Raw genomic sequence first — 57,671 nt, forward strand, 5'->3', positions numbered from 1 at the left:
CCCGACGCCCAGGACGCCCCCTGGCTGAAGGTCCGCTCCCTGCTGCGCCTGTACCGCTACGCCCAGGAGGTCGTCGAGGGCCCCGCCTCCCTGGAGCCCCGCCTCCGGGACGCGAGCCACGCCCTGAACGTCCACCGCGAGGCCGCGGCCGCCGCGACGGCCGCCGCACAGGCCGCCCGCACCCCGCGCATCGCCCCGGCCACGGCGTACGCCCTCGGCGTGCTCCACGCCGACCAGCGCCACGAGGTCGAGGCGGCGCGCTTCGCCTTCCAGCGGGCCTGGCAGCACGAGACGGTGAGCACGGCATGACGTACGAGGCGCCCCAGGACGCACCCGGCGGTGACGACACCGTCCTCGCCGCCGGCTGCGTCCTGTGGCGCCGCTCCCCGGCCGACGGCCGGCCGGAGATCTGCCTCGTCCACCGCCCCAAGTACGACGACTGGTCGCACCCCAAGGGCAAGCTGAAGCCCGGCGAGACGCCCTTGGCCGCCGCCCTGCGGGAGGTCGAGGAGGAGACGGGCCACCGCTGCGTACCGGGCGACCGGCTGCCCACCGCCCGCTACCTCGCGCACGGCCGCCCCAAGCGCGTCGACTACTGGGCGGCCGAGGCGACCACCGGTCACTTCACGCCCCACCGCGAGGTCGACCGCATCCTGTGGCTCGCCCCCGCCGCCGCCCGCGAGCGGCTCACCCGCCCGCGGGACCGCGAGTTGGTCGACGCTCTGCTCAGCATGCATAACTTGGTGTAGTCGAGCGAATACTTTCCGTGCCGGAAGGCCTAACCAGGCCGACCGCCGAGGTTCACCCGCCGTTCACTCGTGCCCACAAGCCGCTTCACCTGTCCTGCCTAATTTCGGCCTTACAGACGAACTCGTCGCAACAGACAGACCTCGCACGCCGCCAGCACAGGGCCGGCGGCTCCCGGAAGGAAAATCCGAAAGTGAAGCTTCAGCGCAAGAACCGGCTCCGCGCCCTCTCCCTCGGCGCCCTCGCCGTCTCCGGCGCCCTGGCCCTCACGGCGTGCGGCTCCGACGACACCAGCGGCTCGGGCGACGGCGGCAAGGAGACCACCGCCAACGCCAACATCAAGTGCGACGAGGCCAAGGGCCAGCTCGCGGCCTCCGGTTCATCCGCGCAGAAGAACGCGATCGACGCCTGGCGGAAGGTCTACACGACCAACTGCAAGGACGTGCAGCTGAACTACAACCCGACGGGCTCGGGCGCCGGCATCACCGCGTTCCTCCAGGGTCAGACGGCGTTCGCCGGTTCCGACTCGGCGCTGAAGCCCGAAGAGATCGAGAAGTCGAAGAAGGTCTGCAGCAACAGCCAGGCCATCGGCCTGCCGATGGTCGGCGGCCCCATCGCCGTCGGTTACAACGTCCCGGGCGTCGACGAGCTGACCCTGGACGCCAAGACCCTCGCCGACATCTTCAACGACAAGATCAAGACCTGGGACGACAAGGCGATCGCGAAGCTCAACCCCGACGCCAAGCTCCCCAAGACGAAGATCCAGGCCTTCCACCGCTCCGACGAGTCCGGCACCACGGACAACTTCACCAAGTACCTCAAGGGCGCCGCCCCCGCCGCCTGGCCGTACGAGCCGGGCAAGTCGTGGGAGCCCAAGGGCGGCCAGTCCGCGAACGGCTCCGCCGGTGTCGCGAGCCAGGTCAAGCAGACCGCGGGCGCCATCTCCTACTTCGAGCTGTCCTACGCGGGCGAAGGCATCAAGACCGTCGACCTGAAGACGCAGGCCAAGGAGCCGGTGAAGGCCACCGTCGACAACGCCTCCAAGGCGATCGCCGAGGCCAAGGTCGTCGGCAAGGGCAAGGACCTCTCCCTGGAGCTGAACTACAAGCCCACCGCCGAGGGCGCCTACCCGATCACCCTGGTGACGTACGAGATCGTCTGCGAGAAGGGCAACAAGGCCGAGACGCTCCCCGCCACCAAGTCCTTCCTCACCTACATCGCCAGTGAGGACGGCCAGAACGTCCTCAAGGAGAACGACTACGCGCCGATCCCGGCCGAGATCATCTCCAAGGTCCGCTCCACCGTCGCGGGCCTGAGCTAGCTGAACCGAGTGCGGCCGGTCCGGCAGGACCGGGCCGGCCGCACCGTCCGGTGCACCGCCGCCACGGAGCGCCCGCAGTACACGCGCGGCAGCTCCGCAGACCGGAGAACCCCATGGACATATCAAGCAAGACGACCGCCCGACCACCCGTCGACGACGTGCAGCCCGTCGCCCCCGTGGACAAGGCCGCCGCCCGCGGTGCCACCCGGCCCGGCGACCGGATCTTCCTCGGCTTCTCCCGGGGCTCCGGCATCGCGCTCCTGGCGATCATGGCCGCCATCGCGGCGTTCCTCACCTACCGCACGGCCCTGGCGCTCGCCGACAACACGGGCAACTTCCTCACCACCTTCGAGTGGGACCCGGCCGGCAGCTCCACGGGCGGCAAGCCCTACTTCGGCATCGCCGTCCTGGTCTTCGGCACCGTGGTCAGCTCGGTGATCGCCCTGCTGATCGCCGTCCCCGTCGCCATCGGCATCGCGCTCTTCATCTCGCACTACGCGCCGCGCAAGCTGGCCACCCCCATCGCCTACGTGATCGACCTGCTGGCCGCCGTGCCCTCGATCGTGTACGGCCTGTGGGGCGCCCTCGTGGTCGCACCCAACCTCACCGGCCTCTACAGCTGGCTCGACGACTACTTCGGCTGGACCGGCGTCTTCGAGTACAACGGCGGCGCCCCGCGCTCCCTGATGACCGTCGGCATCCTCCTCGCGATCATGATCCTGCCGATCATCACCAACGTCAGCCGCGAGGTCTTCCTCCAGGTCCCGAAGATGCACGAGGAGGCCGCGCTGGCCCTCGGCGCCACGCGCTGGGAGGTCATCCGCATGTCGGTGCTCCCCTTCGGCCGCTCCGGCATCATCTCCGCCTCGATGCTGGGCCTCGGCCGCGCGCTCGGCGAGACGATCGCCGTCGCCACCGTGCTCTCCCCGTCCTTCCTGATCAACGCGTCCGTGCTCGACTACGGCGGCGGCACCTTCGCGCAGAACATCGCCAGCAAGTTCAACGAGGCCAGCGAGTACGGCCAGGACGCGCTCATCGCCTCCGGCCTGGTCCTGTTCGTCATCACCCTGCTGGTCAACGGCGCGGCCCGCCTGATCATCGCGCGCCGCAAGGAGTACTCGGGGGCCAACGCATGAGCACCACGACACCCACCCCGACCGGGCCGCTCGTCGAGCGCCCCGCCACGCTCAAGGCGGCCACCCTTCCGCGCTGGAGCCCGCTCGCCGTGGCGCTCGGCTCGGCCGCGGTCGCCGTCGGCATCGGCCTCGGCGCCGGCCTGCACAGCCGCATCCAGTGGGGCCTGATCGCCGCGCTGCTCTTCATCACCGGCTCGTACGCCCTCGCGGTCGCCGTCGAGGGCACCCGCCAGGCCAGGGACCGCCTCGCCACCTCGCTGGTGTGGGTCATGTTCCTGCTGGCCGTCGTCCCGCTGGCCTCGCTGATCTACGAGACCGTCCAGCGCGGCATCAAGGTCTTCGACGTCTACTTCCTCACCCACTCCATGGGTGTCCTCTCCGACGAGGAGACGGGCGGCGGCATCTACCACGCCCTCATCGGCACCCTCCAGCAGGTTCTGCTGGCATCCGTCATCGCCGTGCCGATCGGCCTGCTCACCGCGGTCTACCTCGTCGAGTACGGGCGCGGGAAGCTCTCCAAGGTCATCACGTTCTTCGTGGACGTCATGACCGGCATCCCCTCGATCGTCGCGGGCCTGTTCGTCCTCAGCTTCTGGATTCTGATCCTCGGCTTCGGCTACTCCGGCTGGGCCGGCGCCATGGCGCTCGCGATCCTGATGATGCCGGTGATCGTCCGCTCCACCGAGGAGATGCTCAAGCTCGTCCCGAACGAGCTGCGCGAGGCCTCGCTCGCCCTCGGCGTGCCGAAGTGGCGGACCATCCTCAAGGTCGTCCTGCCCACCGCGATCGGCGGCATCACCACGGGCGTCATGCTCTCGGTGGCCCGCATCGCCGGCGAGACCGCGCCGGTCCTGCTCCTGGTCTGGGTCAACCCCCTGATCAACACGAACCCCTTCGAGGGCTCGCAGGCCTCCCTGCCGCTGTACGTCTACCAGCAGTACGCGGCAGGCACCGACGCGTCGTACGACCGCGCCTGGGCGGCGGCGCTCGCCCTCATCGGCTTCATCATGATCCTCAACCTGGCGGCCCGCGGCATCGCCCGCTGGAAGGCCCCCAAGACGGGCCGCTGAGCGGCCATATCAGCGACCCTCGTAGCAAGAAACCCGAAAGAAGCAGTGATCCCCATGGCCAAGCGAATCGACGTATCGGGCCTGACCGCCTACTACGGCTCACACAAGGCGATCGACGACATCTCGATGACCGTGGAGCCCCGCTCGGTGACCGCCTTCATCGGCCCGTCCGGCTGCGGCAAGTCCACGTTCCTGCGCACGCTGAACCGCATGCACGAGGTCACCCCCGGCGGCCGCGTCGAGGGCAAGGTCCTCCTGGACGACGAGGACCTGTACGGCAGCGGCGTGGACCCCGTGTCCGTGCGCCGCACGATCGGCATGGTCTTCCAGCGCCCCAACCCCTTCCCCACGATGTCGATCTACGACAACGTCGCGGCGGGCCTGCGGCTCAACGGCTCGTACAAGAAGTCCGAGCTGAACGACATCGTCGAGAAGTCCCTCCAGGGCGCCAACCTCTGGAACGAGGTCAAGGACCGCCTGAACAAGCCCGGCTCCGGCCTCTCCGGCGGCCAGCAGCAGCGCCTGTGCATCGCGCGGGCCATCGCGGTCGAGCCCCAGGTGCTGCTCATGGACGAGCCCTGCTCGGCCCTGGACCCGATCTCGACACTTGCCATCGAGGACCTGATCGGTGAGCTGAAGGAACGGTTCACGATCGTCATCGTCACGCACAACATGCAGCAGGCGGCCCGCGTCTCGGACCGCACGGCCTTCTTCAACCTCTCGGCGGTCGGCCAGCCCGGCAAGCTCGTCGAGATCGACGACACCGAGCGGATCTTCTCCAACCCGTCCGTGCAGGCCACCGAGGACTACATCTCGGGCCGCTTCGGCTGAGCCACCCCCCATACTCCCCGCGGTGCTGCATGGCGGTGCCACCGCAGGGACAACAAGAAAGGCCCGCCCCTGGCTCCCGGGGGCGGGCCTTTCCTTCGTACGCACTGCCGTACGCGCTGCTACAGAAACGCGAGGTTCACGATCCAGAAGCTGACCGCGGCGACCAGCGCAGCGGCCGGCATCGTGATGAACCACCCCAGGATGATGTTCTTGGCGACACCCCACCGCACCGCGTTCACCCGCTTCGTGGCGCCCACACCCATGATCGCCGAAGTGATCACGTGCGTCGTCGAGATCGGCGCGTGGAACATGAACGCGGTGGTGAACATGATGCCCGCGCCGGTCGTCTCGGCGGCGAAGCCCTGCGGCGGGTCCAGCTCGATGATCTTGCGGCCGAGGGTCCGCATGATGCGCCAGCCGCCCGCGTACGTACCGGCGGAGAGCATCAGCGCACAGGCGACCTTGACCCAGATCGGGATGGGCGCGTCGGCGCTCTGCACGTCGGAGATGACCAGGGCCATCACCACGATGCCCATCGTCTTCTGGGCGTCCTGCAGGCCGTGGCCGAGGGCCATGCCCGCCGCGGAGACCGTCTGCGCGATGCGGAAGCCGCGCTTGGCCTTGTGCGGGTTGGACCTGCGGAACATCCACATGATCGCGCACATCACGAGGTAGCCGATGGCGAGACCGACGAGCGGCGACAGGAACATCGGGATGACGATCTTGTCGACGACCCCGGACCAGATGACGCCGATGCCGCCCGCGAGCGCCGCGCCGACCATGCCGCCGAAGAGGGCGTGCGAGGAGGACGAGGGCAGGCCGAAGTACCAGGTGATGAGGTTCCACACGATGGCGCCGATGAGCGCCGCGAAGAGAATCCACATCCCCTTGTCGCCGTGCGGGGTCTCGATGATCCCCTCGCTCACGGTCTTGGCGACGCCGCTGCCCATGAAGGCGCCGGCGAGGTTCATGACCGCGGCCATGGCGAGCGCCGCGCGGGGCGTCAGCGCACGGGTGGAGACGGAGGTGGCGATGGCGTTCGCGGAGTCGTGAAAGCCGTTCGTGTACGTGAAGCCGAGCGCGACGCCGATGGTCACGATCAGAGCAAAGGTGTCCATGGCGGGGTTCAGGACTCCTTGACCGCGATGGTCTCCACAGTGTTCGCCACGTGCTCGAAGGCGTCGGCGGCCTCTTCCAGCACATCCACGATCTGCTTGAGCTTCAGCACCTCGATGGCGTCGTACTTGCCGTTGAAGAGCTGGGCCAGGAGCTTGCGGTGGATCTGGTCGGCCTGGTTCTCCAGGCGGTTGACCTCGATCCAGTACTCGGTGAGGTTGTCCATGGTCCGCAGATTCGGCATGGCCTCGGCGGTCAGCTCGGCGGCCCGCGCGAGGACCTCGATCTGCTGCTCGACGCCCTTGGGGAGTTCCTCGACCTGATAGAGGACGACCAGGTCGACGGCCTCCTCCATGAAGTCCATGATGTCGTCCAGGCACGACGCGAGGTTGTAGATGTCCTCGCGGTCGAACGGCGTGATGAACGAGGAGTTCAGCTGGTGGAAGATCGCATGCGTCGCGTCGTCTCCCGCGTGTTCCGCGGCCCGCATACGCTCTGCGATCTCGGCCCGCGCGGAAGAATCCGCTCCGAGCAGTTCCATGAGGAGTTTCGAGCCCGTGACGATGTTGTCCGCGGATGCGGCGAACATGTCGTAGAAGCTCGTCTCCCTGGGGGTCAGACGAAAGCGCACGTGGGGTCCTCGGGGTGCTCTGGATGCGGTCAGGCTGATGCTAGGCGCATCATCCGGCCACGGCTAACCGGCCGCCCCCCAGTGTCGCCCATCAGGCACAGTGATCAGCACGCCCCCCGAGAAATCGGCTAATATATACCCGCCAGGGGTATACGGATCAGCAGTAATGCCCCATGCCCCTTTCCAGGAGGAGGACGCGATGACGACCACCGACGCGGCAGCGGTGACACCGGAGACGGCCGAAGCGCCCTCCGAGCCCGCGGACCACGCGCACGGCGTGCACGGGTACCACAAACAGAAGGACGAACACCTCAAGCGCCTGCGCCGGATCGAGGGCCAGATCCGCGGCCTCCAGCGCATGGTCGAGGAGGACGTCTACTGCATCGACATACTCACGCAGGTCTCGGCGAGCACGAAGGCCCTCCAATCCTTCGCCCTCCAGCTCCTGGAAGAGCACCTGAGGCACTGCGTGGCCGACGCGGCGGTCAAGGGCGGCACGGAAATCGACGCGAAGGTCGAGGAAGCGACAAAGGCAATCGCCAGAATGCTCCGCACCTGACGCTCCGCGGGTGGTGGGGGTGCGTGGCCGGGGGCCGAGGGGGCGCGGCTGGGGCTGCGCGCCCCGCACGCGGGGGCAGGGCCCCCGGCGGCGCCGACGGGAGCCCCGCAGGCGCGCGCCCCGCACGCGAGGCGGAGCCACCCCGTGTCCAGGCACACCGCCCGGCTTCCGCCGCCACACGCTTTCCCACCCGCCCACCCGTTCACCCGCAGCAGGCAACGCCCCGCCCCGCCCACGGCTCGACGCCAGGTAACGGGCGGCCCGCTCACCACTCGACGCCGGGTGCCGGGCGGGCGGGTGGGAGACACCGCCGCGCAGCGGCGAACAGAACACCCCCAAGGCCCCGCCAGGCCCCCGCAGGCTAGGACCGCTCATCCGCCGGCGGCCCGCCTTCGCGCCCCTCCAAAACCCCCAGCACCTCGTCGATCCGGTCAGAACTCAACCGCTCGGCCGCCGCGCTCGCCGCGATGATGAGGTCGCCGCACAGCTCGATCTCGGCGAGGGCGACGTGGTCCTGAACCGCCGTACCACCACGCATCGGAGCCACGTACATCACCTCTTCCTGATCATGACCCTGCCCCCGTACCGACTTCCTAGAGTAGGGAGCGGCCTACACACCGCGCATGGCACGGACGGACCATTTCCACCGGCCGTACGCGACTAGGGCGCGGCGATCTTCCCGGCGAAGATGTCCTCCTCGGCCGGAAGTCGCACCCCTACGGGCACCCCGAAGTCGTAGAGCAGCGTGGTCGAGGCCACATCGGCATTGGCCACGGTGAACTGCTGGCGCAGCTTCCGCACCCGCCCCCGCTCATCGAGGTACACGTCGAAGGGCACGCTCCCCTTGCTGAACCCTTTCCCCGCCGCCACCTCCAACGCACCGCGCTGACCTGCGGAAGCCCCCTTCGCCGCGGCCCGCAGATCGGCGACGCCGCGGTAGTGCCGCACCTCGGTCCCGGCGACCCGCTCCTCCCCCACATACGTCACGTCCCGCGCCCCCCGCAGCACTTCCGCCGCCGCGAGGGGGTCCGTCGCCCCACCGGTGACGAGATTGCCGTCGGAGAGCGAACGTGTCTCGATCCGCACCCACTTGTCGGCGGGCACACCGGCCCCGCGGTTCTTCATGTAGAGCGCCCCGCCGGCCATCAGCTCGGTGATCGGCCGGCGCGCCCGCCCCCCTGCGGGGTCCTGCGGCAGGACCACTTCGAACCGCCCCCGCTGGTCCCGGAAGTCGTAGACGCCCGCGCCCCGGACGGTCACGCGCGTCCCGCCGCTGGCCATCTCCATGGACGTACGGGCCTTGGCCGTGCCCGCGCGGACCAGGGCGTCGGCGGAGCGCCGCACCGCGTCCCCGGCGTGCGCGGCCTTCCCCGGCGCCTCGGCGCCGCTGCCGTCGGCGGCGGCCCCGCCGGAGCAGCTGGTGGCGGTGGCCATCAGCCCCGCGGCCGCCACCGCGACCGCGGCGCTCGCTCGGCCCCTGTGCCTGCGCTGCTGCCCCATCCTGGCTGCCTCCAAGCGGTCCCGCGCTTGTCGATCCCCCGTCGTTCCCCCGTCGTTCCCCTAACGACCGGTGCCTTGAGCCGTCACGCGGGGGGCCGGTACCGGCGACGGCTCCCGGCGCTTCACCCGGGGTCGGTACCGTGGCCGGGTGGCCGATCAGGAAGACCTCGCAACGGACCTCGCAGCCGACCTCACGCCCCACCGCCGCACACCCGATCTCATATCCGACCTCGCTTCCCACAGCACGTCGACGGTCGAGAAGGGCCGCTTCATGTCCGCCCAGTGCTCCTGCGGCTGGCGCGGCCCCGCCCGAAGGGCCCGCAGCAAGGCCCGCACGGACGCCGCCGAACATGAGGAGTCCCCCTAGGGGAACCCGCCCGCCTCGCGCACCGTCTCGTTCTCCGGGAAGCAACGGGAGGCGTCATGGAACGACGTACGTTCATCGGTACGACGGCGGCCGCACTGGCCGCGACGACGGTCGGCGGCTGCACGAGCGGCGGCTCACAGGCGGGCGCGGCGACGCCACGCGCCCACGGCGGACGCGACACCGCCCTGCGGAGCGCCAGCGCCGCCGCGAGCGCCCCCGCGACCCTCGCGGCCCTCGCCAGGGACCTGGACGGCACCCTCGTACGGCCGGGCGAGGCCAAGTGGGCGGCGGCCCGGCAGCTGTACAACACGCGTTTCGACGACCTGAAGCCCACCGCCGTGGCGTACGTCGCGCACCAGGACGACATACGCACCGCCCTCACCTACGCCCGCGCCCACCGCACCCCGGTCGCGATCCGCAACGGCGGCCACTCGTACGCGGGTTGGTCCTCCGGCACCGGCCGGCTGATCATCGACGTGTCGAAGCTGAGCAGGATACGGGCGAGCGGGACCACCGCCACGATCGACGCGGGCGCCAAGCTGATCGATGTCTACCGCTCGCTCGCCGCGAAGGGCGTCACGATCCCCGCGGGCTCCTGCCCGACCGTCGGCATCTCGGGCCTCACCCTCGGCGGCGGCCACGGCGTGGTCTCCCGCGCGTACGGCCTGACCTGCGACAGCCTCACCTCCGCGACGATCATCACGGCGGACGGCAAGCAGCTCACCGCCTCGAAGACCGAGCACAAGGACCTCTTCTGGGCGCTGCGCGGCGCGGGCAACGGCAACTTCGGCGTCGTCACCGAGCTGTCCTACCGCACGCACACCGCGCCCCAGGCCGTCTCCGCGTACATGTCCTGGCCGTGGTCGAAGGCGGCGGCGGTCGTCAAGGCGTGGCAGGCGTGGGGCCCCGACCAGCCGGACGAGATCTGGTCGTCCCTGCACCTGGCGAACACCCCGGGCGGCACCCCGACCGTCTCCGTCGCCTGCTTCTCGCTGGGCACGTACGGCGAGCTGCAGAACGCCGTCGACCGCCTCGCCCACAAGGTCGGCGCCTCCGCGCGCAGCGTCTCCCTGAAGCGGCGTACGTACGAGGAGGCGATGGAGGTGTACGCGGGCTGCTCGTCGTTCGTCACCGACGCCCAGTGTCACCTGCCCGGCGCGACACCGGGACGCAGCCCCCAGGGCGCCCTCAAGCGCGAGACGTACGCGGCGAGTTCGGACTTCTTCGACCGCTCCCTCTCCGCGGCGGGCATCCGCGCGCTGCTCTCCCAGGTCGAGAACGTGACGGGCGCGAGCGCCGGCAGCATCGCGCTGACCGCGCTCGGCGGCGCGATCAACCGCGTCGACCCGACGGCGACGGCCTTCGTGCACCGCCGCTCGCGGATGCTGGCGCAGTACATCGCGTCGTGGCGCGCGGGCACATCGGGAGCGCCGGCACGCGCGTGGCTGAAAAAGGCACACGGGGCGATGGGGCGGTACGCGTCCGGCGCGGCGTACCAGAACTACACGGACGCCACGCTGACGAACTGGCGCGAGGCGTATTACGGAGACGCGGCGCCGCGCCTGAAGAAGCTGAAGAAGCAGTACGACCCGAACCGCTTCTTCGACTTCCCGCAGGCGCTCTGAACCTCCGCGACACCGGGTGGAACGTCAGGCCGCGAGGTCCCGCTCGTCCGGGTCGGCGGCGGCCCGCGCGGGCTCGGCGGGCTCGCTCAGCGGCGCGGCCACCGGCGCGACCCTGCGGTCCCACACCAGCCACCCCACGTGCCGGGAGCGCCCGACCGCCCTGGCGAGCGGCGTGAGCAGCGCCATGGCGAGCGGGGACAGGAGCAGGGCGACGGCCGTGCCGAGCGCGAAGCCGCCGATGACGTCGGTGGGGTAGTGCACGCCCATGAAGACCCGGCAGAAGCCCTCCAGGGCGGCGAGCCCGAGGCCGACGAAGCCGAACTTGCGGTGAGCGACGAAGAGTCCGGCGCCGATGGCCATGGCGAGCGTCGCGTGGTCGCTGACGAAGGAGAAGTCGTCCTTGCCCTCGACCAGGACGTGGAGCCCGGCGTGGTCGCGGAAGGGCCGCGGCCGTTCCACGAAGCCCCGGATGGGGACGTTGACGAGTACCGCGATCCCGGCGGCCAGCGGCGCCCACACGACGGCGGCGACGGACGAGGCGGCGTCCTCGAGCGTGCCCCGCTTCCGCTGGCCCCACCAGCACCACACCACGAGCAGCACGAGGGCGAGCAGCAGGCCGTACTCCCCGACGAACGCCATGGCGCGGTCGAGCCAGTGCGGGGTCTCCTGTGTCAGGCCGTTGATGTCGTAGAGCAAGCCGACGTCGGGGTTCGACCCGGATTCATCGAGTCCAGCCATGGCGCTGCGGCCCCTTGTCTCCTAGCCCACGGACGCACCTTTCTGTGCGCCCTTTCCATCAACCCCCGTGGTCGGTCCAGTCAAGGGAACGCCCGTCCCCCACCCCTACGTTCCACTCTCCACCGAAAGATCACCCAGACGTTACCGAAGAGAGACACATCACCGCAGCTCAGGGGGAGTGTTTTAACGGACGGTTCAAGCCACATCACCCCGTGCGCACGCCTTCGCACGCGCCCCTCAGCGCCCCCCTGCGGCCTCCTCAGGCCGAGGCAGGCTTGTCGGGGAGCGCCGCCGCGCCCTCGTCCGTGACACGAGTCGCGCCAAAATAGTCGGGCGTGTCGATCGGGTCGAACCGGATGACGGCACCGGCCCGCGGGGCGTTGATCATGTACCCGCCGCCGACGTAGATCCCGACGTGCCGGATGGCGCGCGAGTTGGTGAGGTCGTCCGAGAAGAAGACCAGGTCCCCGGGGAGCAGTTCCTCGCGCTTGGGGTGCGGCCCCGCGTTGTACTGGTCGTTGGCGACGCGCGGCAGCGTGACGCCGACGGTGCGGTAGGCGGCGAGGGTCAGACCGGAGCAGTCGAAGCGGCCGTTCTGCTCGGGCGTGCCGTTGCCGCCCCACAGGTAGGGGGTGCCGAGCTTCTTCTGCGCGAAGGCGATGGCCCCGGCGGCCTGCTGCGAGGGCGCCACCCGCCCCACGGGCCGGGCGAAGCTCTTGGAGAGCGTGGTGATCGTCTTCACGTAGTTCTGCGTCTCGCTGTAGGGCGGTACCCCGCCGTACTTGAGGACGGCGTACGCGCCCGCGTTGTACGCGGCGAGCATGTTCTTCGTCGGGTCCCCCGGCGCGTCCTTCACATACCCGGCGAGCTTGCAGTCGTACGAGGCGGCGGACGGAATGGCGTCCTTCGGGTCCCACACGTCCCGGTCGCCGTCACCGTCGCCGTCGACGCCGTGCGCGGCCCAGGTGCCCGGGATGAACTGCGCTATCCCCTGCGCCGCGGCGGGGCTCTTCGCGCGCGGGTTCCATCCGCTCTCCTGGTAGAGCTGGGCGGCGAGCAGCGCGGGGTTGATGGCCTTGCAGAGGTTGCCCCACTTCTGCACGAGGGGCTGGTACATCGCGGGCACGGCACCCTTGGCGAGCCCCACGGCCCCACCGCTCGCGCCACTCGCGATGCTGCCCGCGGCCACGTAGGTCCCGACGACGAGCAGCGCGATGAAACTGAGCGCACCACCGATCCCGACGGAAGCGACCAGCCACGCCTTACGCACCGTCAACCACCCCTCACCCACCGGGAGTCCGCTCCGCCGCCGCTCAGTGTAGAGGCCGCGTACGACAGCGCCAGGCCGCATCCACCCGGCGCCCCCTCGCTGGAACCACCCGCCCCCCTTGGATAGCTTGCTTCACTCCAGCGAACGCCCCACCCTCAGGGGCCGACCGTGAACCGCCGCCCCGCCCTGCTCGCAGCCGCCGCCCCGACCACGGCCGCGGCCCTGACGCTCTCCGCCTGCGGAGGAGGCGACGGAGGGTCCAAGGACAGCGAGAAGATCGCGGGCGCGGACTCGGGTACTCAGAGAAACAGGTCCCCGTCCCCGAAGGCCTCGGAGGACGGGATCGACCGCCCTGAGATCAAGCTCCCCAAGGACGTGAAGAACGTCTTCGAGGGCGGGAAGACGGGTGATCCCAAGAAGGATGCGGTGCTTGCGGACAATGAGCGGTGGGTCAACTCCCTGATCGAAGCCACCGTCGTCGAATCCGGCGACCACCCCGCGCTGAAGTTCTACGGGACGGGCGATGCCCGTTTGTCGGCGGCGGACTACATCCAAGGATTCCGAAAGAAGAACGCGAGCTTCATCGGACGACGTACCCCAAGGACCTCCGAGGGTCGAAGGCAGCCCCCAGCCCGCGAAGACCGGGACGCTGACTCCCGCCAACAGCAACTGGGACCCGCCGGCCTGTTGGTACGAACCCGCGTACACGCCGAAGCAGATCGAGGCCACGGTCAAGGCGATCCGAAAGATCGGGTTCTTCGGTATCGGTGGCGCCGTGGGAGGGGTTTTCGACTCGTACTTCAAAGACAGCAAGCCGTACAAGAACTACAACCTCGACAAACAGGGCGAAGGCCAATTCTGGGCGGCGGCCGTCGACGACGACCGCAAGGACGAGCCGGAGGCGAAGGCCTGCGACAAGCTGCCGTTCTGGGTGCAGGACGGCGAGACCCCGAAGGAACCGCTCGCGGTCACGCCCAAGATCCTCGCCGAGTACGCGTACGGACAACTCCCCGTCCCGGACACCGAGGTCGAACTGGCACCCGAGGGCGAGACGAAGGTCAACCTGCCCACGTGGGCCTGGCTGGACAAGGCCAGGTTCAAGAAGATCTCGGTCACCGCGACCCTGCCCGGCACGGGCCTCTCCGCGACGACGACCGCCGAGCCGGTCGCCCTGAAGATCGACCCGGGCACGTCGGACGCCGAGACGTACCCCTCCTCCGGCGAGTGCCCGATCGAGGACGACCGCATCGGCACGCCCCGGGACAAGGGCACCCCGGTGGACACGGACCCGCCGTGCGGCGTGCGGTACCTGCGGTCCTCGCGCGACGGCTCGTACGAGCTGAAGACCACCCTCACCTGGAAGGTCAGCTGGACGAGCACGAACGGCCAGGGCGGCGACCTGCCCCCCGGCGAGTTCGGTACGACGCAGGACGTCGTCGTACGCGAGATCCAATCCGTCAACCGCTGACCGCTCCCCGACCACGCACAGAAGGCTGAAACGACCTCAAGAGCGCATCCCGTCAGTGCCACCGTCCTGAGCCGCAATTGCCGCCGTCCTGAGCCACCGCAGCCCGAAGTTGCTACCGTCCGGCCATGTCTGACACCTCGGAACCGCTGAGCGAACACACCGCTCCCGTCACCGCCGACGACGTCACCCGCGCCGTCCGCCTCGCCGTCGCCACCCTGCGCGGGGCACCGGACGACGCCGACTGGGGCGCCAAGGCGGGCGGGCTGGAGTGGGACTGCTGGGAGACGGGTGAGCACCTGGCGGACGACCTCTTCGCCTACGCCGCCCAACTCGGCCCGGAACATCCCCCGCTGGACCGTGAGGTCCCCTTCCACTGGGTCCGCCGGACGCCCGGCGGCCCCGCCAACGTCACCCTCGCCGACCCCGCGGCCGGCCCCGCGGGACTGCTCCAGGTCGTGGAGGCGTGCGGCGCCCTGCTGACCGCCATGGTCGCCACCACCCCGCCGACCGTCCGCGCCCACCACGGCTTCGGCGCCTCGGACCCCGAGGGCTTCGCCGCCATGGGAGTCGTGGAGACCCTCGTCCACACGTACGACATCGCGAACGGACTCGGCATCGGCGACACGTGGGACCCGCCCGCCGCCCTCTGCGCCCGCGTCCTGCACCGCCTCTTCCCCGACGCCCCGACGGACACGCCCCCCTGGCCCACGCTCCTGTGGGCGACCGGCCGCGGCGAACTCCCCGGCCGCGCACGCCTGACCACATGGCGCTGGTACGGGGCACCGCGCGCCGAACGCTGACCACCGGCCCGCCCGTCCACCCGACCGCCCGTCCACCCGCCCGCCCGCCGTCCCAGGACGACGTTCCATAGAACAGGCATATCCGCAGGTCAGACCCCCTGAAAGCATTCCAGTGTCCCTGATGCCCCGGCGCTCCTTGCCCCCACCGGCCGGGGACGGCTTCGCTGAGGGCCAGGCCGGAACGACGGCCCCGTAACGACGTACGACACATACGCCGTACCGGACGACACCACGCACCTCACGGGGGACCCCATGAAGCTCACGCACGCCTCGAAGACCCTGCTCGCCGGCCTCACGCTCCTCGGCGCGCTCTCGCTCACCGCGTGCAACGGCGACGACGGCGCGGACGCCTCCTCGTCGGCCGGCACGAAGCCGACGGCGGTCTCGGAGGGCACCGGGTCGGACGGCGCCGGCTCGGACAGCGGCAGCGGCAGCGGCGGAAGCACTACCGGGGGCACCGGAGCCGACCAGAACGGCAAGGCAGGCATCTGCCGCAGCGACGAGCTGGAGGTGACCGCCCACGACAACAGCACCGACAAGACCGAGGGCATCGTCACCGTCGTGTTCAAGAACGGCGGCAGCCGCGACTGCACCATCAACGGCTACGCGGGCGTCAACCTGAAGTCGGCCACCGGCGACACGCTGTCCGTCGGCCGCAACGGCGAGCAGGCCCACTCCGCCGTCCTCAAGGACGGCGAGTCCGCCGCCTTCAACATCACGTTCCCGATCAACAACAGCGGCGGCTCCGGCGTACGTATCGCCAAGATCCTGGTGACCCCGCCGAACGAGACGAAGACCGTCACCATCGCCTGGCCCGCCGGTTCCCTCCCGGTGGACAACCCGGACGCCCCGTCCGGCACGAAGCTGTCCATCAGCCCGGTCGGCAAGGTCAGCGACTCCCCGGCGGGCTGACCCGCCCCGCTCGCCCCCCCGACGCGGTCTGGCAGCCGGGGCCGCGCTCTGCTTCTGCCGCTTCGCACGCACGAATCCCGCCGAAGTCCCGATCCCCGCCGTCCACTGACGCCACAGTGGACATCGAGCCCGAGACGACAGGTGACCGACCGAAGGCGGGGACAGCAGTGGCCGAGAAGCTCAGAGTCGACGCGGTCGAACTCGAACAGTTCATGAAGTTGCTCGACGGGTCCGTCACGTCCTTGAAGGGGCTGCGCGGTGCCCTGGCCGACGCGACGGTCGGCGGACTGGGGACGGACGACCTCGACAAGGCCTGTGAGGACTTCCAGGAGGACTGGAAGTACGGCGCGGAGCAGATCGGTGAGCAGACGGAGGATCTCTCCAAAATCATCGAGCAGAACAAGAACGCCTTCATGGAAGTCGAAGAGGCGTTGACGAAAGCCATGAACAAGTCCGGGAAGACCAAGGACGACACGGTGGAGATCCCGAAGTGACGAGCGCCGCGAACTACCCGGACCTCGGCTTCGACCCCGCACCCGGCGACTGCGACACCGTAAAGGCTCTGCACAAGAAGCTGGACAGCTGCGTCACCGTCCTCCGCGACACCCGCAAGGTGGTCACCAAGCTGATGGACGGCAGTTACTGGGAAGGCGACGCGGCCGTGGCGTTCCGCGAGGCCATCGATGAGGGACCGCTCTCCCTGAACCTCAAGAACGCCGCGCGGTCCATCGAAAAGGCCGCGAAGCAGCTGGAGCGCTGGGAACGGGACCTCGACGACTTCCAGCGCCGCGCGAGGGAGCTGAACGGGAAGGCCAAGAACGCCCGCGAGGCACTGAGAACGGCGAAAGGGCACGCCGAGACCGCCGGCGCCGACCCCGACCTGGACAAGAAGGGAAAACATCAGGACGACGCGAAGAAGGCCCTGAAGCTCGCCGACGGAAAGGTCGAGGACGCACAGGCGGAACTCGACCGGATTCTGGGCAGGGCACGGAGTCTGCAGAGCGAGCACGCGGAGCGGTCGAAGTACCGCGCGGAAAAGATCCGCGACGCGACGGCCAAACTGGCGCCGCACGAGCCGGGGTGGTTCGAGAAGGCGTGCGAGTGGGTCGAGGAGAACCTGCCGGACATTCTCAGCGCGGTTGCCGGGGTTCTGGCGCTGGCGGCCCTGATCTTCACCGGCCCCATCGCGCTTCCCATTCTCCTGGTAGGGGCAGGGCTTCTCAGCGCAGGGGCACTGGTTACCCGCATGTCGGACCCGACGGTGCGGGCATCCCTGTGGGACGGACTCACCAAGGGTGAGTTCGACGCCGATTTCTTCAGCAACCTGGTTTCGGTGGGCGCCGACACGCTGGGCATGGTGCCTGGTCTCGGAGCCGCCGCCAGAGGAGGCATCGAAGCCACCACGACGATCCGCGGTGGCAGCGAGGTTCTGTCCCTCGGGCAGAAAATGGCCAAATACGGCACAGCCGTTTCAGAGCAGGCCGATGAGGTCAGCAACCTGGGCAATCCCTTGCTGCAACGTGTGTTCAGCTGGTCTGCGAATCCACAGGTATGGACCGACAGCGTGTCCAAGGCTTCGAGCGGCATCGGCCTTGTGACTGCGGGGTACGGCTTGTTCGACGACGACGAGCGCAGGGGCGAAGTCGGGACCGGAATCGACGGCACACGGCTCGGTATCGACATTCCCGGGTTCCCGGCTACCGCGCGCTACCTCTTCTCCTGACGTCTTTTCTGCAGAAAGAGTGACCCTGTGAACCCTACCGACTTCGCCACCGCGTGGGACCATCCGCCGACACGTCGCGCCTGGAATCTGCTCGTACTCAAAGACGTGGCAGGACTGATCGGATGGATCGGCGTTTGGATCGCGCTGCTGGGCATCTCACTCAAGACGCCCAACTGGGCTGTATGGATCTTCATGCCGTACTGGATCTACAGCCCATGGCGCATGCTCGTTCAGTTGAGCTACATCCCTACAGCTCTGCGCATGCGGCGCATCCTGCAGAGATACCCGTGGCAGGTACTCCGGGACGTCCCGAACGGCTTGACAAAGAATCCCGAGATTCAAGGCAACCAGTTCGGATGGTTCGAGTTCCCCAACCCCGCCCGGCCAGAGCAGCGCCTGCCGTTGGTATTCGCCAAGCACCCGCGCGTGACCTGGTGGCACCGGCGCATGGCTCCCCGCGCCAAGCCTGAGCTGAAGGTTCAGATTGAAACGATCTGGTTCGCCGGGGACCCCCGCATGATCGGTCTCATTGCTGCGCCCAGTCGGAGCGGGCTGGCGCCTCGCCGCATGATGATTCTCAGTCAGCGCCTGAGAAGAGCCCCCGACATGGCCCTCACCGATTGGGGCGCCACCCCTGCGGACCAGGAACAGGCCCGGCTTGCCGGATTCATCCCGCCTGCAGATGCGCTCCGCAAGAGGGGGACACCCCGTTGAATTCGCCTAGGTTCATCATCGACGATTCTGCCAAGACCCCGGACGCCCACTTCTGGTTCGCCGAACCAACTGGCTTCGCCCCGCTACCCGTCGGCGCGCTACTGACCCGACCAGGCCCTTCCGGCGACGACACGGTGCATGCAGCCTTCAAGCCGTTCCTGGATTCCGCTCCTAACGACATCGTTCGCCAACGGTTCCTGGGGCAGCTCGCGCTAGTCCGGCAGCTGCTGGCTGCCCTGGTCGAGGCCACAACCGTTCACTGCGCCATCGGCCTGCACCGCGACGACATCTCCGCCCCCGACAAGGACGGCGAGGCCGGCGGCGGGTTTCTGTTCTCCCTCTTCACCGTGTCCTGGCGAGACATCGCCCCCACCGCACCCGCCGTCACCGCCGCCCGAGCCATCGCAGGCGCCGAAGGCCACACGAACATCGAGTACCTCGAACTCCCCTGCGGACCGGCCAGCTTCAGCGAGACCGTCCGCACCCCGAACGCCGACTCCGGCCTCCCCCAGAACCCCGTGCTCCAGGTCTTCGCCCACCTCCCTCACCCGGACGGCAAACGCCTGGTGGTACTGACGCTCGGCACCACCGCCGTACGCCGGCGCGCGGAGTACCGGAGCCTGCTGCACCAGATCGCCGAGAACGTCAGCTTCGAGGACCCCCTCCTCGAAATGGAAGCTCTCGCCAAAGCGGACGGTGGCAGTCGGCCCCCGCGCGGTTGACGGGTGTCCGACTTCTCCCACCCATAGAGCAATTAGGCGCAATACGCCGCCCTGCATGTCTACATCCCGTCGCACCGATGGCTGCCGCCCGCGCTCTGCTGAGCTCCGATGGCGGCTGCTCTTCGTGGCGCTGGCGCTGCCCGGTGACGTGGACGGCGCCGCCGACGGCGCGAAGCACGGCCGCCGAGTACGGCAGGAGGGCAGCCCCTCCACGTACGAGGTGGTCAAGGAGATGCTCCTCGACCATCCCGCCGACATCAATCACATCGTCGCCACCCTCGACGGCCCAACCCGGCTCGGACGCTGCAGAGCGGTACTGCGACACCATCTCCCCGCTCAAACACCTGCGGACCGCCCCCGGCACCTTGGCAACCGCCGACACGCGACGTCTCGCACCCCTATGAGCACCCGTCAGGCCCCCGCCCCAGAAGTCCTGGTCAGGCGCACGCCCGGCCGTCATTGCCCGGGGTCCTACCGCGTGATACACAGAGTGACCAGACCTCACGCACGAGGAACCGTACGAAGTCGGCCAACGAATGGCGTCAAGGCGTCATCCGCAGGGGCGATTGTCGGCGACAATGAGCTGTCCTCTGCACCGAGGTAGGCAGAGGTGGCAGAACAACCCACTAGGGGCGGTGAGTTACACATGCTTATGGCAGCCGAAAAGGGCGACATCACCACCATCATCGGCGGGATCGCCCCCGACTGGGGTCCCTTCGGGAGCCTGGGCAACGAGGCACGCGTGATGATCGAGGTCGTGATGGCGATCGCCATCCTCCTCTGTCTCGGCATTGCCATCTGGGGCGCGGCGAAGCAACGCATCGGCGCGACGGCGCTGCGCGACACCTTCAGCGCGGAACAGGGCAAGGGCCTGATCATCGCGGGTCTGACCGGAGTCTTCATCATCGGTTCGCTCGGCACACTCTTCACCATCGTGTACGGCATGGCGGTCTAGCGTCCCCATCCCCCGCCTCCGACGCGTCCCCTCCCCCATGGCCCCTCCTGTGCCCCGTCTCCCTCCTGTCCCCCTCTCCCCACTCGTCCGTCGTGCCCACCGGCTGAGGTTGCAACTCCCTGATGTCGAGTCACCACACCGCGCCCGCGCGGGAACCAGCACGGCTACCGTCATACGTGTCCTACGTGACGGTTCAGCGAGAGGGTGAGGGGGCGGTCGCGGCATGAGCCTCGACGACGAGCGGAACGACGGCCTCTTCGGCGGCTCGGGAGAGACCAGGACGCGGCTTCCCGAGGGGGAGGGCGGCGACGACGTCTACGGCGGCGCGCGCAGATCCGCCCGGCCCGGGCGGTCGTCGTCCCGGAGCCTGGTGACGGTGGTCGGCGTCGTGGTCCTGCTGATCGCGGCGATCGCCTTCGCCAACCGGGGCGGGGGCGAGGACTCGGCGGCGGGCGGCGACGCGAAGAAGCCGGCCGGCTCGGCGACGGCCCCTTCGGGGGAGAAGCCGGTCGGGGGGAAGACGGAGGGCATCGCGACCGGCTTCGCCAAGACGGAGCAGGGTGCGCAGAGCGCCGCGGCGAACTACGCGGTGGCGCTCGGCTCGGCCGAGATGTTCGACAAGACCAAGCGTGACGCCATCGTGAACACGGTCTACACCCCGGACGAGGCGCGAAAGCGGCAGCCGACCCTCGACAAGGTCTATTCGGGCAAGGACTTCCTGGCGCGCATCGGCCTGCACCCCGACGGCACGCCCCCGAAGGACACGAAGTTCGTCTCCCGCATCATTCCCGTGGGCACCCAGGTCAAGAAGTTCAGCGGTGACAGCGCGAGCGTCGAGATCTGGTACTCGTCGCTGTTCGGCCTGGCGGGCGAGAGCACCACCAACCCGGTGTCCGAGAGCTGGTACACCAACACGTACGAGCTGCAGTGGGTCGACGGCGACTGGAAGGTCGCCGACTTCCGGCAGAAGGACGGCCCCGTCCCGGTCGGCCGTGACCAAAGGGCATCCACCGCCGACGACATGGCGGAGGCAGTGGAGCAGTTCGGAGGGTTCACCTATGCCCGGTAGCACCCGTCGCCGCACTCTCACGCTCGCCGCTGCCTTCACCACAGTGCAGACGGCGGCCGTGCTGCTGGCCACCCGCGCCCTTGCGGCACCCGACCCGGAGCCTTCCGACGACCCCTGCGAACTCATCCGCGGCCCCGCCAAAAAATACTGCGAAAAAGGCCAACAAGCCGACTCCGACCCCGGCAGCAACCTCCCCGCCGACGAGCCCATCAGCCCCGGCCTCGACCCCCTCAGCTCCCTCGCCAAGGGCTGCGCCGAAGCCGCCTCCTGGACCGTCGACAAGCTCTCCGACGCCGTGAAGGAGACCGCCAACGTCGACTTCACCAACCCCACGTTCCTCCAGCAGTACGCCGTCGTCTTCGCCGCGTCGACCATCCTCACGCTCCTGCTGTGGCTGCTCGCCGTCGCCAAGCGGGCCGTGCGCGGCGTGCCGCTGACCACCGCGATCTCCGAGGCCATCGGCTTCCTGTGGCTCACGGTCCTCGCCTCCGCCTTCACGCCGCTGATCCTGTACACCGTCGTCTCGGCCACCGACGGCGTCTCGGCCGTCATCGCCAAGGCGACGGGCGGCCAGACGGACGAGTTCTTCGGCACGTTCTCCGGCGCCCTGAAGAAGGGCGAGGACATCGGCGGCGGCCCGATCATGCTGATCGTCGTGTCCCTGGTGTCGATCCTCGCCGCCGGCGTCCTCTGGCTGGAGCTGGTCATCAGGGCCGCGCTGCTCTACGTAGGCGCGCTCCTCGGCACCGTCGTCTACGCCGGCCTCGTCGACAAGAACCTGTGGTCGCACGTCCGCCGCTGGGCGGGCATCATGATCGCCGTCATCCTCGTCAAACCGATCATCGTCATCGTGCTGGGCCTCGCCGGGGCGCTCTCCGCCGACGACGGGCCCGACGCGTTCTCCGCCGTCGTCTCCGGGCTCTCGATCATCCTGCTCGCCATCTTCGCGAGCGCCATGATCTACCGTTTCGTCCCCGGCTTCGGCGACGAACTCGCGGGCTCCCGCGACAACCGCATCATGCGCGGCGCCCAGAACAAGGCCGCCGCCGTGATCAGCTCCCCCGCCTCCCTCGTCTCCCAGGGCATCAAGACCCACAGCGCCCGGGGCAACGGCAGCGGCGGTGGCGGCGGCACCAACCAGCCCCGGCCCGCCAATCCCGCGGGCGGCGGCGTCGCCGCCCACAGCAGCCGCCCCACCGGGGGCGGCGGCTCGGCGAACGGCGGCGGAGCCGTCCCCTCCGCCGCACCCGCGCCGCGCAGCAGCACCAGCGCGACCAACACGCCGCACGCGGGCAACCGCGGCGGCTCCCGCACCAGCAGTACCAACCGCACGGGAGGTGAAGGGCGTTGACGACCCAGTCCCACGTGTCCCAGCCGGTCGCGCCCCGCCGCACATATCTGATCGGCCGCGCGCGGCCGAACGCGATCGTCGGCAAGAACCGCGAGACCGGGGAGATCGCCCTGATCATCGCGGGGGCGTTCCTCGGCATGATGTGCGGACTCCTCGTCCCCGTCCTCTCCCTGCGCATCGTGCTGCTCACCGGCCTGCCGATGCTCGCCATCGCGGCGGTGTACGTCCCGTACAAGGGCCGGACGTTCTACAAGTGGTTCGAGATCAACCGCACCTACAAGCGTTCCCTGAAGCGCGGCACCGCCTACCGCTCCGCCGCCCCGGAGGCCGGGGTCAGGCTGGACGGCCGCGAGGTCGAGGTCGGGCCGCCACCCGGCATCGGCCGCATCAGCTGGCTGGCCGCGCCCTTCGGGCCGGACGAGATCGCCGTACTGCTGCACGCCGACCGGCGGACCGTCACCGCCGCCATCGAGATCGAGGGCCCGGGCGTCGGCCTGCGCGACAGCGAGGACCAGGAGGCCCTCGTCGACCGCTTCGGCACGCTCCTGAAGCACGTGGCGAACGGCGACGGCTTCGTCACCCGCCTCCAGATGCTCGCCCGCACCCTGCCCGCCGACCCCGACGCCCACGCCAAGGACGTCGCCCAGCGCGGCGACGACCGCGCCCTGCCGTGGCTCCAGGAGTCGTACGACCAGCTCCAGTCGATGGTGTCGACCAGCAGCGAGCAGCACCGCGCCTACCTCGTCGCCTGCATGCACTACTCCCGCGACCTGGCCGCCGAGGCGCAGGCCATGGCCCGCGCCGCCCGCCCGCACGGCGGCCGCAAGCTCGACAAGGACTCCGGTCTGGCCGTCGTCATGGCCCGTGAGCTGACCGACATCTGCTCGCGCCTCCAGGAGGCCGACATCCGCGTACGGCAGCCGCTCGGACAGGGCCGCCTCGCCTCCCTCGTGCACTCCATGTACGACCCGGACCACCCCATCGACCACATCCAGGCGATGACCAAGCGCAACGCCTGGCCCGCCGAGCTCGACGCCATGGAGCCCACCTACCTCCAGGCCAAGACCCGCGAGTCCTCCACCCGCGCCCCCTGGTGCCACGCCACGGCCTGGGTGAAGGAGTGGCCGATGACGCCCGTCGGCGTCAACTTCCTCGCACCGCTGCTCGTCCACACCCCGGACGTGATCCGCACGGTGGCCGTGACGATGGACCTCGAACCCACCGAGGTCGCCATCGAGCGGATGCTGACCGAGAAGACGAACGACGAGGCGGAGGCGAGCCGCCAGGCCAAGATGAACCGCACGGTCGACCCCCGCGACATCGCCTCGCACTCCCGCCTGGACCAGCGCGGCGAGGACCTGGCGAGCGGCGCGGCGGGCGTGAACCTCGTGGGCTACATCACGGTCTCGTCCCGTTCCCCGGAGGCCCTCGCGCGCGACAAGCGCACCATCCGCGCCTCCGCCGGCAAGTCGTATCTGAAGCTGGAGTGGTGCGACCGCGAGCACCACAGGGCCTTCGTCAACACGCTGCCGTTCGCGACCGGCATCCGACGCTAGAGCGCAAAAGTGCGAGCGCACAATTGCGCTAGACGGTATCGACGTAGAGGCAGGCTGTTGCGATGCGGGATCCGCTGACCGTCCTCACGGACGCCTTCACCTCCTTCCTCTTCGGGAAGGTCGAGACGACCCGGCTTCCGGTGCGTACGTCGACGGGGCAGGCCCAGGCGGTCTACCTCCCGACGGCCGCGCCGGGCCTCGGCGACTCGGGCGTGATCATCGGGCGTGAGGTGTACTCCGGCAAGGGGTACATCTACGACCCCTTCCAGCTGTACGGGCAGCAGCTGCCCGCGCCGCACTGGCTGGTGCTCGGCGAGTCCGGCAACGGCAAGTCGGCGCTGGAGAAGACGTACGTCCTGCGGCAGCTGCGCTTCAAGGACCGCCAGGTCGTGGTCCTGGACGCGCAGGGCGAGGACGGCGTCGGCGAGTGGAACCTCATCGCCCAGGAGCTGGGCATAACGCCCATCCGGCTCGACCCGACGGCCGCCCTGGACATGGGCATCCGGCTCAACCCGCTCGACCCGGCGATCACGACGACCGGCCAGCTCGCGCTGCTCCGGACGATCATCGAGGTCGCGATGGGCCACGGCCTCGACGAGCGCTCGGGCTTCGCGCTGAAGGTCGCCCACGCGTACGTCAACGAGACGATCGTGGAGCGCCAGCCGGTCCTGACCGACATCGTGGAGCAGCTGCGCCACCCCGAACCGGAGTCCGCCGAGGCCATGAACGTGGCCATAGACGACGTACGGGCATGGGGCCTGGACGTGGCGCTGGTCCTGGACCGCCTGGTCGACGGCGACCTGCGGGGCATGTTCGACGGTCCGACGACGGTCGGCATCGACCTGGACGCCCCGCTGATCGTCTTCGACCTCTCCCACATCGACCGCAACTCCATCGCCATGCCGATCCTGATGGCGATCGTCGGCGTCTGGCTGGAGCACACCTGGATTCGGCCCGACCGCAAGAAGCGCATCTTCCTGGTGGAAGAGGCCTGGCACATCATCAACTCACCGTTCGTCGCGCAACTGTTCCAGCGGCTGCTGAAGTTCGGCCGACGGCTCGGTCTGTCGTTCGTGGCGGTGGTCCACCACCTGAGCGACGTGGTCGACGGGGCCGCGGCGAAGGAAGCGGCCGCCATCCTGAAGATGGCGTCCACCAGGACGATCTACGCCCAGAAGGCGGATGAGGCGAGGGCCACCGGCCGGGTCCTCGGGCTGCCCAGGTGGGCCGTCGAGATCATCCCGACCCTCACCCCCGGCATCGCGGTGTGGGACGTGAACGGCAACGTCCAGGTGGTCAAGCACCTCATCACGGAGACGGAACGGCCGCTGGTCTTCACCGACCGCGCCATGACGGAGTCGTCGTCCGACCTCGCCGCCGACGACGCGATGCGCGCGGCCGAGCTGGAGGCGGAGGAGCGGGCGGCGTACATGGAGCAGCATGCGGGATGACTGGGAGCGCGACCGCCGCCGGGACACGGGTGCCGGGCGGGGGGTCCCCGACGGGCTGCTGCTGGGGGCCCTCGGCTTCCTGCTCGTCTCCACGGCCCTGGTCTGGTCGTCGACGCACCTCGCGGCGTGGTTCGCGCACGGCGCCTCACCGGACGGCGTGACGTTCGGCCACACCCCGCTGGCGGTACGCCACCTGATCGGCGCCCCGCAGGACCTGCCGGGCGCCTGGCCGGACACCCCGCCCGGGCAGCTGTCGGGGTACGGGCTGTTCTGGGGCCTGTTCATCGGCCAGCTGCTGGTGCTGATCGTGCTGGCGGTCTTCGTGATGGGCACGGTCGCACGGTGGCGTGCGGTACGGAGGGCGGCGCGGGCGGAGGCCATGGTCGGGGCGAACGGGACGGGAGCGAGCGTGGCGGGGGCGAACGTGGCAGGTCCCCACCTGGCAGGCCCCAACCTGGCAGGGGCGAACGGCCCTGTACATGTCGGGGGCGCGCAGACCCCCGCCCCGAGCGCCCCACCCGTGCCGCTCACGCCATCCACGCCGTCGGTGCTCCCCGAGGAACCGAAGCACAGCACGATCCCCGCGCCCGCCCCGCCCACGCCCCTCGACAAGCCACTGCAGCACACCACGCCCGCCGCGCACCCCACCCCGCCCACGCCGCCCGAGGCACCCCGTACCCCCCTCGTCCTCGGCCCCCCGGAGACCCGCCGACCCCACGCACTCCGGGCCATCCAGGACGCCGAGGGCGCGGCCCTGGTCCTGACCTCCGACCCCACCCTGTGGGAGGAGACGAAGGACGCCCGCGCCAAGCTGGGCCCCGTCCTCCTCTACGACCCCTCCCACCTCTGCGACACCCCCGCCCGCATGCACTGGTCGCCCGTCTCCGGCTGCCGGGACAAGGCGACGGCCGCCCGCCGCGCCGCCGCCCTCCTCGCCCCGACGAAGCCGACCGCGAGGCTCGACGCCGTCGTGGCGGACACGGCGGAGACGCTGATGCGCAGCTTCCTGCACGCCGCCGCGGTGGCCGACAAGCCCATGAAGCACGTCCACCGCTGGGCACAGGGCACCCAGGTCCAGGAGGCGGTACGCATCCTCCGTACGCACCCCGAGGCCGCGTCCGGCGCCGCGGGCGAACTGGAGGCGGCCCTCACCGCGTACCCGGAACGGCGCGACGTGGCGCAGGAGCTGACGGCGCGTTCGCTCTCCGCGCTCTTCACGGTGCACGTCCGGGAGTCCTGCACACCGAACCGAACTGATGCGCTCACCCTGGATTCCTTTGTGCATGAAGGGGGCACGCTTTTCGTGGTGGGTGAGGCGATCGAGGAGCCCAAGTCCCGCCAAGGCCCGGGTGCCATGCCGCTGCTGACGGCACTCGCCTCCAGCGTGGTCGAGCACGGCCGGCGCATGGCCGAACGGTCATCCTCCGGTCGGCTCGACCCACCAATGACCCTCGTCCTGGAGGACGCCGCCGCGGTGGCCCCGCTCCCCCAGCTCCCGGAGCTGCTCGCCACCGGCGCCGACCGGGGCCTGCCCACCCTGGCCCTGCTCCGCTCCCGCGAACAGGGCCGGTCCCGCTGGCCGGACAGCGAACTGCCGGTCTAGCCCGCTCACTTCGAGCCAGGCACCCGTCGCCAGGCGTCAAGTACCGGCGTCACGCCCAAGGGTCAGTGATCTCCCGCAGCAGCGTCAGCGCCTCCCGCAGCTGCTTCATGCGCCGCTTGCCGAGATGCGCCTCCCACTCCCGCTCCACCTCGGCGACCACCGTGTCGGCCACCCGCTTCGCCGCCCACGCCTTCTCCGCCCCGCACACCAGCCGGGCCCCCTTGTCGGTGGGGTCCGGCTCCCGTCGCACATAGCCGGCCTTCTCCAACTGGTCGACGAGAAAGCCCGCCGTCTGCTTGGTGATCCGGGTCAGGGCCGCCAGCTCCGTCAGCCGCGTGCCCTGCGGGCCGATACGCTGCATGACCCGCGCCTGAGCAGGCGTGAAGCCGCCGAACCCGGCTGCTGCCAGCGCGGCGAAGACGCGGCCCTCCAGGGCCCGGTACGGGATGAACATGAGCACGACGGCCCTCGGCACCGACGAACGCTGGCAGATCATCGACCACGAGCGCGCGGATCTGGCGCGGCTGCTGGAGAGCCTGAGCCCCGAGGAGTGGGAGAGGCCCAGAGGAGTGGGAGAGGCCCACCCGGTGCGGGGACTGGCGGGTGCGGGGACTGGCGGGTGCGGGGACTGGCGGGTGCGGGACGTGGCCGCGCACCTGACCGTCGCCGCCCGCTCCACCTACCGCTGGGCGCTGCGCGAGTTCGTGCGCCCCCGGGGCGATGTCGACCGGATGATCCACGACTCCGCGGTCCGCGAGGCCGAGCGGCCCGTCACCGAGATCGTGGCCAACCTCCGCGCGATCACCGGCTCCCGCCGCCTCGCGCCCGGCACCACACCCCGCGAGGCGCTGCTGGACATCCTCGTCCACGGCCAGGACATCGCCCTCGCCCTCGGAGTCGAGGGCCGGATGCCCCCGCGCGCCGCCCACGACGCCGTCGACCGGGTCTGGACGATGCGCTTCCCGCCCCGCCCCTGGCCGCTGCCGAAGGCCCGGCTGGTCGCCACCGACATCGACTGGACCCGTGGCCGGGGCGAGGAGATCCACGGACCGATCTCCGCCCTGCTCCTGCTGCTCACCGGCCGGACAGCCGCGGCCGAGGAGCACCTGGACCGCGCCCACCCCACCGGCCCCTGAGACCGTCGCGACCGCCGCCGCCTACCGCTGCGGCCGCTCCAGCACCAACTCGAACTCCCGCGCGGACGAATCCCCCGGCACCGGGACCACCACTCCACTGCGTACGAAGCCGAAGCGCCGGTAGAACGCCTGCGCCCGCGGGTTGTCCTCATGGACGTACAGCCGCACCCGCTCCACCCCTTCCACCGACCAGGCCCACGCCACAGCCGCCTCGAACAGCGCGTCCGTCACACCGCTCCCCCGGTGCTCGGCCCGCACGAACACCCCCACGAGATGCGCCTGCCGCCGCTCGACGACACCCCCGAAGCCGTCGTCGTGCCCCGCCTCCTCGATCATCACCGTCACGGAACCGGCCCACACGCCATGCGGCCCCTCCGCCACGAACTGCCGCACCCGGGACCCCGTGGAGGCCCCCGCGGTCCGCTCCTGCCAGAACGAGTCCGGCTTCGCGGCGGCATCCTCGTACGCCTCCAGAAACGCGACCGGCGCCACCGGGTCCCGCAGCGCGGCCAGCCGCAACTCCCTGACCTGCGGCCACTCCTCGGCACGGACAGCACGGACGGCACGGACGACATGCTGGTTCATGCGGCGATCCTAGTTTCAGGGGCGCCGTTTCACCGCCGCCATTTCCGGGTCGCCGTCGTACCCCGGTACTACCCGCCACCGCCACGACCCGCCCCCGGTCCGACGATCCGCGCCCCCGACCGCGCCAGCATCGAAGCCATGACGATCAGGGCACACGGACTGACCAAGCACTACGGCGGCAAGCCCGCCAAGAAGGCCGTCGACGACCTCAGCTTCGAGGTGCTGCCGGGCACCGTCACCGGCTTCCTCGGCCCCAACGGCGCGGGCAAGTCCACCACCATGCGGATGCTCCTCGGCCTCGACGCCCCCACCGCCGGCCGCGCCACCATCGGCGGCCGCGCCTACACCAGCCACCCCGCGCCCCTCAGCGAGGTCGGCGCCCTCCTCGAAGCCCGCTCCGTCCACCCGGGCCGCACCGCGTACCACCACCTGATGACGCTCGCCCACACCCACTCCATCCCGAGGAGCCGCGTCGAAGCGGTCCTGCGCCTCGCGGGCATCGACGAGGTCGCCCGCCGGCGCGTCAAGGGCTTCTCCCTCGGCATGGGCCAGCGCCTCGGCATCGCGGCCGCCCTGCTCGGCGACCCCGCCACGGTCATCCTCGACGAGCCGGTCAACGGCCTCGACCCCGAGGGCGTCCTGTGGATACGCACCCTCCTCAAGTCCCTGGCCGCCGAGGGCCGTACGGTCCTCGTCTCCTCGCACCTCATGAGCGAGATGGCGCTGACCGCCGACCACCTCGTCATCATCGGCCGCGGCAGACTCCTCGCCGACACCACCGTCGAACGCTTCGTACGCGACTCCGGCACCGGCTCCGTCAAGGCCGTCACCCCCGAGGCCGGCCTCCTCACCGAACTGCTCGCCGCCCCCGGCGTCCAGATCACCGCCGTCACCCCCGGCGTCCTCGACATCAGCGGCACCGACGCCGAACACATCGGCCGCACCGCCGCCGCCCACGGCATCCCCCTCTTCGAACTGACACCGCGCACCGCGTCATTGGAACAGGCCTTCATGGACCTCACCCGCGACTCCGTCGAGTACGCCGCCACACCGACCCCTCAGCAGGAACCGCACCCGGAAGGAGCCACGGCATGAGCACCAGCACCACCGCCGCGGCCGGGACGACCACCGCGTACCGCCTGAGCACTACGGGCATCCTGCGCTCCGAGTGGCACAAACTCCGGACACTGCGCTCCACCTGGATCACCCTCTTCACCGCCGCCGCCCTGGTCATCGCCGTCGGGATCACGATGGGCGCCACCTACGACGGCGACGACTCCGAGATCGACACGGTCGTCTTCACCCTCCTCGGCACCCAGCTCTCCCAGATCTGCCTGGCCGTCCTCGGCATCCTCGTCACCGCGGGCGAGTACTCGACGGGCATGATCCGGGCCTCCCTCACCGCCGTACCGCGCCGCCTGCCCGTCCTGTGGTCCAAGGCCGCGATCTTCACGGCCGTCGCCTTCACGGTGTCCTGGACGACCAACGTGATCACCTTCCTCACCGCCCAGATCTGGCTCACCGGCACCGACAAGGAACTCTCCCTCACCGACGACGGCGTCCTCGGCGCCCTCACCGGCAGCGCGGCGGCCCTCACCCTGCTCGGCCTCATCGCCCTCGGCCTCGGCGCCCTGCTCCGGTCGGTGCCCGGCGCCATCGGGGCGTTCGTCGCCTGCGTGCTGATCCTGCCGGAAGTCCTCGGGATGCTGCCGTTCGGCGCCGTGGAGAGCGCCCTCAGGCACTTCCCCGTCCAGGCCGCGGGCTCCCTCGGCTCGCTGACCCGCGTGGAGAACACCATCGCCCCCGGCACGGCCCTCGTCACGCTCACCCTCTGGGCGGCGGCGATCATCACCACGGCGTCGCTCCTGCTCAAGCGCCGGGACGTATGACGCCCCGCTGCGATGCCACGCCGAGAACTCCCGTACGAGGATGAGCCCGTGACCACCACGCCGCACCCCCTCACCCGACTGCTCCAGCGCTGGACCCAGCGGGTGCGCGCCTTCGACGGGCGCCGCCCGCTGGTCTGGGACGTCCTGGTGACGGGGTTCTTCGTGCTCGCCGCCCTCATCGACGCCACCGGCGGCTGGCGCAGCACCGCCGCCGACCGCGACGTGCCGCAGGGCCCCATCCTCCTGATGAGCCTCGCGCTCTCCGTCCCGCTGCTGTGGCGCCGCCGCCACCCGCTGGCCGCCCTCACCGTCATGGCGGCGGCGACGGCGGTCAGCAACTGGACGGGCGCCTGGCTGCAGGCCGCTCTGATCCAGTTCATCGTGGTGTTCAACATCGCGCTGCGGCTGCCCCTGAGGACCCTGGGCCGGGCGGCCGCCATGACGGCGCTGCCCATGACGGTCTGCGTCTTCGCCTATCCGCGCGACAGCTGGGGCGAGCTGGTCGTCCCCCAGATCTGGTCCTTCGCCGTCGTCGCACTGGCGGGCATCGCCGTCCGCTCCCGCCAGGACCACACCCAGGCCCTCGTCGAACGCGCCCGCCGGCTCGAAGTGGAACGCGACCAGCAGGCCCAACTCGCCACGGCCGCCGAACGCACCCGCATCGCCCGCGAGATGCACGACATCATCGGCCACAACCTGTCCGTCATCACCGGCCTCGCGGACGGCGGTTCGTACGCCGCCGCCAAGTCCCCCGAGCGCGCCGCCGAGGCCCTCGAAGCCATCGGCACAACCAGCCGCCAGGCCCTCGGCGAACTCCGCCGCCTCCTGGACGTCCTGCGCGACGACACCCCGGCCACCACGGCCGACCGCTCACCACAGCCCGCCCTGACCGACCTGGACCGCCTCATCGACGGCGTACGGGCAGCGGGCCTCCCGGTACGAAGCACCGTCCGCGGCCGCCCCGCCTCCGTCCCCGCCGGCCGCCAGCTCACCGTCTACCGCGTCATACAGGAAGCGCTCACCAACACCCTCAAGCACGGCGGCCCCGGCGCCACGGCCACCGTCGACGTCTCCTGCACCGACACCGGAGTCACGGTGAACATCACGGACACCGGCACAGGCGGCAGCTCACCCCCGGGCAGCGGCCGCGGCCTGACCGGCATGCGAGAACGAACTTCCCTGTACGACGGCACACTTGAGGCAGGTCCGCTCCCCGCCCCCGGCGGCGGCTGGCGGGTCCACCTCCACCTTCCGACGGACAGCCTCCCCGAGAACAGCGAGACACCGTGACGACCGTGCTCATCGTCGACGACCAGCCCATGCAGCGCTTCGGCTTCCGCATGCTTCTGGAGAGCCAGGACGACATGACGGTGGCGGGCGAGGCCGGCACCGGCAGCGAGGCGATCCGCATGACCGCCGACCTCCACCCGGACGTGGTCCTGATGGACATCCGCATGCCGGGCCTGGACGGCATCGAGGCCACCCGCCGCATCGTCGCGTCGGGCGACCGCACCCGCGTCCTGATCCTTACGACGTTCGACCTCGACGAGTACGCGTACGACGGTCTGCGCGTCGGCGCCTCCGGCTTCCTCATCAAGGACGCCCTGCCCGAGGAACTCCTCTCCGGCATCCGCGCGGTCGCCTCGGGTGACGCGGTGGTGGCCCCGAGCCTGACCCGCCGCCTCCTGGACACCTACGCCGATCACCTGCCGACGTCCGGCTCCTCACCGGCCGACCCCGCTGACCACCCGCGCCTCGCCTCCCTCACCGCACGGGAGCGCGAGATCCTGACGGTCATCGGCCAGGGCTGGACGAACGCGGAGATCTCATCCCGCCTGCATCTCGCGGAATCCACGGTGAAAACGCACGTGGGCCGCATCCTCGCGAAAACGGGTGCGAGGGACAGGGTTCAGGCGGTGATTCTCGCGTACGACACGAGGCTGGTCCGCCCGTCATAAAGGCGGGAAAGCCGTAAACGCAGAAAACCCCCGCACCATAAGGTGCGGGGGTTTCCCATTCAAAATTAGTTCGGCGGCGTCCTACTCTCCCACAGGGTCCCCCCTGCAGTACCATCGGCGCTGTGAGGCTTAGCTTCCGGGTTCGGAATGTAACCGGGCGTTTCCCTCACGCTATGACCACCGAAACACTATGAAACTGTCAACCGCACCATGCGTGACCTTGCATGGGGTTGTTCGTGGTTTCAGAACCAACACAGTGGACGCGAGCAACTGAGGACAAGCCCTCGGCCTATTAGTACCAGTCACCTCCACCCGTTACCGGGCTTCCAGATCTGGCCTATCAACCCAGTCGTCTACTGGGAGCCTTAACCCCTCAAAGGGGGTGGGAATACTCATCTCGAAGCAGGCTTCCCGCTTAGATGCTTTCAGCGGTTATCCTTTCCGAACGTAGCCAACCAGCCATGCCCTTGGCAGGACAACTGGCACACCAGAGGTTCGTCCGTCCCGGTCCTCTCGTACTAGGGACAGCCCTTCTCAATATTCCTACGCGCACAGAGGATAGGGACCGAACTGTCTCACGACGTTCTAAACCCAGCTCGCGTACCGCTTTAATGGGCGAACAGCCCAACCCTTGGGACCGACTCCAGCCCCAGGATGCGACGAGCCGACATCGAGGTGCCAAACCATCCCGTCGATATGGACTCTTGGGGAAGATCAGCCTGTTATCCCCGGGGTACCTTTTATCCGTTGAGCGACGGCGCTTCCACAAGCCACCGCCGGATCACTAGTCCCGACTTTCGTCCCTGCTCGACCCGTCGGTCTCACAGTCAAGCTCCCTTGTGCACTTACACTCAACACCTGATTACCAACCAGGCTGAGGGAACCTTTGGGCGCCTCCGTTACTCTTTGGGAGGCAACCGCCCCAGTTAAACTACCCATCAGACACTGTCCCTGATCCGGATCACGGACCGAGGTTAGACATCCAGCACGACCAGAGTGGTATTTCAACGGCGACTCCACACACACTGGCGTGCATGCTTCACAGTCTCCCACCTATCCTACACAAGCCGAACCGAACACCAATATCAAACTGTAGTAAAGGTCCCGGGGTCTTTCCGTCCTTCTGCGCGAAACGAGCATCTTTACTCGTAGTGCAATTTCACCGGGCCTATGGTTGAGACAGTCGAGAAGTCGTTACGCCATTCGTGCAGGTCGGAACTTACCCGACAAGGAATTTCGCTACCTTAGGATGGTTATAGTTACCACCGCCGTTTACTGGCGCTTAAGTTCTCAGCTTCGCACACCCGAAAGTGCACTAACCGGTCCCCTTAACGTTCCAGCACCGGGCAGGCGTCAGTCCGTATACATCGCCTTACGGCTTCGCACGGACCTGTGTTTTTAGTAAACAGTCGCTTCTCGCTGGTCTCTGCGGCCACCCCCAGCTCAGAGTGCAAGACTCATCACCGGTGATGGCCCCCCTTCTCCCGAAGTTACGGGGGCATTTTGCCGAGTTCCTTAACCATAGTTCACCCGAACGCCTCGGTATTCTCTACCTGACCACCTGAGTCGGTTTAGGGTACGGGCCGCCATGAAACTCGCTAGAGGCTTTTCTCGACAGCATAGGATCATCCACTTCACCACAATCGGCTCGGCATCAGGTCTCAGCCTTATGTGCGACGGATTTACCTACCGCACGGCCTACACCCTTACCCCGGGACAACCACCGCCCGGGCTGGACTACCTTCCTGCGTCACCCCATCACTCACCTACTACAAGTCTGGTCCGTCGGCTCCACCACTCCCCTCAACTCCGAAGAGATCGGGGCGGCTTCACGGACTTAGCATCGCCTGATTCGATGTTTGACGCTTCACAGCGGGTACCGGAATATCAACCGGTTATCCATCGACTACGCCTGTCGGCCTCGCCTTAGGTCCCGACTTACCCTGGGCAGATCAGCTTGACCCAGGAACCCTTAGTCAATCGGCGCACACGTTTCTCACGTATGTATCGCTACTCATGCCTGCATTCTCACTCGTGAACCGTCCACCACTGCCTTCCGGCGCAGCTTCACCCGGCACACGACGCTCCCCTACCCATCCCAGCCCCCGTTGGGGGTATGTGCTGGAATGACACGACTTCGGCGGTACGCTTGAGCCCCGCTACATTGTCGGCGCGGAATCACTAGACCAGTGAGCTATTACGCACTCTTTCAAGGGTGGCTGCTTCTAAGCCAACCTCCTGGTTGTCTGTGCGACTCCACATCCTTTCCCACTTAGCGTACGCTTAGGGGCCTTAGTCGATGCTCTGGGCTGTTTCCCTCTCGACCATGGAGCTTATCCCCCACAGTCTCACTGCCGCGCTCTCACTTACCGGCATTCGGAGTTTGGCTAAGGTCAGTAACCCGGTAGGGCCCATCGCCTATCCAGTGCTCTACCTCCGGCAAGAAACACACGACGCTGCACCTAAATGCATTTCGGGGAGAACCAGCTATCACGGAGTTTGATTGGCCTTTCACCCCTAACCACAGGTCATCCCCCAGGTTTTCAACCCTGGTGGGTTCGGTCCTCCACGACCTCTTACAGCCGCTTCAACCTGCCCATGGCTAGATCACTCCGCTTCGGGTCTTGAGCGCGCTACTATATCGCCCTATTCGGACTCGCTTTCGCTACGGCTTCCCCACACGGGTTAACCTCGCAACACACCGCAAACTCGCAGGCTCATTCTTCAAAAGGCACGCAGTCACGAGATGCTGGACAAGTCCAACATCCGACGCTCCCACGGCTTGTAGGCACACGGTTTCAGGTACTATTTCACTCCGCTCCCGCGGTACTTTTCACCATTCCCTCACGGTACTATCCGCTATCGGTCACCAGGGAATATTTAGGCTTAACGGGTGGTCCCGCCAGATTCACACGGGATTTCTCGGGCCCCGTGCTACTTGGGTGTCTCTCAAACGAGCCGCTGATGTTTCGACTACGGGGGTCTTACCCTCTACGCCGGACCTTTCGCATGTCCTTCGCCTACATCAACGGTTTCTGACTCGTCTCACAGCCGGCAGACTGTGAAAGAGAGATCCCACAACCCCGTATACGCAACCCCTGCCGGGTCTCACACGTATACGGTTTGGCCTCATCCGGTTTCGCTCGCCACTACTCCCGGAATCACGGTTGTTTTCTCTTCCTGCGGGTACTGAGATGTTTCACTTCCCCGCGTTCCCTCCACACTGCCTATGTGTTCAGCAGCGGGTGACAGCCCATGACGACTGCCGGGTTTCCCCATTCGGAAACCCCCGGATCAAAGCCTGGTTGACGACTCCCCGGGGACTATCGTGGCCTCCCACGTCCTTCATCGGTTCCTGGTGCCAAGGCATCCACCGTGCGCCCTTAAAAACTTGGCCACAGATGCTCGCGTCCACTGTGCAGTTCTCAAACAACGACCAACCACCCATCACCCCACCAGCAAAACCAGTGAGTGTACCGGGGTCGGCATTGAGGTCGGGAACAAGTCCGTACCCTCAGATACCCAACAGCGTGCCCGACACCCTCACCGCTTCCCTCAACTTTCCACGCTCCGAAGAGCAGTACTCGCAGGACAAGACGATCAAGTGTGCCGAGTAGTCAACGTTCCACCCATGAGCAACCAGCATCAGACATTCGCTGATGTACTGGCCTCTGAACCAAGCAAGCTTGGTTGAGAAGTGCTCCTTAGAAAGGAGGTGATCCAGCCGCACCTTCCGGTACGGCTACCTTGTTACGACTTCGTCCCAATCGCCAGTCCCACCTTCGACAGCTCCCTCCCACAAGGGGTTGGGCCACCGGCTTCGGGTGTTACCGACTTTCGTGACGTGACGGGCGGTGTGTACAAGGCCCGGGAACGTATTCACCGCAGCAATGCTGATCTGCGATTACTAGCGACTCCGACTTCATGGGGTCGAGTTGCAGACCCCAATCCGAACTGAGACCGGCTTTTTGAGATTCGCTCCACCTCGCGGTATCGCAGCTCATTGTACCGGCCATTGTAGCACGTGTGCAGCCCAAGACATAAGGGGCATGATGACTTGACGTCGTCCCCACCTTCCTCCGAGTTGACCCCGGCGGTCTCCCGTGAGTCCCCAACACCCCGAAGGGCTTGCTGGCAACACGGGACAAGGGTTGCGCTCGTTGCGGGACTTAACCCAACATCTCACGACACGAGCTGACGACAGCCATGCACCACCTGTACACCGACCACAAGGGGGGCACCATCTCTGATGCTTTCCGGTGTATGTCAAGCCTTGGTAAGGTTCTTCGCGTTGCGTCGAATTAAGCCACATGCTCCGCCGCTTGTGCGGGCCCCCGTCAATTCCTTTGAGTTTTAGCCTTGCGGCCGTACTCCCCAGGCGGGGAACTTAATGCGTTAGCTGCGGCACGGACGACGTGGAATGTCGCCCACACCTAGTTCCCACCGTTTACGGCGTGGACTACCAGGGTATCTAATCCTGTTCGCTCCCCACGCTTTCGCTCCTCAGCGTCAGTATCGGCCCAGAGATCCGCCTTCGCCACCGGTGTTCCTCCTGATATCTGCGCATTTCACCGCTACACCAGGAATTCCGATCTCCCCTACCGAACTCTAGCCTGCCCGTATCGACTGCAGACCCGGGGTTAAGCCCCGGGCTTTCACAACCGACGTGACAAGCCGCCTACGAGCTCTTTACGCCCAATAATTCCGGACAACGCTTGCGCCCTACGTATTACCGCGGCTGCTGGCACGTAGTTAGCCGGCGCTTCTTCTGCAGGTACCGTCACTTTCGCTTCTTCCCTGCTGAAAGAGGTTTACAACCCGAAGGCCGTCATCCCTCACGCGGCGTCGCTGCATCAGGCTTTCGCCCATTGTGCAATATTCCCCACTGCTGCCTCCCGTAGGAGTCTGGGCCGTGTCTCAGTCCCAGTGTGGCCGGTCGCCCTCTCAGGCCGGCTACCCGTCGTCGCCTTGGTGAGCTTCTACCTCACCAACAAGCTGATAGGCCGCGGGCTCATCCTGCACCGCCGGAGCTTTTAACCCACTCAGATGCCTGAGCGGGTGTTATCCGGTATTAGACCCCGTTTCCAGGGCTTGTCCCAGAGTGCAGGGCAGATTGCCCACGTGTTACTCACCCGTTCGCCACTAATCCCCACCGAAGTGGTTCATCGTTCGACTTGCATGTGTTAAGCACGCCGCCAGCGTTCGTCCTGAGCCAGGATCAAACTCTCCGTGAATGTTTTCCCGTAATCGGGATGAACACCACGAGAGCGGAACCAAGGAGAGGAATAATCTCCCGGTTCACAGCGTCCTCGCTGTGTCGCCTGCACGAACATATGCCGTACAGGACTTTTTCAAAGGAACCTCAACCCGATCGGAACCGATCAGGTCGGGGTATCAACATATCTGGCGTTGATTTTTGGCACGCTGTTGAGTTCTCAAGGAACGGACGCTTCCTTTGTACTCACCCTCTCGGGCTTTCCTCCGGGCGCTTCCCTTCGGTGTTTCTTTTGTTCTTGCGTTTCCGACTCTATCAGACTCTTTCGTGTCCGACTTCCTCGGTGCCTTTCCGGTTCCCGCTCCGGCCTTTCGGCTTTCGCGTTTCCCTTTCCGGCGGTTCCGACTCTATCAGATCCTTTCGGGCCTGATTCCCAGTCAGCGGGGCTTGTCTTCGCGGCTGTTGGGCCGTTCCGACGTCTCAAACTCTAGCGGGTTTTCCCGGCGACTCATAATCGAGTCCTGGAATTGAATTCGGGCATGCCGAACGCGTTCCGTTGGGAGGTCGCGCAGAGTTTGTTTGCCGCTCGATCAGCGGCGGGAGTGCTGTCGCAGAACCGTTACGGCTCCGTGGCAACCCGAAGAACCTTACGGGTCCGGCAGCTGACTGTCAACCCCACCCTTTGCCCCCAGCTCAGGGCGCCAAACAGGGGCTCAGTCCAGATCGGTGAGGCGTCCGCCGGCGTCCGGCTGGGCGTGTTCCACCCGACGTAGGAGACGCGTCAGCAGCTCGTCCAGGACGCCGCGCTCGTCGGCCGACAGGTCCTGGAGGAGTTCCTCCTCGAAGACCGTGGCGAGACGCATCGCCTCCAGCCACTTCTCGCGGCCCTCCGCGGTCAGCTCCACGATCACGCGGACGCGGTTGGTCTCGTCGCGGTCGCGGGTGACCAGGCCCTCCCCCACCATGCGGTCGATGCGGTGGGTCATGGCGGCCGGCGTGAGGCCGAGGCGCTTCGCCAGCTCGCCCGGGCCCATTTGGTACGGGGCGCCGGAGAGGACGAGGGCCTTGAGGACCTCCCACTCGGCGTTGCTGATGCCGAGGGTCGCGGTCTGACGGCCGTAAGCGACGTTCATACGGCGGTTCAGGCGGCCGAGGGCCGAGACGATCTTCTCGACCTGGGGGTCGAGGTCCTGGAACTCGCGCTGGTACGCGGCGATCTGCTCTTCAAGTGTCGGCTCGCTCGGGCCGGGGGTGTCACCCATGGCCGCAGTATGGCACGGACCGACTTGGCATCGAAGTCCTTCGGCGTGTATTGTTTAGACCCTAACTTTAGCTTCGAAGTCTTCACTCCTAACTCCTAAGGCAGGTGAAAGTGACCAGGGCGATGGGCGCAGCCATGCGTCGTATTCAGGCAGGCAGCGCGCTGAGCGCGTTCGGCATCGGGTTCACGGTTCCGTTCCTCTACGTCTACGTGGCGCAGGTGCGGGGACTCGGGTCCAGTACGGCGGGCATCGTGCTCGCCGCCTTCGCCATGGCCGCGCTGATCGTCCTGCCCATCACCGGCCGCGTCATCGACCGCCGCGGCCCCCTCCCCGTACTCGTGGGCTCGGCGGTCGTGGCCTCCGTGGGCGCGGTGGCGCTGGGCGTCGCCGCCAGTGAGACGGCGGCCATCCTCGCGGCCGCGGTGCTCGGCGCGGGTACGGCCGTCATGCAGCCGGCGCTCGCCACGATGATCGTCTGGTCCTCGACACCGGCCACCCGGACGCGGTCCTTCGCCATGCAGTTCTTCCTGCAGAACCTGGGTCTCGGCATCGGCGGGCTCCTCGGCGGCCAGATCGTCGACGAGGACCACGCGAGCAGCTTCACCCTGCTGTTCTCCATCGAGGCCGTGATGTTCCTGGTCCTCGCGGCGATCGCGCTGACCGTCCGGCTGCCGCACGCGCCGTCCCTCCAGGACGCGATGCCCAAGGACCCCTCCGCCCCGCGCGGCGGGATGCGCGCGCTCCTCAAGCACAAGGCCATGGTGCAGCTGTGCGTGCTCGGCTTCGTGATCTTCTTCGCCTGCTACGGCCAGTTCGAGTCGGGGCTCTCCGCGTACGGGGTGGAGGCCGCGGGGATCACGCCGTCGACGCTCGGCATCGCGCTCGCCGCCAACACGGCGGTGATCGTGCTCGCGCAGTTCGCCGTCCTGAAGTTCGTCGAGCGGCGCAAGCGGTCCCGGGTGATCGCGGCCGTGGGTCTGATCTGGGCCTTCGCGTGGCTCCTCGCGGGGTACGCCGGGCTCGGCCACGGCAGCCAGGCGATGGCCACCGCCGCGTTCGTCTCGACGTACGCGCTCTTCGGGCTCGGTGAGGCGATGCTGTCGCCGACCGTCGCGCCGCTGGTCGCGGATCTGGCGCCGAGCGGCATGGTCGGTCAGTACAACTCGGCCTTCGCCCTGGTGAAGCAGCTGGCCCTCGCGGTCGGTCCGGCCGTGGGCGGGCCGATGGGTGCCGCGCTGCACGTCCCGTACATCGTGACGTTCGTGCTGTTCTCGCTGGGGATGACGGTGCTCGCGGTGCGGCTGGGGCGTCGGCTCAGCCCGGTGCAGAACCAGCCGTCGCTCGCCAAGAGCCCGGTGGTGGCGCAGGGCGGTCCGGCTGCCGCCGAGCCCGCCGCCGCGAACGCCTGACCGGCTAGCGCGGCAGCGCGAACTCGCACCAGACGGCCTTGCCGCCGCCCGGAGTGCGGCGGCAGCCCCAGTTCGACGCGATCGTGGCGACGATGGCGATGCCGCGTCCCGCCTCGTCCGCCGGTTCGGCGCGGCGGCGGCGCGGCAGGTGGTCGTCGCCGTCGGTGACCTCGATGATCAGGCGCCGGTCGGTGCGGCGCAGCCGCAGCCGCATCGGCGGGGTGCCGTGCTGGAGGGAGTTGGCGACCAGTTCGCTGGCGGCGAGGACTCCCAGGTCGTGCAGTTCCGGGGAGAAGCGCCAGCTGGCGAGGACTCCCGTGGCGAAGGCACGCGCGCGTGGGGCGGCTTCCACGCCGCCGAGCAGCTCCAGGGCGGCGTTGCGGAACAGGTCGGCGTCCGGACCGGTGCGCGCCGGGTGCTGGAGGACCAGGACGGCGACGTCGTCGTCGTGGTCGGCGGTCACCCCGAGGGCGCGGATCAGGCGGTCGCACACCACCTGAGGCGTACCGGTGGCGCCGGCGAGGGCGCGCTCCAGGGAGGCCACCCCTTCGTCGATGTCCTCGCTGCGCCGCTCGACGAGACCGTCCGTATAGAGGACGGCGGTCGAGCCGGGGCCGAGCGGCACCGAGCCGGAGGTGTGCAGCCAGCCGCCGGTGCCGAGCGGCGGGCCGGTGGGTTCCTCCGCGCGGTGGATGACGCCGTTCTCGTCGCGTACGAGGATCGGCAGGTGTCCGGCGGAGGAGTAGACGAGGCTTCCCTCGTTGGGGTCGTGGACGGCGTAGACACAGGTGGCGATCTGGCTGGCGTCGATCTCGGAGGCGAGGCCGTCCAGGAGCTGCAGGACCTCGTGCGGGGGCAGGTCGAGGCGGGCGTAGGCCCGAACGGCTGTGCGGAGCTGGCCCATGACCGCTGCCGCGCGCACGCCGCGGCCCATCACGTCACCGATGACGAGGGCGGTGCGGCCGCCGCCGAGGGTGATCACGTCGTACCAGTCGCCGCCGACCGCGGCCTCGGTGCCGCCCGGCTGGTAGGTGGCGGCGATGCGCAGGTCGTCGGGCTGCTCCAGCTCCTGGGGCAGCAGGGACTTCTGGAGGGTGACGGCCGTCTCGCGCTGCGCGCGCTCGCTGGCGCGCAGCCGCTCGGCGGCCTCGGCGTGGTCGGTGACGTCGGCGGCGAAGACCAGGACGCCTCCGCCCGCCGCGGAGCCGTCCAGGGGCAGCGTCACGGGCGTGCAGGTGAAGGTGTACGAGCGTCCGCCGGGCGCCTTGCGGGACTTGACGGTGCGTGGCTTCGCGCTGCGCAGGACCTGGTCGAGGAGGGGCAGCAGGCCCAGCTCGGCCAGTTCGGGCAGTGCCACGCGCGCGGGTTCGCCGATGGGGCGGGGGCCGAAGGCGGCGACGTACGCGTCGTTGACGTGGGCGAGGCGGTGGTCGGCGCCGTGCACGAGGGCGACGAGGGCCGGGATGCGGTCGAGCACCTCTCGGGCCGGCAGCTCGTCGATACCGCTGCCGTCGGCGGGCAGGGGGCTGCTTCTGTCGGAGCGGCGCTCGGCGCGGGCCGCGGGCACGGAGCCGTCGGCGCGTGGGGTCGCGGGGATCGTCTGTTCGGTCCGCGCTGCCGCGCGGCGCTGCGTTCCGGGGAGCCGGGCGCTCCAGCGCGTGAAGTTCACTGCGGTAGGCCTCGTGGTGTCGCTTCTGGATCGGGAACACAGCTTGTCGAGGGCGGACGTCCCAGGTGTCGGCCTTGCGGCCGGACCATGGTCACACGGACAGTCTCGCCGACCGGTCTGACATTCGCGGGTACGGCCGGACATCCATCAGACGTGGGTCCCGCGCGGGGAGTTCCTGACGCCGGTCAGGAGGACTCCTTCGGGCGCTCGCCACCGGCCGCCAGTTCGAACTCTGCGCGGGGATGTTCGAGCGACCCCAGAGAGACGATCTCGCGTTTGAACAGCCCGGAGAGGGTCCATTCGGCGAGGACGCGGGACTTGCGGTTGACGGTCGGCACTCTGCTCAAGTGGTAGACGCGGTGCATGAACCAGGCACAGTAGCCCTTCAGCTTGCGTCCGTAGACGTGCGCGACACCTTTGTGCAGTCCCAGGGAGGCCACGGAGCCGACGTACTTGTGCCGGTACTCCTGGAGAGGCTGCTCCCGGAGTGTCGCGACGATGTTGTCCCCGAGGACCTTGGCCTGGCGCACCGCGTGCTGGGCGTTGGGCGCGCACTCCTTGCCGGGCTCGTCGGCCGTGACGTCGGGGACGGCGGCGGCGTCTCCCGCGGCCCACGCGTGCGGGGCGCCGTCGACGGACAGCTGTGCGGTGCACTGGAGGCGGCCGCGTTCGTTGAGCGGCAGGTCGGAGGCGGCGAGCACGGGATGCGGCTTGACGCCCGCCGTCCAGACGACCGTGCGGGTGGGGAAGCGCGCGCCGTCGCTCAGGACGGCGACGCGGTCCTCGCAGGAGTCGAGGCGGGTCTCCAGGCGCACGTCGATGTTGCGCCGGCGCAGCTCGCGGACGGTGTACTTGCCCATCTCCTCGCCGACTTCGGGCAGGATGCGCCCGGACGCCTCGACGAGAATCCACTTCATGTCCTCGGCCTTGATGTTGTGGTAGTACCGCGCCGCGTAGCGCGCCATGTCCTCCAGCTCGCCGAGCGCTTCCACGCCCGCGTAACCGCCCCCCACGAAGACGAAGGTCAGGGCCGCGTCGCGGATCGCGGGGTCGCGGGTGGAGGAGGCGATGTCCATCTGTTCGAGGACGTGGTTGCGCAGGCCGATGGCCTCTTCGACGGTCTTGAAGCCGATGGCGTACTCGGCGAGGCCGGGGATGGGCAGGGTGCGCGAGATGGAGCCGGGGGCCAGGACCAGTTCGTCGTACGCGATGCCGACGGGCCCGGTGCCCTCCTCCTCGGTGGCGAGGGTGGTGAAGGTGGCGGTGCGCTTGGCGTGGTCGATGGATGCGACCTCGCCGATGATGATGCGGCAGTGGTCGAGGACGCGGCGCAGCGGTACGACGACATGGCGCGGCGAGATGTTGCCGGCCGCCGCTTCGGGCAGGAAGGGCTGGTACGTCATGTACGGCTCGGGGGTGATCACGACGATCTCGGCCTCACCCCGCTTGAGCTGCGCCTTCAGCTTTCGCTGGAGCCGCAGCGCGGTGTACATGCCGACGTACCCACCGCCGACGACGAGAACGCGCACACAGTCCGGGGACGCGGGGGTGGTCCCCCGGGAGTTCGCAGCCTTCACCATCCCATGACGCACCCGGCTCCGGAGTTTGTCCACAGGCCCGGCAATTTGTGTGACCGGCGGCGGCGCGTGGCGGGCGCTCGGCGGCTTGCGGTGGCGCAGGGAAGGAGCGCAGGTCAGCGGCTGTGAGGGGGGTATGTGTCGGGGGTGCGATAAGGCCGGAAACGGTGCGTACTCCGATCGGGGGGCGCCCCGTGCGGAACCCACCCCTTCTGAATTGACTCAGGCTCAACTATGTTCGTGGGACGTCGGGGTGTCGGGGGATGCGCCCGTCGGGCCGCATGTCCGGGCCCGCGGAAGGGATCACTCCTCAACACGCCGGTAGCCAATGACGGGGAGTGTCTCCGGGGGGAGACGTCATTACCGGGGGAACGTGTATGAGCATTCAGGAGACCCACTGGACTTCCGCTGCCACGTCGGCATCCGCCGTCGGCATCGGCGGGAACGGACGTGACATGGGGGAAGGAGCGCGTACGACACCGCTGCGTGTCGACGCACAGCGCAATCTCGAGCATGTACTTCGTGCGGCACGCGAAGTCTTCGGCGAGCTGGGTTACGGCGCGCCGATGGAAGACGTGGCGCGCCGCGCGCGGGTCGGCGTGGGCACCGTCTACCGCCGCTTCCCGAGCAAGGACGTCTTGGTCCGGCGCATAGCCGAGGAGGAGACCTCCCGGTTGACCGACCAGGCGCGTGCGGCGCTCGGGCAGGAGGACGAACCGTGGTCGGCGCTCTCGCGCTTCCTGCGGACGTCCGTGGCGTCGGGCGCGGGGCGATTGCTGCCGCCGCAGGTACTGCGGGTGAGCGTCGACGACGGCGCCGCCGAGGAGGACGGTGCGCGGGTGCCGCAGCAGCGGCAGCCGGGCCCGGACTCCCCCGAGCTGCGTCTCGTGGAACAGCGCCAGGCGCCCGCCGCGGAGTCGGTCTCCGCGGCGGTGAGTGACGACGCGGGGGCGGCGACGCTCCTCGACGTCGTCGGGCGTCTCGTGGAGCGGGCCCGCGCGGCGGGTGAGCTCCGGCCGGACGTGACGGTGTCGGACGTCCTGCTGGTGATCGCGACGGCGGCGCCCTCGCTGCCGGACGCGGCGCAGCAGGCGGCGGCTTCGTCGCGGCTGCTCGACATCCTGCTCGAAGGGCTGCGGTCGCGGCCCTCGTAGCGGATGAACCTACGGCGGAAGGCTCAACTCCGTGCACCATGGCGGCTGTTGAGCCTTCCCCGAATGGGTGAACAGTAGTGCTCCATTGCGGGAAGTCACCTCGGACGGGTGGTTGCCCGCCATCGGCCTCGGCCGGAGCACGGCCCTGTGGCACTCTTTCCCGGTGTTCGGGTCTGAGGGTGCAACCGGGGGCGTTCGGCGATGAGTGGTGACGGTCGGGACGAGCCGTCCACCGGCTTCGGCGAGGGGGCACCCTCGGCCGGCGGTGGCACGGAGACCGGCGGTGACACGGGCATCGGTGGGATGCCCGCCCGGCAGGTGCCGTCTCAGGGCGGTCCCGGCAGTCCCGGCGCCGCGAGGACCTCTAACCTCAGTGGCTCCTCTCGCCCCAGGCACAGCTCTGGTGCCGCCGACGGTCCGGGCGGCTCCGAGGGCCCGGATGGCTCTGACGGCCCAGACAGCCAGGATGGCCCAGACGGCTCCGACGGCTCCGACCTCACGGACATAGCCGGCACGGCGCCGCCCGGCGTCGGCGTGCCCCCGCAGCGCGAAGGCGGCAGCGCCACGGCGCTCACCGGCGGGGAGGACGCGCCGGCCGCCGACGCCGACCTGATCGCGCGGATGCGGGCGGGCGACGACTCCGCGTACGAGCAGCTGTACCGCAGGCACGCCGAAGCCGTGCGCCGGTACGCCCGCACCTGCTGCCGTGACGCCCACACCGCAGACGACCTCACCGCGGAGGTCTTCGCCCGCATGCTCCAGGCGGTCCGGGGCGGCAGCGGGCCCGAGCACGCGGTGCGCGCCTATCTGCTGACCACGGTCAGGCGCGTCGCCGCCGGATGGACGAAGTCGGCGAAGCGGGAGCAGCTGGTCGAGGACTTCGCGGTGTTCGCGGCGCAGGCCGCGCGCGGCGGTTCCGAGGTCCGTGACGACGACACGCTGGACCTCGGCGCGGACGTCCGCGCGATGCACGAGGCCGAGCAGTCGATGGCCGTGCAGGCCTTCCGGAGTCTGCCGGAGCGCTGGCAGGCCGTGCTGTGGCACACCGAGATCGAGGACGAGTCCCCGAGCGAGGTCGCCACCCTCTTCGGCCTCGACGCGAACGGCACGCGCGTGCTCGCCAGCCGCGCCCGCGAAGGCCTGAAGCAGGCCTACCTCCAGGCGCACGTGAGCGCCGCGCTCACCGAGAGCGAGGAGTGCGCCCGCTACGCCGACCGCCTCGGCGCCTATGCCCGCGGCGGTCTGCGCAGCCGCGCCGAGCGAGGCCTGCGCAAGCACCTGGAGGAGTGCGCCAACTGCCGCCTGGCCGCCCGCCAGATCAAGGAAGTCGCGGGCGGCATCCCCGCGGTCGTGCCCATCGCCGTCATCGGCTGGTTCGGGGCCGCCGGGTACGCGAAGGTGGCCGCGATCGTCGGGGGCGGCACCGTGAGCGCGGGTGCCGCGGGGGCCGCGGCCGCCACGGGCGGGTCCTCCGGGGGGTCGGCCGCGGGTGCCGCCGCCTCCGAGGGGCTCGGTGCCCCCGCGAAGGCCGCTGTCGCGGCGAGCGTGGTCGTGGCGGCCGGGGTGGCCGCGGCGCTCGCCCTCACCGGTGGCGACGGTAAGCCCGAGAAGAACGCCCCGCCGAAGGCCAAGGAGCCCGCGGTGTCGGAGTCGATCGTGCCGCAGAAGCCGCCGCCCCCGAAGACGAAGCCGAAGCCCGAGGCTGTGCCGACACCGCCGCCCTCGCCGAAGCCGTCCCGGCCCTCGACGCCCAAGCCGACGCCGACCCCGAAGCCCGCGCCGCCGCCTCCGCCCGAGGAGAAGCCCCGGCCGAGGCCGACGCCCCCGCCGCCGCCACCGAAGCCGCGGCCCGCCCCGCCCACGCCGGCCCCGAAGCCGCCGCCTCCGGCGCCCGCGCCCGTGGTCTACCAATGGAGCGAGCTTCAGTACGCCACCGTGGGCGACGGCACCAAGCCCGAGATGCGGCTCGGCGAGAGCAGCCTGGTGTGGCAGCGCCGGGGCCTGTCGATCGCCGGGACGCAGTACTCCCACGGGGTGACCGTGCACGGCCGGTCCTCCGTGACGATCGACCTGAACCGCAGCTGCACGACGTACGACGCGCTGGTCGGTGTCGACGACATGACGAGGGAGATCGGCAAGGTGCGCTTCTCCGTCTACGCGGACGGGGCGCACCTGTGGCGGTCCCCGGTGGTCAAGGGCGGCGACCCGGCGCTGCCGGTGCGGGTGAACCTCACCGGACGCAGGACCATCCGCCTGGCCGTCGAGCCGCAGACACCCTTCGCCGCGGCGAAGCTGGCGGACTGGGCCCAGTCGAAGTTGCGCTGCTCGTAGGCGGTTCCGGCCGGTGCACGCACCGTACGTGACGACGCGGGGGGCCGTGGCTAGGCGGCCGTCCCCCCGGCGGCCTCGGCCAGCTCCGCGGTGATCTCGGCGATCGTGAGGGAGGCACCCCTGGCGCACTGCTGCTCGTACTGCCGTTCGCCGAGGGTGGCCGACGCGGTGGTCATGAAGCGTTCCACGATGGCTCGTTCGGGCATGGGGCGCGGGTGGCCGTACCGCAGCTGTGTGGCCGCCGCGAACAGGCGGGCGGCGCGTGCGTGGTCGCCCAGCCGGCCCGCGAACGTGCCGCCGGTGTCCACGAGGACCGCGATGATCATCTCGGAGCAGTGGCCTGCCACGGCCTCGCGCAGCGCCTCGACCAGCTCGCGCAGGCCCGCCCGCGGGCCGGACTCCGCGGCGACGACCTGGGCCTCCACATCGCGCACCCCGGCCCTGAACTGCGGCGGCGGTGTGCCCTGCGCCGTGAGGGCGCGGACCTCCGCGATCAGCTGCCGGGCCCGGAGCACATCGCCGTCGTCCAGCGCCACCCGCGCGCGCAGCAGCCGGACGAAGGCGCGGGAGTCCGTCACACTGTGGCGGTCCGCCTCCGCGCCGGCTTCGTCGAGGATCTTCTCCGCCGTGTCGCGCTCGCCCTCGCGGTAGGCGATCTCGGCGAGCCGGGCCATGAGGAACGACATCTCCGCGTACGCCCCCACTTCATAGGCGAGGCGCAGCGCTTCCTCGTAGGCGGCGCGGGCCTCGTCGTGGCGGTTGCGGGCCATCGCGGCCTCGCCCACGGCGCTGTTCACCTGCGCGCGCATCCACCGGTCACCCACCCGGGTGCTCAGTGTCCGCAGCTCGGCCAGGTCCTCGTCGACGCCCGAGAGGTGGCCGTTCATGTCGATGGCCATGTGGCCGCGGAACATCAGCATGATGCAGAGTTCCCAGTCCCCGCCGTACCGCCGGCAGTTCTCGACCGACTCGTCCACGGCGGGCCGGGTGTCGTCGAGCGTGCCGCCGCCGAAGAAGATGGTGAACGGCCAGATGAGCCCCGGGAACCGGGCGGCGTGCGGGCCGGGCCGGGCGAAGACGGCGCGCACCTGGTCGACGTAGCGGCTGTCTGTCCAGTCGGCCTCGGCCCCCACCGCCTTCCCCTCCGAGCTGTGGGTCTCCGTCACCAGGAAGAGGTGCAGCAGCCGGAGGTCCATCCAGGGCCAGTAGAGCGGGTCGTCCTCGTCGGGCAGGGTCAGGTGGCCGGATGGGCCGGGGGCCGGGGCCAGCTCCAGGATGCGGCCCATCCACTCGCACGCCTCGCGGTGGTAGTTGCGCAGCCACCAGAACCAGCCGCTGTGCAGGGCGAGAGCGATCGCCGTCTCCACGTCACGGGACTCGATGGAGTGCTGCAGGGCCGCGCGGATGTTGTCCAGCTCCGTCTCCAGGCGCCTGATCCAGGGCAGTTGCTCGGCGGACCGCAACAGCGGCTCGGCCTGCTCGACGAGCGCCCGGAAGTAGGCGGCGTGGCGCTGCTCGGCGGCCGTGAGCAGGGCGGGGGTCTCGGCGGCGCGCTCGACGGCGTACTCGTGGATGGTCTCCAGGAGGCGGTAGCGCATGCCGCCGGCCTCGGGCCCGGCGCCCGGGACCGCCACGACCAGGGACTTGTCGACCAGGGCGCCGATCAGGTCCGTGGCGGAGCCGGTGCAGACCGCCTCGGCGGCGGGCAGGTCCCAGGTGCCGGCGAAGACGGACACCTCGCGCAGCACGGTCCGCTCGGCCTCCCCGAGCAGCTCCCAGGACCAGTCGACAACGGCACGCAGGGTCTGCTGGCGGGGCAGGACCGTGCGGCTGCCGCTGGTGAGGAGGCGGAAGCGGTCGTCGAGCCGGTCGGCGATCTGGCGGGGGGTGAGCAACCGCAGGCGGGCGGCGGACAGTTCGATGGCGAGCGGCAGGCCGTCCAGGCGGCGGCAGATCTCGGCGACCGCCTCGGCGTCCTCGTCCGGCGCGAAGCCGGGCCGCACCGCCGCGGCCCGCTCGGCGAACAGGCGGTGCGCCGGGTCGGGTGGCAGCGGCTCGACGGGGCGCACGGACTCGCCCGGCACGCCCAGGGGTTCGCGGCTGGTGGCGAGGATGGTGAGACCGGGGCAGTGGGTGAGAAGGGTCTCGGCCAACTCGGCGGCGGCGTCGATCACATGTTCGCAGTTGTCAAGGATCAGGAGCAGGCTGCGCGAGGCGCAGTACTCGACGAGCAGGGCGACCGGGTCGTCCTGCGGGGCGGTCAGCTCGCTGGTCATCAGCATGGTCTCGCGCAGGTCGAGCGCACTGACGACAGCGCCTGGCACCGCCTCGGGCTGGTCGAGCGGGGCGAGCTCGGCCAGCCATGCCTGCGGATGCCCGGCGGCGGCTTCCTCGGCGAGGCGGGTCTTTCCTGAGCCGCCCGGTCCGGTGAGCGTGACCAGGCGGGCCCTGCGCAGATCAGAACGGATGGCGGCCAGTTCGGGTTCCCGCCCGACGAAAGAGGTCAACCGGTTGCGGATGTTCCCCTTCCGCTCGGGCTGTCCGGGCTGTCCGGGCTGTCCGGGTCGTTCAAGCTGCCCGAGTTGCCCGGGCTGTTCGGGCTGTTCGGGCTGTTCGGGCCGCGAAGGGCCCCACCGCTCGGCGCGGGGCGGTCGTGGCGCCGACTCGGCAGGGGCGAGCAACTCGGCGTGCAGGACGCGCAGTTCCGGTCCCGGGTCCGTGCCGAGCCCCTCGGCGAGGGCGCGGCGCGCGTCCTCGTAGGCGGCGAGGGCGTCGCCACCGCGCCCGGCGTCGCGCAGGGCGCGGATCAGCAGCGCGCGCAGCGTCTCGTCGTACGGCCGGCCGGCGGTCAGTTCGCGCAGCTCCGGTACGACGTCGGCGGCGCGGCCCAGCCGCAGGTCCGCCTCGATCCGCGCGCGCACCGCCTCGGCCCGCTGGGCCTCGGGGCGCGCCGCGGCGGCCCGGTCGGGGAGGTCGGCGAGGGCGGGGCCGCGCCACAGGGCGAGCGCCTCGCGCAGGACGCGGGCGGCGCGGGCCGGGTCGTCATGGTTCAGGGCCGCCCTGCCCTCCCGGGCGAGGCGCTCGAAGCGGTGCAGGTCGACGTCGTCGGGGGCGACGGCGAGGCGGTAGCCACCGGGGGCGGAGGCGATGGCGTCCTTGCCGAGGACGCGGCGCAGCCGGCCGACGAGGGCTTGCAGGGCGCCCGTCGCGTCGCTCGGCAGGTCATCGGAGTCGGCCCAGACCTCATCGATCAGGGTGCTCACGACCACCGCGCGGCCCGCGTGGAGCGCCAGGGCGGCGAGCAGGGCGCGCAGCCGCTGGCCTCCTATGGGCAGGTGGGCGCCTTGATCGTCGTACGCCTCGGTGGCGCCCAGGATTCTGTACCGCACCGGCCCATTCTCCCTGGCGGGTCCGGGGAAGGCTCGGGCTTTACCGGCGCGAGGGGCGTCGCAGGCGCGCGCCCCGACCTCCTGGCGTCGCGCTCCCAGGGCGCCCCGTCCCGCTTCCAGGGCCCCCGGCCCTCCTACCGCCCCGCTCCCAGGGCGCCCCGCTGCGGAACCACACTCCCCGTGGGGACGGCGCGCTGCCGGGCCGGGGTGCCCGTCCAGCACGTGCCCCTGCGGGACAGCAGGCGCCGCAGCCACAGTTCCGTGGAGACCAGGGCGGCCAGGCCGTCCAGCGGAAGCGGTGCCCCCTCGGCGGCCTCGCGCAGCGCCTTGCGCACGACGCGCGCCTCGACCAGCCCCGCCTGCGCGAGGAGCGGGGTGTCGAAGAGGGTGATCAGGTCCTCCACCGCCAGGCGCAGGCCGGCTCGGGCGGCCGCGGCACCCGGCGCGTGGGACGGGGCGCCCCAGCCGGGCGGCAGATCCGTGACGCCAGCGCCCTCCAGGACCGTGCGCAGGATCGCGGCCCGCGCCCCCGGCTGGACGCGCAGGGCCTCGGGGAGCGCCCGGCACGCGCGTACGACCTGGTTGTCGAGGAAGGGCGCGTGCAGCCGCTGGAAGCGGATCTCGGCGGCCTGTTCGAGGATGCGCAGGTCCGCGGCGTGCCGGGCGAGGGCGGCCCGCGCGCGGAACTCGCCGGGCCGCTGGCCGGGTCCGCCGGGGCGCATGGTCGTGTCGGTCAGCCGAACCGATACTTCAGCGAGGGCCTCGCCGGTCAGCCAGCGCGCGGCCGGCCCGGGTCTGGCCCACGCCAGGGCCGCGAGCGAGGCCCCCACGGCTCCGCCCGGTTCGTCGAAGCGGCGGTGCAGCAGCCGGTCGGCGAGCGAGTCGACGCCCGCCCGATGCGGCATGCGGGCGAGCTTGCGCGCGGCGCCGTACACGCGCGCGGGGACCATCACCGAACCGTCGGCCTTGGTGAGCGCCGCCACCGGGCGCACCAGGTGGCGGCGCTTACGGTCCATCAGGAGGTCCGCCAGGCGCGCCGGATGGGCGTCGAGGACCTGCCGCGCGCCGTGGCCCGTGAAGTGGTCCGCGCTGCCCGAGGAGAGCCGGGCGCGGTGACGCTGGGCCGTGACCAGGGTGCTGCTCGGTTCGTCCGTCAGAGGCCCGTCCAGGTCGGCGTAGGGCAGCGCGTCCTCGCCCCCGGCGACGACCACGTGGTGCAGGCGGGGGTTGGCGGCGATGGCGCCGGCCCGTTCCACTTCCGCCTCGCGGCCGTTGACGGCGAGGTCGTTGAAGGTGACGGCGAGGAGCCGCTCCCCGGCGCCCGTGCCGTGCCCGAGGACCGTGCCGGGCATGCCGGGCAGACCGGCCGCAAGGAGAGCGAGGGTTCCCGAGGCGGGCCCTCCGGAGAGGTCCGCTCCGATGCCCGGCACCGGCATGCCGCGCGCCGCGCGCCGCTCGGCGGGCCCCATGCCGGGCACCGGGCCCGGGTCGATGCCGGTGCCGGGCACATGGCGCGGGGCGGTGAGGCGGGCGCGTACCGCCTCCACGAGGGCGTCGCGGACACCGTCCACGGCGCTCGCGGCGTCGGCGGCGGGAGCGGCGACGGCGAGCGAGGCCACCGGTTCGTACCCCGCGATCTCCCGTGCGCCCGCGCGCAGGATCAGCGCATGCCCCGGGGGCACGCGCCGCACGCCCTGGTAGGGCGTCGAGTCGTGCAGCGCCTCGGGGACGTCCGGAGCGGCGAGCAGCGCCGCCAGGTGGCCGATGTCGAGGTGGGCCTCGACGAGGTCGGCCAGCGGCAGCGCGGCCGTGGCGTAGGCCGTACCGCCCGCCCAGGGGGTGTGGAAGACGGGGCGCGCGCCCGCGAGGTCACCGGCGATCATGACGCGGCGGCCGACCTGGACGACCGCCGTGTAACTGCCGGACCAGGCGGTCAGGTGGCGCAGCGCGCCGCCGCGCGCGGCGAAGAGGCCCACCCGCAGCTCTTCGTCGGAGGCTCCGCAGGTGCCGAGGACGGCGATGCGGGTCCGCGCGTCGACCGTCACGGTCCGCACCTCGTCGGGGCGCCAGTCGCCGACCGCCCAGAGCGGGTCGGGGTCGCCCCACAGGAGCTGGGAGCCCACGGGCTGCACGGTCTCGCCGTCGTCTCCGGTGGCCCCGGCCGAGCCCACCGCCGAGGGCGTCGCGGCGGTACTGCTCCACCCCACCAACCACCGCATCGCTGCCTCCACAGGCTGTGGACGGACCGTCGGCGAGGCGCCGAGAGGCACGGCCGACCGGTGCACCGAAGGACTGGGGTCCCATGCTGCCACGAAGGAGGCGCACGGGAAGGGCCGCGGGGCCGCTCGCGCGGCGGTGAATCCGCCCGGGCCAGGCGGTCAATCCGCCCCGGAGGGGCGGTGGATCGGCCCGGGCGGGCAGTGGATCAGCCCGGGGCGAGCAGTGGATCAGCCCGGGGCGGGCGGTGGTTGAAGGGCGGAGGACGCCCCTCTCCTTGCGCGTGCCGAACTCAACTCTCCGCGCGCGGGCCGCACTCCCACCCGCGCTCTGCCCGTAAATGGGCGCTATGCCCGTTCCTTCGCGTGGGTGGTTTTCGGCCAAATCGGCCTGGGATGCGCCCAGAACGGAACCGTTCGAGGGCAACGCGCAGCCCGGGAGGCGGTGTTCGCCCCCCGGACCGGTCCGCCACCCGCGGGGATGTAGGCGGCGGTGTCCCCCAGCCCACTGACTCCAGCGCAGCGGGCCGACCCACGCATCGCCCATGGAAGCGCTCCCCCCATGGCCGGAGAAGAGCGCACGGACGGGCGCACGGCCACACACCAGGAGCACGCCCGGGCCCCGCCGCGCTTCCGCACGGACAACAATCCCGCCATACGGACCTGCGCCCCTTAACGCTTGGGATGCGGCGAACTACCCTGTGTGTGCTGATGTTTTCAACGGAGGCATATACCCGGAGGATCGGCCAAACGCTCTTGCGGCCGCGAATCCGGCCACGGTGTCCGAGGCCCAGGCCACGGCGGCCGCGGCCACGGGTAGCGCATGCCCCCGGGGGGAACGCAGCACGAATGCCGTGCGGTCCAGCCACCGCCCGGCAGCCGTCTGTGTCGAGGGGTGGCGCATGTCCAGGGAGCAACGCGGGCCGAACGAAAAGCTCGGCACCGTTCTCGCCCTCGCGGGAATCAGCAACGCGGGACTCGCACGCCGGGTCAACGACCTCGGCGCCCAACGCGGGTTGACGCTTCGATACGACAAGACCTCCGTGGCCCGTTGGGTGTCCAAGGGCATGGTGCCGCAGGGCGCCGCCCCCCACCTGATCGCGGCGGCCATCGGGCAGAAGCTCGGCCGCCCCGTGCCGTTGCACGAGATCGGCCTCGCGGACGCCGACCCGGCGCCCGAAGTGGGCCTCGCCTTCCCCCGTGACGTGGGGGCCGCCGTCAAGTCGGCCACCGAGCTGTACCGCCTCGACCTGGCGGGCCGCCGCACCGGAGGCGGCATCTGGCAGTCCCTCGCCGGCTCCTTCGCGGTGAGCGCGTACGCGACGCCCGCCTCCCGCTGGCTCATAACCCCGGCCGACAGCTCCGTCGCGCGCGACGCCTCCCACGACGTGCCACGCGACGTGGCGCACGCCGACGACGGCGGCGCGCCGCTGAAGGTCGGCCACAGCGACGTGCTGAAGCTGCGCGAGGCCGCCGAGGACGCACGGCGCTGGGACTCCAAGTACGGGGGCGGCGACTGGCGCTCCTCCATGGTCCCGGAGTGCCTGCGCGTCGAGGCGGCGCCGCTGCTCCTCGGCTCCTACTCCGACGAGGTCGGCCGCGCCCTCTTCGGAGCCTCCGCCGAGCTGACCCGCCTGGCCGGGTGGATAGCGTTCGACACGGGCCAGCAGGAGGCCGCCCAGCGCTACTACATCCAGGCGCTCCGGCTCGCCCGCGCGGCGGCCGACGTGCCCCTGGGGGGATACGTCCTCGCCTCCATGTCCCTCCAGGCGACCTACCGCGGCTTCGGGGACGAGGGCGTCGACCTCGCGCAGGCCGCCCTGGAGCGCAACCGCGGGCTCGCGACGGCCCGCACCATGAGCTTCTTCCGGCTCGTCGAGGCGCGCGCGCACGCGCGTGCCCATGACGCGCAGGCCGCGGGGGCGGCGCTGCGGGCCGCCGAGGGCTGGCTGGAGCGGTCCCGCGACGGTGACAACGACCCCACTTGGCTCGGCTTCTACTCCTACGACCGTTTCGCCGCCGACGCCGCCGAGTGCTACCGCGACCTGAAGGCGCCCCGGCAGGTCCGCCGCTTCACGGAACAGGCGCTGTCCCGCCCCACGGAGGAGTTCGTGCGCTCCCACGGCCTGCGCCTGGTCGTCTCGGCCGTCGCCGAGCTGGAGTCCGGCAACCTCGACGCGGCGTGCGAGCAGGGCACGCGGGCCCTGGAGGTCGCGGGCCGCATCTCCTCCGCGCGCACCACCGAGTACGTGAAGGACCTCCTGCACCGCCTCGAGCCGTACGGGGACGAACCGAGGGTCGTGGAGCTGCGTGAGCGCGCCAGGCCGCTGCTGATGGCTCCCGCGTAGCCGCGGCGCGGGGACCCACGGCGGGGAAGCACACATCCACCCCAGGTTTGAGGGCGTTGTCAGTGGCGCAGGGCAGTATCTGTGGTGGGAGGTGAGGCGCGGTGAAGAAGGTCGCGAACGACTGCGACGTGCTGGTGATCGGCGGCGGCATCGTCGGTCTCGCGACGGCGTACGCCCTCACGCGCGCCGCCCCCGGCACCCGCGTCACCGTGCTGGAGAAGGAGCGCGGCCCCGCCCGCCACCAGACGGGCCGCAACAGCGGGGTGATCCATAGCGGGATCTACTACCGCCCCGGCTCCCTGAAGGCGAGATACGCGGTCCGCGGCGCCGCCGAGATGATCAAGTTCTGCGCGGAGTACGGCATTCCGCATGAGGTCACCGGCAAGCTGATCGTCGCCACCGAGCGCGCGGAGCTGCCCCGGCTGCACGCCCTGGTCCAGCGCGGCAGGGAGAACGGCATCCCGGTGCGCGAGCTGGGCCCCGCCCAGATCACGGAGTACGAGCCGGAGGTGCGCGGCCTCGCCGCCATCCACGTCGGCACCACCGGCATCTGTGACTACGGCGCGGTGGCGAGACATCTCGCGGAGGCCTCCGGCGCCGAGATCCGCTTCGGCGCGGCCGGGCACGTCACGCGCGTGGACCGCCGCGCCGACCTCGGCGTCGCCGTCCGCACCGCCGATGGCGCCATCGTGCGCGGCAAGGTCCTGGTGAACTGCGCGGGTCTGCACTGCGACGCGGTCGCGCGGCTCACGGGCGACGACCCCGGCATGCGGATCGTGCCGTTCCGGGGGGAGTACTTCGAGCTGGCCCGCCCCGAGCTGGTCCGCGGTCTCGTCTACCCCGTGCCCGACCCGGCCTTCCCCTTCCTCGGCGTCCACCTCACCCGCGGCATCGACGGCGGCGTCCACGTGGGGCCGAACGCGGTCCCCGCCCTGGCCCGCGAGGGGTACGCCTGGTCGGTCGTCCACCCCCGCGAGCTGGCCGGGACGCTCGGCTGGCCGGGCTCATGGCGCATAGCCCGCCGCCACTGGCGGTACGGCGCGGGTGAGCTGCGCCGCTCCGTCTCCAAGACGGCGTTCACCGAAGCGGTGCGCAGGCTGTTGCCGGGGATCGGCCCCGACGACCTGGTGCCCGCCCCGGCCGGGGTCCGCGCCCAGGCGGTGCTGCGGGACGGCACGCTGGTCGACGACTTCCTGATACGGGAGGGCGCGCGCACGGTGCACGTCCTGAACGCGCCTTCACCCGCCGCCACGGCCTCACTGCCGATCGGACGGGAGGTCGCGCGGCGGGCGCTGGCCGTCTTGGGGTGAGGCGGGGCTCCGCGGCAGCCGGGGCTCCGTGACCGCCGGGTTCAGCGGCTCTGCAGGGTCGCCTTCAGCAGAGCCGGGGCTCGGTGACCGCCGGATTCAGCGGCTCTGCCAGGTCGCCTGCCGGCGGTCTGTGTGCGTCGACGCGGTGCTTGGTGCTCTGCGGGTCCGACGCGGCTGAGCGCGCAGTTCCCCGCGCCCCTGGCGGGGCACGACCCCCGCGTCCCTGACGGGCACGGTCCGCCCGCAACGCCCTGCCCCAAGGGGCGCGGGGAACTGCGCGACCAGCCACCGCCGACCCGCAGCGCACCGGCAGCCGGACCACCCCACCTCCCGCCCCGTAAAATTGGCCGCACTGTGTCTGAGTCACCCCAAACCCCCGAAGCCCCCGAGGCCCCCGAAGCGTCCGGCACCCCCGAGGGGGACGGGCCCCGGCGGACCGGGCGCCCCCAGGCCGCCCCCCGCTTCCCCGGCGGCCCCTCCCCCGACCCCGCGGGCTCGCACCACGAGCGCCGCATCCGCAGCTTCCAACCGCGCCGCAGCCGGGTGACCACCAGCCAGGGCGACGCCCTGCGGCGGCTCTGGCCCACCTGGGGCCTGGACATCGACGGCCTGCGCACGCTCGACCTCGGCGAGCTGTTCGCGGACGAGCACGGCCCCCGCCCCGACCTCCCCGTCGTCCTGGAGATCGGCTTCGGCATGGGCGAGGCGACCGCGCAGATGGCCGCCGCCGACCCGGACACCGGCATCCTCGCCGTCGACGTGCACACCCCCGGCCAGGGCAACCTCCTCGGCCTCGCCGAGCGCGGCGGCCTGACCAACGTCCGCGTGGCCAACGGCGACGCCATCATCCTGCTCCGCGAGATGCTCCCGCCCGAGTCCCTCGCCGGTCTGCGCGTCTACTTCCCCGACCCCTGGCCCAAGGCCCGCCACCACAAGCGCCGCCTGATCCAGCCGGAGTTCCTCACCCTGGCCGCGCCCTCGCTCAGGC

At 70.1% G+C, this 57,671-nt stretch carries 46 protein-coding genes and 3 rRNA genes (2 of these 49 only partly in view); 33 read left to right on the forward strand and 16 right to left on the reverse strand.

All coding sequences use genetic code 11. From position 1 onward, the window contains the following. From J2N69_RS17230 to pstB, 6 genes are all read left to right on the forward strand, one after another. Positions 1–309, forward strand: the end of a protein-coding gene (locus J2N69_RS17230; protein WP_408056743.1) for a CHAD domain-containing protein. The gene continues 843 nt to the left of window position 1, outside the view; 309 of the gene's 1,152 nt are visible here — the last part of the coding sequence; its start codon lies off the left edge, out of view; it ends in the stop codon at positions 307–309. Then, positions 306–749: an NUDIX hydrolase gene (locus J2N69_RS17235; RefSeq protein ID WP_230901584.1), complete on the forward strand. Its 444-nt coding sequence runs from the start codon at positions 306–308 to the stop codon at positions 747–749. The genes J2N69_RS17230 and J2N69_RS17235 overlap by 4 nt, the downstream gene beginning before the upstream one ends. A gap of 191 nt (positions 750–940) precedes the next feature. Further along, entirely contained in the window at positions 941–2,068 is a 1,128-nt protein-coding gene (pstS, locus tag J2N69_RS17240; RefSeq protein ID WP_230901585.1) for a phosphate ABC transporter substrate-binding protein PstS, read from the forward strand. 113 nt (positions 2,069–2,181) lie between these two features. After that, positions 2,182–3,204: a phosphate ABC transporter permease subunit PstC gene (gene pstC, locus J2N69_RS17245; protein WP_127910387.1), complete on the forward strand. Its 1,023-nt coding sequence runs from the start codon at positions 2,182–2,184 to the stop codon at positions 3,202–3,204. Continuing rightward, positions 3,201–4,274, forward strand: a complete 1,074-nt coding sequence (pstA, locus tag J2N69_RS17250) for a phosphate ABC transporter permease PstA (protein ID WP_230901586.1) — start codon at positions 3,201–3,203, stop codon at positions 4,272–4,274. The genes pstC and pstA overlap by 4 nt, the downstream gene beginning before the upstream one ends. Positions 4,275–4,328: 54 nt before the next feature. Beyond that, positions 4,329–5,105: a phosphate ABC transporter ATP-binding protein PstB gene (gene pstB / locus J2N69_RS17255; RefSeq protein ID WP_230901587.1), complete on the forward strand. Its 777-nt coding sequence runs from the start codon at positions 4,329–4,331 to the stop codon at positions 5,103–5,105. Positions 5,106–5,224: 119 nt separating this feature from the next. Here pstB and J2N69_RS17260 read toward each other — a convergent pair whose 3' ends face one another. Together J2N69_RS17260 and J2N69_RS17265 are read right to left on the reverse strand one after the other, a co-directional pair. Further along, on the reverse strand, positions 5,225–6,223 hold the full coding sequence (locus J2N69_RS17260; RefSeq protein WP_127910383.1) for an inorganic phosphate transporter: 999 nt from the start codon (positions 6,221–6,223) through the stop codon (positions 5,225–5,227). Between the two features lie 8 nt (positions 6,224–6,231). Further along, complete coding sequence (locus J2N69_RS17265) at positions 6,232–6,852, reverse strand: DUF47 domain-containing protein (RefSeq protein WP_127910382.1); 621 nt, start codon at positions 6,850–6,852, stop codon at positions 6,232–6,234. Between the two features lie 199 nt (positions 6,853–7,051). On the opposite strand from J2N69_RS17265, the gene J2N69_RS17270 reads away from it, so the two are divergent. Next, the gene (locus J2N69_RS17270) at positions 7,052–7,411 is read left to right on the forward strand and encodes a metal-sensitive transcriptional regulator (protein WP_127910381.1); all 360 of its coding nucleotides are present in this window, start codon (positions 7,052–7,054) and stop codon (positions 7,409–7,411) included. A gap of 361 nt (positions 7,412–7,772) precedes the next feature. Here the strand turns inward: J2N69_RS17270 and J2N69_RS17275 are convergent, their stop codons facing one another. Together J2N69_RS17275 and J2N69_RS17280 are read right to left on the reverse strand one after the other, a co-directional pair. Continuing rightward, entirely contained in the window at positions 7,773–7,964 is a 192-nt protein-coding gene (locus J2N69_RS17275; protein WP_230901588.1) for a hypothetical protein, read from the reverse strand. Between the two features lie 107 nt (positions 7,965–8,071). Next, on the reverse strand, positions 8,072–8,911 hold the full coding sequence (locus J2N69_RS17280; RefSeq protein WP_230901589.1) for an SCO4651 family lipoprotein: 840 nt from the start codon (positions 8,909–8,911) through the stop codon (positions 8,072–8,074). A gap of 148 nt (positions 8,912–9,059) precedes the next feature. On the opposite strand from J2N69_RS17280, the gene J2N69_RS17285 reads away from it, so the two are divergent. Both J2N69_RS17285 and J2N69_RS17290 read left to right on the forward strand, forming a co-directional pair. Next, positions 9,060–9,278 carry a hypothetical protein gene (locus tag J2N69_RS17285; protein WP_230905030.1) on the forward strand — a complete coding sequence of 73 codons (219 nt, stop codon included), beginning with the start codon at positions 9,060–9,062 and terminating at the stop codon, positions 9,276–9,278. 56 nt (positions 9,279–9,334) lie between these two features. Then, on the forward strand, positions 9,335–10,903 hold the full coding sequence (locus J2N69_RS17290) for an FAD-binding oxidoreductase (protein WP_230901590.1): 1,569 nt from the start codon (positions 9,335–9,337) through the stop codon (positions 10,901–10,903). Between the two features lie 24 nt (positions 10,904–10,927). Here the strand turns inward: J2N69_RS17290 and J2N69_RS17295 are convergent, their stop codons facing one another. Together J2N69_RS17295 and J2N69_RS17300 are read right to left on the reverse strand one after the other, a co-directional pair. After that, positions 10,928–11,641 carry a phosphatase PAP2 family protein gene (locus J2N69_RS17295; protein ID WP_230901591.1) on the reverse strand — a complete coding sequence of 238 codons (714 nt, stop codon included), beginning with the start codon at positions 11,639–11,641 and terminating at the stop codon, positions 10,928–10,930. Between the two features lie 259 nt (positions 11,642–11,900). Then, a complete protein-coding gene (locus tag J2N69_RS17300) occupies positions 11,901–12,911 on the reverse strand; it encodes a C40 family peptidase (protein WP_272595826.1) in 1,011 nt (336 codons plus the stop codon). A 775-nt stretch (positions 12,912–13,686) separates the two neighbouring features. Here J2N69_RS17300 and J2N69_RS17305 point away from each other — a divergent pair. The 13 genes from J2N69_RS17305 (at position 13,687) to J2N69_RS17365 (ending at position 27,235) form a co-directional block, all read left to right on the forward strand. Further along, entirely contained in the window at positions 13,687–14,379 is a 693-nt protein-coding gene (locus J2N69_RS17305; protein ID WP_230901593.1) for a hypothetical protein, read from the forward strand. Between the two features lie 125 nt (positions 14,380–14,504). Further along, complete coding sequence (locus tag J2N69_RS17310; protein WP_230901594.1) at positions 14,505–15,179, forward strand: hypothetical protein; 675 nt, start codon at positions 14,505–14,507, stop codon at positions 15,177–15,179. Between the two features lie 252 nt (positions 15,180–15,431). Then, the gene (locus J2N69_RS17315; RefSeq protein WP_230901595.1) at positions 15,432–16,091 is read left to right on the forward strand and encodes a DUF4232 domain-containing protein; all 660 of its coding nucleotides are present in this window, start codon (positions 15,432–15,434) and stop codon (positions 16,089–16,091) included. A gap of 116 nt (positions 16,092–16,207) precedes the next feature. Beyond that, positions 16,208–16,585 (forward strand): hypothetical protein, encoded by a 378-nt coding sequence (locus J2N69_RS17320; protein WP_230901596.1) that lies wholly within the window; start codon positions 16,208–16,210, stop codon positions 16,583–16,585. Further along, on the forward strand, positions 16,582–17,814 hold the full coding sequence (locus J2N69_RS17325; RefSeq protein ID WP_230901597.1) for a PspA/IM30 family protein: 1,233 nt from the start codon (positions 16,582–16,584) through the stop codon (positions 17,812–17,814). Before J2N69_RS17320 ends, J2N69_RS17325 begins: the two co-directional genes overlap by 4 nt. Before the next feature lie 27 nt (positions 17,815–17,841). Then, positions 17,842–18,528: a hypothetical protein gene (locus tag J2N69_RS17330; RefSeq protein ID WP_230901598.1), complete on the forward strand. Its 687-nt coding sequence runs from the start codon at positions 17,842–17,844 to the stop codon at positions 18,526–18,528. Between the two features lie 134 nt (positions 18,529–18,662). Continuing rightward, positions 18,663–19,250, forward strand: a complete 588-nt coding sequence (locus J2N69_RS17335) for a hypothetical protein (RefSeq protein WP_230901599.1) — start codon at positions 18,663–18,665, stop codon at positions 19,248–19,250. A 646-nt stretch (positions 19,251–19,896) separates the two neighbouring features. Beyond that, positions 19,897–20,205: a hypothetical protein gene (locus J2N69_RS17340; protein WP_055570172.1), complete on the forward strand. Its 309-nt coding sequence runs from the start codon at positions 19,897–19,899 to the stop codon at positions 20,203–20,205. Positions 20,206–20,428: 223 nt separating this feature from the next. Next, the gene (locus J2N69_RS17345) at positions 20,429–21,274 is read left to right on the forward strand and encodes a DUF8175 domain-containg protein (protein ID WP_230901600.1); all 846 of its coding nucleotides are present in this window, start codon (positions 20,429–20,431) and stop codon (positions 21,272–21,274) included. Beyond that, positions 21,264–22,625: a hypothetical protein gene (locus tag J2N69_RS17350; RefSeq protein ID WP_230901601.1), complete on the forward strand. Its 1,362-nt coding sequence runs from the start codon at positions 21,264–21,266 to the stop codon at positions 22,623–22,625. Before J2N69_RS17345 ends, J2N69_RS17350 begins: the two co-directional genes overlap by 11 nt. Continuing rightward, complete coding sequence (locus tag J2N69_RS17355; RefSeq protein ID WP_230901602.1) at positions 22,622–24,181, forward strand: SCO6880 family protein; 1,560 nt, start codon at positions 22,622–22,624, stop codon at positions 24,179–24,181. Before J2N69_RS17350 ends, J2N69_RS17355 begins: the two co-directional genes overlap by 4 nt. Before the next feature lie 62 nt (positions 24,182–24,243). Continuing rightward, positions 24,244–25,632 carry an ATP-binding protein gene (locus J2N69_RS17360; RefSeq protein ID WP_230901603.1) on the forward strand — a complete coding sequence of 463 codons (1,389 nt, stop codon included), beginning with the start codon at positions 24,244–24,246 and terminating at the stop codon, positions 25,630–25,632. Further along, positions 25,622–27,235: a type IV secretory system conjugative DNA transfer family protein gene (locus tag J2N69_RS17365; protein WP_230901604.1), complete on the forward strand. Its 1,614-nt coding sequence runs from the start codon at positions 25,622–25,624 to the stop codon at positions 27,233–27,235. Before J2N69_RS17360 ends, J2N69_RS17365 begins: the two co-directional genes overlap by 11 nt. 49 nt (positions 27,236–27,284) lie before the next feature. Here J2N69_RS17365 and J2N69_RS17370 read toward each other — a convergent pair whose 3' ends face one another. Beyond that, a complete protein-coding gene (locus J2N69_RS17370; protein ID WP_230904759.1) occupies positions 27,285–27,689 on the reverse strand; it encodes a MarR family winged helix-turn-helix transcriptional regulator in 405 nt (134 codons plus the stop codon). Here J2N69_RS17370 and J2N69_RS17375 point away from each other — a divergent pair. Further along, positions 27,688–28,371, forward strand: a complete 684-nt coding sequence (locus tag J2N69_RS17375) for a maleylpyruvate isomerase family mycothiol-dependent enzyme (RefSeq protein ID WP_230901605.1) — start codon at positions 27,688–27,690, stop codon at positions 28,369–28,371. The two genes, J2N69_RS17370 and J2N69_RS17375, sit on opposite strands and share 2 nt — an antisense overlap. 21 nt (positions 28,372–28,392) lie before the next feature. On the opposite strand, the gene J2N69_RS17380 is transcribed toward J2N69_RS17375, so the two are convergent. After that, positions 28,393–28,956, reverse strand: a complete 564-nt coding sequence (locus tag J2N69_RS17380) for a GNAT family N-acetyltransferase (RefSeq protein WP_230901606.1) — start codon at positions 28,954–28,956, stop codon at positions 28,393–28,395. Positions 28,957–29,094: 138 nt separating this feature from the next. Between J2N69_RS17380 and J2N69_RS17385 the strand changes: the two genes are divergently transcribed. From J2N69_RS17385 to J2N69_RS17400, 4 genes are read left to right on the forward strand one after another with little or no spacing between them, the layout of a single operon-like run. Further along, positions 29,095–30,051, forward strand: coding sequence for an ABC transporter ATP-binding protein (locus J2N69_RS17385; RefSeq protein WP_230901607.1), 957 nt, complete (start codon positions 29,095–29,097; stop codon positions 30,049–30,051). Next, the gene (locus J2N69_RS17390) at positions 30,048–30,845 is read left to right on the forward strand and encodes an ABC transporter permease (protein ID WP_230901608.1); all 798 of its coding nucleotides are present in this window, start codon (positions 30,048–30,050) and stop codon (positions 30,843–30,845) included. The genes J2N69_RS17385 and J2N69_RS17390 overlap by 4 nt, the downstream gene beginning before the upstream one ends. A gap of 12 nt (positions 30,846–30,857) precedes the next feature. Continuing rightward, positions 30,858–32,135: a sensor histidine kinase gene (locus tag J2N69_RS17395; protein ID WP_230901609.1), complete on the forward strand. Its 1,278-nt coding sequence runs from the start codon at positions 30,858–30,860 to the stop codon at positions 32,133–32,135. Continuing rightward, positions 32,132–32,803: a response regulator gene (locus J2N69_RS17400; RefSeq protein ID WP_230901610.1), complete on the forward strand. Its 672-nt coding sequence runs from the start codon at positions 32,132–32,134 to the stop codon at positions 32,801–32,803. Before J2N69_RS17395 ends, J2N69_RS17400 begins: the two co-directional genes overlap by 4 nt. 68 nt (positions 32,804–32,871) lie before the next feature. Here J2N69_RS17400 and rrf read toward each other — a convergent pair. The 4 genes from rrf to J2N69_RS17420 form a co-directional block, all read right to left on the reverse strand. After that, positions 32,872–32,988: ribosomal RNA gene (rrf, locus tag J2N69_RS17405) — 5S ribosomal RNA — on the reverse strand. 87 nt (positions 32,989–33,075) lie between these two features. Continuing rightward, a 23S ribosomal RNA gene (locus J2N69_RS17410) occupies positions 33,076–36,200 on the reverse strand. A 311-nt stretch (positions 36,201–36,511) separates the two neighbouring features. Further along, positions 36,512–38,037, reverse strand: a 16S ribosomal RNA gene (locus tag J2N69_RS17415). Together the 16S, 23S and 5S rRNA genes form the textbook arrangement of a ribosomal RNA operon. A gap of 694 nt (positions 38,038–38,731) precedes the next feature. After that, positions 38,732–39,280, reverse strand: coding sequence for a MarR family winged helix-turn-helix transcriptional regulator (locus J2N69_RS17420; protein ID WP_127911820.1), 549 nt, complete (start codon positions 39,278–39,280; stop codon positions 38,732–38,734). Positions 39,281–39,402: 122 nt separating this feature from the next. Between J2N69_RS17420 and J2N69_RS17425 the strand changes: the two genes are divergently transcribed. After that, positions 39,403–40,689, forward strand: coding sequence for an MFS transporter (locus J2N69_RS17425; RefSeq protein ID WP_230901611.1), 1,287 nt, complete (start codon positions 39,403–39,405; stop codon positions 40,687–40,689). A gap of 4 nt (positions 40,690–40,693) precedes the next feature. Here J2N69_RS17425 and J2N69_RS17430 read toward each other — a convergent pair whose 3' ends face one another. Both J2N69_RS17430 and J2N69_RS17435 read right to left on the reverse strand, forming a co-directional pair. Continuing rightward, entirely contained in the window at positions 40,694–42,358 is a 1,665-nt protein-coding gene (locus J2N69_RS17430; RefSeq protein WP_230901612.1) for an ATP-binding SpoIIE family protein phosphatase, read from the reverse strand. A 185-nt stretch (positions 42,359–42,543) separates the two neighbouring features. After that, positions 42,544–43,938 carry an NAD(P)/FAD-dependent oxidoreductase gene (locus J2N69_RS17435; RefSeq protein ID WP_230901613.1) on the reverse strand — a complete coding sequence of 465 codons (1,395 nt, stop codon included), beginning with the start codon at positions 43,936–43,938 and terminating at the stop codon, positions 42,544–42,546. A gap of 374 nt (positions 43,939–44,312) precedes the next feature. Between J2N69_RS17435 and J2N69_RS17440 the strand changes: the two genes are divergently transcribed. Continuing rightward, positions 44,313–45,089, forward strand: a complete 777-nt coding sequence (locus J2N69_RS17440; RefSeq protein ID WP_230901614.1) for a TetR/AcrR family transcriptional regulator — start codon at positions 44,313–44,315, stop codon at positions 45,087–45,089. Between the two features lie 201 nt (positions 45,090–45,290). Next, positions 45,291–47,420, forward strand: coding sequence for a sigma-70 family RNA polymerase sigma factor (locus J2N69_RS17445; RefSeq protein ID WP_230901615.1), 2,130 nt, complete (start codon positions 45,291–45,293; stop codon positions 47,418–47,420). Positions 47,421–47,470: 50 nt separating this feature from the next. Here the strand turns inward: J2N69_RS17445 and J2N69_RS17450 are convergent, their stop codons facing one another. Together J2N69_RS17450 and J2N69_RS17455 are read right to left on the reverse strand one after the other, a co-directional pair. Then, positions 47,471–50,809, reverse strand: coding sequence for an ATP-binding protein (locus tag J2N69_RS17450; RefSeq protein ID WP_230901616.1), 3,339 nt, complete (start codon positions 50,807–50,809; stop codon positions 47,471–47,473). A 134-nt stretch (positions 50,810–50,943) separates the two neighbouring features. Further along, entirely contained in the window at positions 50,944–53,028 is a 2,085-nt protein-coding gene (locus tag J2N69_RS17455) for an asparagine synthase-related protein (RefSeq protein WP_230901617.1), read from the reverse strand. A gap of 899 nt (positions 53,029–53,927) precedes the next feature. Here J2N69_RS17455 and J2N69_RS17460 point away from each other — a divergent pair. The 3 genes from J2N69_RS17460 to trmB all read left to right on the forward strand — a co-directional run. Next, entirely contained in the window at positions 53,928–55,373 is a 1,446-nt protein-coding gene (locus J2N69_RS17460) for an MFS transporter (RefSeq protein ID WP_230901618.1), read from the forward strand. A gap of 101 nt (positions 55,374–55,474) precedes the next feature. Beyond that, positions 55,475–56,683 carry an L-2-hydroxyglutarate oxidase gene (gene lhgO, locus J2N69_RS17465; protein ID WP_230901619.1) on the forward strand — a complete coding sequence of 403 codons (1,209 nt, stop codon included), beginning with the start codon at positions 55,475–55,477 and terminating at the stop codon, positions 56,681–56,683. A 354-nt stretch (positions 56,684–57,037) separates the two neighbouring features. Continuing rightward, on the forward strand, positions 57,038–57,671 hold the 5' portion of the coding sequence (gene trmB / locus J2N69_RS17470) for a tRNA (guanosine(46)-N7)-methyltransferase TrmB (RefSeq protein ID WP_230901620.1). 233 nt of this gene lie beyond the right edge of the window; 634 of the gene's 867 nt are visible here — the first part of the coding sequence; the start codon lies at positions 57,038–57,040; its stop codon lies off the right edge, out of view.

It is taken from the genome of Streptomyces huasconensis, from assembly GCF_021028635.1.
GTDB classification, from domain to species: Bacteria; Actinomycetota; Actinomycetes; order Streptomycetales; family Streptomycetaceae; genus Streptomyces; species Streptomyces huasconensis.

Excerpts from the sequence above, each read along its gene's own strand:
- J2N69_RS17235 (WP_230901584.1), top strand. The coding sequence starts at position 306 with ATGACGTACGAGGCGCCCCAGGACGCACCCGGCGGTGACGACACCGTC.
- pstC (WP_127910387.1), top strand. The coding sequence starts at position 2,182 with ATGGACATATCAAGCAAGACGACCGCCCGACCACCCGTCGACGACGTG.
- pstA (WP_230901586.1), top strand. The coding sequence starts at position 3,201 with ATGAGCACCACGACACCCACCCCGACCGGGCCGCTCGTCGAGCGCCCC.
- pstB (WP_230901587.1), top strand. The coding sequence starts at position 4,329 with ATGGCCAAGCGAATCGACGTATCGGGCCTGACCGCCTACTACGGCTCA.
- J2N69_RS17260 (WP_127910383.1), bottom strand. The coding sequence starts at position 6,223 with ATGGACACCTTTGCTCTGATCGTGACCATCGGCGTCGCGCTCGGCTTC.
- J2N69_RS17270 (WP_127910381.1), top strand. The coding sequence starts at position 7,052 with ATGACGACCACCGACGCGGCAGCGGTGACACCGGAGACGGCCGAAGCG.
- J2N69_RS17275 (WP_230901588.1), bottom strand. The coding sequence starts at position 7,964 with ATGTACGTGGCTCCGATGCGTGGTGGTACGGCGGTTCAGGACCACGTC.
- J2N69_RS17280 (WP_230901589.1), bottom strand. The coding sequence starts at position 8,911 with ATGGGGCAGCAGCGCAGGCACAGGGGCCGAGCGAGCGCCGCGGTCGCG.
- J2N69_RS17290 (WP_230901590.1), top strand. The coding sequence starts at position 9,335 with ATGGAACGACGTACGTTCATCGGTACGACGGCGGCCGCACTGGCCGCG.
- J2N69_RS17295 (WP_230901591.1), bottom strand. The coding sequence starts at position 11,641 with ATGGCTGGACTCGATGAATCCGGGTCGAACCCCGACGTCGGCTTGCTC.
- J2N69_RS17310 (WP_230901594.1), top strand. The coding sequence starts at position 14,505 with ATGTCTGACACCTCGGAACCGCTGAGCGAACACACCGCTCCCGTCACC.
- J2N69_RS17315 (WP_230901595.1), top strand. The coding sequence starts at position 15,432 with ATGAAGCTCACGCACGCCTCGAAGACCCTGCTCGCCGGCCTCACGCTC.
- J2N69_RS17340 (WP_055570172.1), top strand. The coding sequence starts at position 19,897 with ATGCTTATGGCAGCCGAAAAGGGCGACATCACCACCATCATCGGCGGG.
- J2N69_RS17345 (WP_230901600.1), top strand. The coding sequence starts at position 20,429 with ATGAGCCTCGACGACGAGCGGAACGACGGCCTCTTCGGCGGCTCGGGA.
- J2N69_RS17350 (WP_230901601.1), top strand. The coding sequence starts at position 21,264 with ATGCCCGGTAGCACCCGTCGCCGCACTCTCACGCTCGCCGCTGCCTTC.
- J2N69_RS17360 (WP_230901603.1), top strand. The coding sequence starts at position 24,244 with ATGCGGGATCCGCTGACCGTCCTCACGGACGCCTTCACCTCCTTCCTC.
- J2N69_RS17365 (WP_230901604.1), top strand. The coding sequence starts at position 25,622 with ATGCGGGATGACTGGGAGCGCGACCGCCGCCGGGACACGGGTGCCGGG.
- J2N69_RS17375 (WP_230901605.1), top strand. The coding sequence starts at position 27,688 with ATGAGCACGACGGCCCTCGGCACCGACGAACGCTGGCAGATCATCGAC.
- J2N69_RS17370 (WP_230904759.1), bottom strand. The coding sequence starts at position 27,689 with ATGTTCATCCCGTACCGGGCCCTGGAGGGCCGCGTCTTCGCCGCGCTG.
- J2N69_RS17380 (WP_230901606.1), bottom strand. The coding sequence starts at position 28,956 with ATGAACCAGCATGTCGTCCGTGCCGTCCGTGCTGTCCGTGCCGAGGAG.
- J2N69_RS17385 (WP_230901607.1), top strand. The coding sequence starts at position 29,095 with ATGACGATCAGGGCACACGGACTGACCAAGCACTACGGCGGCAAGCCC.
- J2N69_RS17390 (WP_230901608.1), top strand. The coding sequence starts at position 30,048 with ATGAGCACCAGCACCACCGCCGCGGCCGGGACGACCACCGCGTACCGC.
- J2N69_RS17395 (WP_230901609.1), top strand. The coding sequence starts at position 30,858 with ATGCCACGCCGAGAACTCCCGTACGAGGATGAGCCCGTGACCACCACG.
- J2N69_RS17420 (WP_127911820.1), bottom strand. The coding sequence starts at position 39,280 with ATGGGTGACACCCCCGGCCCGAGCGAGCCGACACTTGAAGAGCAGATC.
- J2N69_RS17425 (WP_230901611.1), top strand. The coding sequence starts at position 39,403 with ATGGGCGCAGCCATGCGTCGTATTCAGGCAGGCAGCGCGCTGAGCGCG.
- J2N69_RS17435 (WP_230901613.1), bottom strand. The coding sequence starts at position 43,938 with ATGGTGAAGGCTGCGAACTCCCGGGGGACCACCCCCGCGTCCCCGGAC.
- J2N69_RS17440 (WP_230901614.1), top strand. The coding sequence starts at position 44,313 with ATGAGCATTCAGGAGACCCACTGGACTTCCGCTGCCACGTCGGCATCC.
- J2N69_RS17445 (WP_230901615.1), top strand. The coding sequence starts at position 45,291 with ATGAGTGGTGACGGTCGGGACGAGCCGTCCACCGGCTTCGGCGAGGGG.
- J2N69_RS17455 (WP_230901617.1), bottom strand. The coding sequence starts at position 53,028 with ATGCGGTGGTTGGTGGGGTGGAGCAGTACCGCCGCGACGCCCTCGGCG.
- J2N69_RS17460 (WP_230901618.1), top strand. The coding sequence starts at position 53,928 with ATGTCCAGGGAGCAACGCGGGCCGAACGAAAAGCTCGGCACCGTTCTC.